This is a genomic window from Streptomyces sp. NBC_01116 (assembly GCF_041435495.1).
Classification (GTDB): Bacteria; Actinomycetota; Actinomycetes; order Streptomycetales; family Streptomycetaceae; genus Streptomyces.
This window is the reverse complement of sequence record NZ_CP108644.1, coordinates 7,666,370-7,722,449: the sequence shown is the minus strand read 5'-3', so window position 1 is coordinate 7,722,449 and position 56,080 is coordinate 7,666,370. Positions and strand designations below refer to the sequence as shown.

Annotated in this window: 50 protein-coding genes, 1 tRNA gene and 1 riboswitch (2 of these 52 cut by a window edge); of the genes, 20 read left to right on the top strand and 31 right to left on the bottom strand. The window is 72.2% G+C overall.

Annotation, left to right across the window (positions count from 1 at the left end; genetic code table 11):
• The 4 genes in view from OG245_RS33870 to OG245_RS33855 are tightly spaced (at most 3 nt apart) and all read right to left on the bottom strand, a layout consistent with a single transcriptional unit that may run on beyond the window.
• A protein-coding gene (locus OG245_RS33870; RefSeq protein ID WP_371627153.1) for a DUF5682 family protein crosses the window boundary here: on the bottom strand, positions 1-1,576 show its 5' portion. It extends 2,384 nt beyond the left edge of the window; the window shows 1,576 of its 3,960 coding nt (coding positions 1-1,576); the start codon lies at positions 1,574-1,576; its stop codon lies off the left edge, out of view.
• Between the two features lie 3 nt (positions 1,577-1,579).
• Entirely contained in the window at positions 1,580-2,878 is a 1,299-nt protein-coding gene (locus tag OG245_RS33865) for an AAA family ATPase (RefSeq protein WP_371627152.1), read from the bottom strand.
• Entirely contained in the window at positions 2,875-8,130 is a 5,256-nt protein-coding gene (locus OG245_RS33860; protein WP_371627151.1) for a hypothetical protein, read from the bottom strand. Before OG245_RS33860 ends, OG245_RS33865 begins: the two co-directional genes overlap by 4 nt.
• Positions 8,127-8,987 carry a DUF4132 domain-containing protein gene (locus OG245_RS33855; protein ID WP_371627150.1) on the bottom strand — a complete coding sequence of 287 codons (861 nt, stop codon included), beginning with the start codon at positions 8,985-8,987 and terminating at the stop codon, positions 8,127-8,129. The genes OG245_RS33860 and OG245_RS33855 overlap by 4 nt, the downstream gene beginning before the upstream one ends.
• 296 nt (positions 8,988-9,283) lie before the next feature.
• Here OG245_RS33855 and OG245_RS33850 point away from each other — a divergent pair, with 296 nt between their 5' ends.
• Positions 9,284-9,988, top strand: a complete 705-nt coding sequence (locus OG245_RS33850; RefSeq protein WP_371627149.1) for a GPR1/FUN34/YaaH family transporter — start codon at positions 9,284-9,286, stop codon at positions 9,986-9,988.
• A 396-nt stretch (positions 9,989-10,384) separates the two neighbouring features.
• Here OG245_RS33850 and OG245_RS33845 read toward each other — a convergent pair whose 3' ends face one another.
• The 3 genes from OG245_RS33845 to OG245_RS33835 all read right to left on the bottom strand — a co-directional run bounded on the left by OG245_RS33845 (position 10,385) and on the right by OG245_RS33835 (position 14,674).
• A complete protein-coding gene (locus tag OG245_RS33845) occupies positions 10,385-11,422 on the bottom strand; it encodes an alanine racemase (RefSeq protein ID WP_371627148.1) in 1,038 nt (345 codons plus the stop codon).
• A 540-nt stretch (positions 11,423-11,962) separates the two neighbouring features.
• Positions 11,963-13,888, bottom strand: a complete 1,926-nt coding sequence (gene htpG / locus OG245_RS33840; protein WP_371627147.1) for a molecular chaperone HtpG — start codon at positions 13,886-13,888, stop codon at positions 11,963-11,965.
• Positions 13,889-14,023: 135 nt separating this feature from the next.
• Complete coding sequence (locus tag OG245_RS33835; RefSeq protein ID WP_371627146.1) at positions 14,024-14,674, bottom strand: type III effector protein; 651 nt, start codon at positions 14,672-14,674, stop codon at positions 14,024-14,026.
• A gap of 275 nt (positions 14,675-14,949) precedes the next feature.
• On the opposite strand from OG245_RS33835, the gene OG245_RS33830 reads away from it, so the two are divergent.
• The 3 genes from OG245_RS33830 to OG245_RS33820 all read left to right on the top strand — a co-directional run bounded on the left by OG245_RS33830 (position 14,950) and on the right by OG245_RS33820 (position 17,243).
• Positions 14,950-15,819, top strand: a complete 870-nt coding sequence (locus OG245_RS33830) for a helix-turn-helix domain-containing protein (protein ID WP_371627145.1) — start codon at positions 14,950-14,952, stop codon at positions 15,817-15,819.
• 82 nt (positions 15,820-15,901) lie between these two features.
• Positions 15,902-16,369, top strand: coding sequence for a cupin domain-containing protein (locus OG245_RS33825; RefSeq protein WP_371627144.1), 468 nt, complete (start codon positions 15,902-15,904; stop codon positions 16,367-16,369).
• Positions 16,370-16,484: 115 nt separating this feature from the next.
• Positions 16,485-17,243: a dienelactone hydrolase family protein gene (locus tag OG245_RS33820; protein ID WP_371627143.1), complete on the top strand. Its 759-nt coding sequence runs from the start codon at positions 16,485-16,487 to the stop codon at positions 17,241-17,243.
• A 231-nt stretch (positions 17,244-17,474) separates the two neighbouring features.
• Here OG245_RS33820 and OG245_RS33815 read toward each other — a convergent pair.
• A tRNA-Pro gene (locus tag OG245_RS33815) sits at positions 17,475-17,548 on the bottom strand.
• A 127-nt stretch (positions 17,549-17,675) separates the two neighbouring features.
• Here OG245_RS33815 and OG245_RS33810 point away from each other — a divergent pair.
• Both OG245_RS33810 and OG245_RS33805 read left to right on the top strand, forming a co-directional pair.
• Positions 17,676-18,386 carry a transketolase gene (locus tag OG245_RS33810; RefSeq protein ID WP_371627142.1) on the top strand — a complete coding sequence of 237 codons (711 nt, stop codon included), beginning with the start codon at positions 17,676-17,678 and terminating at the stop codon, positions 18,384-18,386.
• A gap of 77 nt (positions 18,387-18,463) precedes the next feature.
• A complete protein-coding gene (locus OG245_RS33805) occupies positions 18,464-19,366 on the top strand; it encodes a transketolase family protein (RefSeq protein WP_371627141.1) in 903 nt (300 codons plus the stop codon).
• 115 nt (positions 19,367-19,481) lie between these two features.
• Here the strand turns inward: OG245_RS33805 and OG245_RS33800 are convergent, their stop codons facing one another.
• Complete coding sequence (locus OG245_RS33800; protein WP_371627140.1) at positions 19,482-19,883, bottom strand: MmcQ/YjbR family DNA-binding protein; 402 nt, start codon at positions 19,881-19,883, stop codon at positions 19,482-19,484.
• Between the two features lie 222 nt (positions 19,884-20,105).
• On the opposite strand from OG245_RS33800, the gene OG245_RS33795 reads away from it, so the two are divergent.
• Both OG245_RS33795 and OG245_RS33790 read left to right on the top strand, forming a co-directional pair.
• A complete protein-coding gene (locus OG245_RS33795) occupies positions 20,106-23,606 on the top strand; it encodes a ThuA domain-containing protein (RefSeq protein ID WP_371627139.1) in 3,501 nt (1,166 codons plus the stop codon).
• Positions 23,607-23,614: 8 nt separating this feature from the next.
• Positions 23,615-24,487 carry a sugar phosphate isomerase/epimerase family protein gene (locus tag OG245_RS33790; RefSeq protein ID WP_371627138.1) on the top strand — a complete coding sequence of 291 codons (873 nt, stop codon included), beginning with the start codon at positions 23,615-23,617 and terminating at the stop codon, positions 24,485-24,487.
• 168 nt (positions 24,488-24,655) lie between these two features.
• Here OG245_RS33790 and OG245_RS33785 read toward each other — a convergent pair whose 3' ends face one another.
• From OG245_RS33785 to OG245_RS33775, 3 genes are read right to left on the bottom strand one after another with little or no spacing between them, the layout of a single operon-like run.
• Positions 24,656-25,486, bottom strand: a complete 831-nt coding sequence (locus OG245_RS33785; RefSeq protein ID WP_371627137.1) for an ABC transporter ATP-binding protein — start codon at positions 25,484-25,486, stop codon at positions 24,656-24,658.
• The gene (locus OG245_RS33780) at positions 25,483-26,505 is read right to left on the bottom strand and encodes an ABC transporter substrate-binding protein (RefSeq protein WP_371627136.1); all 1,023 of its coding nucleotides are present in this window, start codon (positions 26,503-26,505) and stop codon (positions 25,483-25,485) included. The genes OG245_RS33785 and OG245_RS33780 overlap by 4 nt, the downstream gene beginning before the upstream one ends.
• 27 nt (positions 26,506-26,532) lie before the next feature.
• Positions 26,533-27,396, bottom strand: a complete 864-nt coding sequence (locus OG245_RS33775) for an ABC transporter permease (protein WP_371627135.1) — start codon at positions 27,394-27,396, stop codon at positions 26,533-26,535.
• A gap of 256 nt (positions 27,397-27,652) precedes the next feature.
• Between OG245_RS33775 and OG245_RS33770 the strand changes: the two genes are divergently transcribed.
• Positions 27,653-28,675 carry a LacI family DNA-binding transcriptional regulator gene (locus tag OG245_RS33770; protein WP_371628061.1) on the top strand — a complete coding sequence of 341 codons (1,023 nt, stop codon included), beginning with the start codon at positions 27,653-27,655 and terminating at the stop codon, positions 28,673-28,675.
• Positions 28,676-28,704: 29 nt separating this feature from the next.
• On the opposite strand, the gene OG245_RS33765 is transcribed toward OG245_RS33770, so the two are convergent.
• The 5 genes from OG245_RS33765 to OG245_RS33745 are packed head-to-tail and all read right to left on the bottom strand — an operon-like array spanning position 28,705 to position 32,833.
• Complete coding sequence (locus OG245_RS33765; protein WP_371627134.1) at positions 28,705-29,289, bottom strand: GAF domain-containing protein; 585 nt, start codon at positions 29,287-29,289, stop codon at positions 28,705-28,707.
• Entirely contained in the window at positions 29,286-29,909 is a 624-nt protein-coding gene (locus OG245_RS33760) for an ATP/GTP-binding protein (RefSeq protein WP_371627133.1), read from the bottom strand. The genes OG245_RS33765 and OG245_RS33760 overlap by 4 nt, the downstream gene beginning before the upstream one ends.
• Complete coding sequence (locus tag OG245_RS33755; RefSeq protein ID WP_371627132.1) at positions 29,887-30,258, bottom strand: DUF742 domain-containing protein; 372 nt, start codon at positions 30,256-30,258, stop codon at positions 29,887-29,889. Before OG245_RS33755 ends, OG245_RS33760 begins: the two co-directional genes overlap by 23 nt.
• 2 nt (positions 30,259-30,260) lie before the next feature.
• Positions 30,261-30,695, bottom strand: a complete 435-nt coding sequence (locus tag OG245_RS33750; RefSeq protein WP_032791393.1) for a roadblock/LC7 domain-containing protein — start codon at positions 30,693-30,695, stop codon at positions 30,261-30,263.
• The gene (locus OG245_RS33745) at positions 30,692-32,833 is read right to left on the bottom strand and encodes an ATP-binding protein (RefSeq protein ID WP_371627131.1); all 2,142 of its coding nucleotides are present in this window, start codon (positions 32,831-32,833) and stop codon (positions 30,692-30,694) included. The genes OG245_RS33750 and OG245_RS33745 overlap by 4 nt, the downstream gene beginning before the upstream one ends.
• A 423-nt stretch (positions 32,834-33,256) precedes the next feature.
• On the opposite strand from OG245_RS33745, the gene OG245_RS33740 reads away from it, so the two are divergent.
• Entirely contained in the window at positions 33,257-34,702 is a 1,446-nt protein-coding gene (locus OG245_RS33740; protein ID WP_371627130.1) for a glyceraldehyde-3-phosphate dehydrogenase, read from the top strand.
• A 206-nt stretch (positions 34,703-34,908) separates the two neighbouring features.
• Here the strand turns inward: OG245_RS33740 and OG245_RS33735 are convergent, their stop codons facing one another.
• The 3 genes from OG245_RS33735 to OG245_RS33725 form a co-directional block, all read right to left on the bottom strand.
• A complete protein-coding gene (locus tag OG245_RS33735) occupies positions 34,909-35,838 on the bottom strand; it encodes an oxidoreductase (protein WP_371627129.1) in 930 nt (309 codons plus the stop codon).
• Positions 35,839-35,938: 100 nt separating this feature from the next.
• A complete protein-coding gene (locus OG245_RS33730; RefSeq protein ID WP_371627128.1) occupies positions 35,939-36,367 on the bottom strand; it encodes a pyridoxamine 5'-phosphate oxidase family protein in 429 nt (142 codons plus the stop codon).
• Positions 36,368-36,523: 156 nt separating this feature from the next.
• A complete protein-coding gene (locus OG245_RS33725) occupies positions 36,524-37,000 on the bottom strand; it encodes a hypothetical protein (protein WP_371627127.1) in 477 nt (158 codons plus the stop codon).
• A gap of 149 nt (positions 37,001-37,149) precedes the next feature.
• Here OG245_RS33725 and OG245_RS33720 point away from each other — a divergent pair, with 149 nt between their 5' ends.
• Both OG245_RS33720 and OG245_RS33715 read left to right on the top strand, forming a co-directional pair.
• Positions 37,150-37,647, top strand: a complete 498-nt coding sequence (locus OG245_RS33720; RefSeq protein WP_371627126.1) for a hypothetical protein — start codon at positions 37,150-37,152, stop codon at positions 37,645-37,647.
• Between the two features lie 134 nt (positions 37,648-37,781).
• A complete protein-coding gene (locus OG245_RS33715) occupies positions 37,782-38,543 on the top strand; it encodes a MerR family transcriptional regulator (protein WP_371627125.1) in 762 nt (253 codons plus the stop codon).
• A gap of 103 nt (positions 38,544-38,646) precedes the next feature.
• Here OG245_RS33715 and OG245_RS33710 read toward each other — a convergent pair whose 3' ends face one another.
• Together OG245_RS33710 and OG245_RS33705 are read right to left on the bottom strand one after the other, a co-directional pair.
• Positions 38,647-39,858 (bottom strand): MBL fold metallo-hydrolase, encoded by a 1,212-nt coding sequence (locus OG245_RS33710; RefSeq protein ID WP_371627124.1) that lies wholly within the window; start codon positions 39,856-39,858, stop codon positions 38,647-38,649.
• 102 nt (positions 39,859-39,960) lie between these two features.
• The gene (locus OG245_RS33705) at positions 39,961-40,401 is read right to left on the bottom strand and encodes a PPOX class F420-dependent oxidoreductase (RefSeq protein WP_371627123.1); all 441 of its coding nucleotides are present in this window, start codon (positions 40,399-40,401) and stop codon (positions 39,961-39,963) included.
• Between the two features lie 117 nt (positions 40,402-40,518).
• Between OG245_RS33705 and OG245_RS33700 the strand changes: the two genes are divergently transcribed.
• Positions 40,519-41,175 carry a TetR/AcrR family transcriptional regulator gene (locus OG245_RS33700; protein WP_371627122.1) on the top strand — a complete coding sequence of 219 codons (657 nt, stop codon included), beginning with the start codon at positions 40,519-40,521 and terminating at the stop codon, positions 41,173-41,175.
• A gap of 150 nt (positions 41,176-41,325) precedes the next feature.
• Here the strand turns inward: OG245_RS33700 and OG245_RS33695 are convergent, their stop codons facing one another.
• A complete protein-coding gene (locus OG245_RS33695) occupies positions 41,326-42,327 on the bottom strand; it encodes a DUF6745 domain-containing protein (protein WP_371627121.1) in 1,002 nt (333 codons plus the stop codon).
• A gap of 100 nt (positions 42,328-42,427) precedes the next feature.
• On the bottom strand, positions 42,428-42,754 hold the full coding sequence (locus OG245_RS33690; RefSeq protein WP_371627120.1) for a hypothetical protein: 327 nt from the start codon (positions 42,752-42,754) through the stop codon (positions 42,428-42,430).
• A 176-nt stretch (positions 42,755-42,930) separates the two neighbouring features.
• Here OG245_RS33690 and OG245_RS33685 point away from each other — a divergent pair, with 176 nt between their 5' ends.
• From OG245_RS33685 to OG245_RS33660, 6 genes are read left to right on the top strand one after another with little or no spacing between them, the layout of a single operon-like run.
• Positions 42,931-43,881, top strand: coding sequence for an STM4015 family protein (locus OG245_RS33685; RefSeq protein ID WP_371627119.1), 951 nt, complete (start codon positions 42,931-42,933; stop codon positions 43,879-43,881).
• Positions 43,882-43,886: 5 nt separating this feature from the next.
• The gene (locus tag OG245_RS33680) at positions 43,887-44,846 is read left to right on the top strand and encodes an STM4015 family protein (protein WP_371627118.1); all 960 of its coding nucleotides are present in this window, start codon (positions 43,887-43,889) and stop codon (positions 44,844-44,846) included.
• On the top strand, positions 44,827-45,984 hold the full coding sequence (locus OG245_RS33675) for an STM4014 family protein (RefSeq protein WP_371627117.1): 1,158 nt from the start codon (positions 44,827-44,829) through the stop codon (positions 45,982-45,984). Before OG245_RS33680 ends, OG245_RS33675 begins: the two co-directional genes overlap by 20 nt.
• 43 nt (positions 45,985-46,027) lie before the next feature.
• Positions 46,028-46,876, top strand: coding sequence for an STM4013/SEN3800 family hydrolase (locus tag OG245_RS33670; RefSeq protein ID WP_371628060.1), 849 nt, complete (start codon positions 46,028-46,030; stop codon positions 46,874-46,876).
• The gene (locus tag OG245_RS33665) at positions 46,873-48,255 is read left to right on the top strand and encodes an STM4012 family radical SAM protein (RefSeq protein WP_371627116.1); all 1,383 of its coding nucleotides are present in this window, start codon (positions 46,873-46,875) and stop codon (positions 48,253-48,255) included. Before OG245_RS33670 ends, OG245_RS33665 begins: the two co-directional genes overlap by 4 nt.
• A 7-nt stretch (positions 48,256-48,262) precedes the next feature.
• On the top strand, positions 48,263-49,186 hold the full coding sequence (locus OG245_RS33660) for an STM4011 family radical SAM protein (RefSeq protein WP_371627115.1): 924 nt from the start codon (positions 48,263-48,265) through the stop codon (positions 49,184-49,186).
• Positions 49,187-49,198: 12 nt separating this feature from the next.
• On the opposite strand, the gene OG245_RS33655 is transcribed toward OG245_RS33660, so the two are convergent.
• Complete coding sequence (locus OG245_RS33655) at positions 49,199-50,026, bottom strand: SGNH/GDSL hydrolase family protein (protein ID WP_371627114.1); 828 nt, start codon at positions 50,024-50,026, stop codon at positions 49,199-49,201.
• A gap of 161 nt (positions 50,027-50,187) precedes the next feature.
• A complete protein-coding gene (locus OG245_RS33650) occupies positions 50,188-51,141 on the bottom strand; it encodes a peptidoglycan DD-metalloendopeptidase family protein (RefSeq protein ID WP_371627113.1) in 954 nt (317 codons plus the stop codon).
• Positions 51,142-51,146: 5 nt separating this feature from the next.
• Positions 51,147-51,305: riboswitch (cyclic di-AMP (ydaO/yuaA leader) on the bottom strand.
• A gap of 444 nt (positions 51,306-51,749) precedes the next feature.
• Here OG245_RS33650 and OG245_RS33645 point away from each other — a divergent pair.
• The gene (locus tag OG245_RS33645) at positions 51,750-52,562 is read left to right on the top strand and encodes a tyrosine-protein phosphatase (RefSeq protein WP_371627112.1); all 813 of its coding nucleotides are present in this window, start codon (positions 51,750-51,752) and stop codon (positions 52,560-52,562) included.
• 42 nt (positions 52,563-52,604) lie between these two features.
• On the opposite strand, the gene OG245_RS33640 is transcribed toward OG245_RS33645, so the two are convergent.
• The 5 genes from OG245_RS33640 to OG245_RS33620 form a co-directional block, all read right to left on the bottom strand.
• The gene (locus OG245_RS33640; RefSeq protein ID WP_018955417.1) at positions 52,605-52,778 is read right to left on the bottom strand and encodes a DUF6126 family protein; all 174 of its coding nucleotides are present in this window, start codon (positions 52,776-52,778) and stop codon (positions 52,605-52,607) included.
• A 65-nt stretch (positions 52,779-52,843) separates the two neighbouring features.
• Complete coding sequence (locus OG245_RS33635) at positions 52,844-53,452, bottom strand: helix-turn-helix domain-containing protein (RefSeq protein WP_371627111.1); 609 nt, start codon at positions 53,450-53,452, stop codon at positions 52,844-52,846.
• A gap of 73 nt (positions 53,453-53,525) precedes the next feature.
• Positions 53,526-54,923: an aspartate aminotransferase family protein gene (locus OG245_RS33630; protein WP_371627110.1), complete on the bottom strand. Its 1,398-nt coding sequence runs from the start codon at positions 54,921-54,923 to the stop codon at positions 53,526-53,528.
• A gap of 91 nt (positions 54,924-55,014) precedes the next feature.
• On the bottom strand, positions 55,015-56,034 hold the full coding sequence (gene hpnH, locus OG245_RS33625) for an adenosyl-hopene transferase HpnH (RefSeq protein WP_371627109.1): 1,020 nt from the start codon (positions 56,032-56,034) through the stop codon (positions 55,015-55,017).
• Positions 56,035-56,039: 5 nt separating this feature from the next.
• Positions 56,040-56,080, bottom strand: partial view of a 1-hydroxy-2-methyl-2-butenyl 4-diphosphate reductase gene (locus OG245_RS33620; RefSeq protein ID WP_371627108.1) — the 3' end only. 607 nt of this gene lie beyond the right edge of the window; 41 of the gene's 648 nt are visible here — the last part of the coding sequence; its start codon lies beyond the right edge, outside the window; its stop codon occupies positions 56,040-56,042.

The following is a 56,080-nucleotide window of genomic DNA, read 5'->3' as shown; positions in this document are numbered from 1 at the left end:
TGGAGCGCGCCGGGTCGAGCCGGAGGTCGCGCGGTGTCTTCTCGTGCGCGTCCGGTGGCCCGGGAAGCGCGAGCGCCGCGGTCTCTGCCTCCACGGCGGGGCCCAGTCCGCTGCGCGGAGCGGCGGGTGCGGGCCGACCGGTGCGGGCTCCGACCAGTACGCGTTCGAGGGCGCGGGCCACGGCGCGGCCCGTGCCGTAGGTCTCGCCGCGCCCGAGCACCGTCTGCACGGCCTCCAGGAGTTCACCGCGGCCCGGGGCGGGAAGGCCGCGCAGGCGGGCCAGGTCGGCGGCCACCCGGACGACCTCCCGGCCGTCCGCCGGGCCGTACGGGTGGCCCTGTTCGCGCAGGGCTGCGCAGACGCGGACCGCGGTGCGGATCAGCGCCTCGTGCAGGGCCGCCGGGTCCCCGGCGGCGTCCAGGACGGTGTGCTGCCACTCCGGGTCCCGGATGCCGGCCGGGTAGCCGGAGCGCGAGTCGAGCAGCGGGTAGGTGTACGGGACCAGGGAGACCGTGCACGCCGTCGCCCCGGCGATGCCGTGCGTGTGGCCGTCCGCGCCCGACCCGGGCGCGGCGGTCCGGTCCGGCGCCGCTGGTGCTCCCGGTGCGTCCAGCGCCTCGGTCCCGTCCGGCGCTTCGGTCCGGTCCGGAGCTTCGGTCCGGTCCGGAGCTTCAGTCCCGTCCGGAGCTTCGGTCCCGTCCGGAGCTTCGGTCCCGTCCGGCGCGGGACCTTCGATGGCCTCGGCGGCGGACGGCAGCAGCGCCGGGGTGTGGAAGGCTCCCACCACCACGGCGGGCCGCCGCCCGCTCGCCAGGGCCTCGGCGACATGGCGGCGCATGCACGCCTCGCGCGCCAGGTCCGTGCTCTGTACGCCGCCCCGCGCCTCGGCCTCGTAACGCAGCGCCCAACCGGTGAGCAGGGCGGCGCGGCGGAGCGCCTCGGGTGTCGAACCGGGCGCGAGGGCCTCCACCAGCCGGTCCCACAGGTCATCGCCGTCCCGCCCGGTGAGCCGGGACCGGAGCGCGGCGGACAGCCCGCGCCCCTCCTCCGGCCCGGGTGCGGAGTCGGCCCCGGGCAGGGGTGTGGTGGTGTCGGGGCCGCCCTCCGCCCACGCCCGGTCGGCCAGGGGCAGATCGCAGGCCACCGCCGGGACGCCGTTCCTCGCCGCCCAGCGCAGAGCGACCAGCTCCGGCGAGAAGTCCGCGAACGGGTAGAAGGCCGGACCCCGTTCACCTGCCGAGCCGGGTCCGGGCACGGCGGCGGGTACGGCGGCCAGCGCCACCGGGGCCTCGGTCTCCTCGTGGGCGAGCCAGCCCAGCCAGGACTGGAACTCGGCGGGCAGCTCGACGAGGAGGACGTCGGGGGCCGCCGCGTCCAGCAGCGCCGGGAGGGCGGCCGCCAGTGAGGGCGCGTGGTGGCGCACCCCGATCAGGAACGGCAGCCCCGGGCCGGTCGCCGCGAGGGCCGCCACCGCGGCTTGCGAGGTGGCGGGCTCAGCGACCGCGGTGGGATCAGCGACCGCTGTGGGCGCCGCCTCCGCGGTGGACCGCGTCCCGGGGATGGTCGACTCGTTCATCCGTCAGTTCTCCAGCACCGCGCGCAGGTCCCACAGGGCACGCCAGGTGGCCGCTCCCTGCTCGGCACGCCTGCGTACCGGCCCGTCCCAGTACCCCAGCAGCCGTGCCGCGTCGGCGGGATCGTCCTTGCGGACGACGCCGAGCAGATGGCCGGGCAGGAGGGAGAGCACGTCCCGGTCGCCGGGGAAGTAGGCGGCGGCCAGGCCCAGGGAGCCCGCGACGGAGACCGCCTCCGCCGTGCTCATCACCGTGGAGGGTCGCTCGACCTCCCAGCCCTCCGCGGAACGGCCCTCGCGCAGGTCCCGGAAGGCGGTGACCAGGGCTTCGAGCACCGCGTCGTCCACCTGGTAGGCGGCGCCCACCCGCTCGACGGCTGCCCGCGACTGGCGCCGTACGAGAGCGGTCTCGGCGTCCACGTCCCCGATGGGGCCCACGGTCTCGAAGTTGAAGCGCCGCTTCAGCGCTGCGGACATCTCCGAGACGCCCTTGTCCCGCAGGTTGGCGGTGGCGATGAGCGTGAACCCGGGCGCCGCGTGCACCTGGGCGCCCTCGCCTCCCGCGAGTTCGGGAACCGCGATCCGCCGCTCGGAGAGCAGCGACACGAGAGCGTCCTGGACCTCCGGCAGACAGCGGGTGACCTCCTCGACGCGGGCGACGGCACCCCGGGTCATGGCGGCGAGTACCGGAGAGGGCACCATGGCCTGCTCGGTGGGTCCCTGGGCGAGCAGCAACGCGTAGTTCCAGCCGTACTTGAGCTGGTCCTCGGTGGTACCCGCGGTCCCCTGCACGGTGAGCGCGCTGGTCCCGCAGACGGCCGCCGAGAGCAGTTCGGAGAGCATCGACTTGGCGGTGCCGGGTTCTCCGACGAGGAGGAGTCCGCGCTCCCCGGCGAGGGTGACCACGCACCGTTCGACCAGGGCGCGTTCGCCGACGAACTTCTGCTCGATCACGAGGCGGCGTGGTACCCCGGCTCCGGGCCTGGCGCCCTTGGGCAGGCCCAGTGCCTCGCCCGCGCTGCCCGTCACGAAGGTGACGACGGCGCGCGGGGTGAGCAGCCAGCCGGGCGGGCGGGGCCCGGGGTCGTGGGCGGCGAGGAAGGCCAGCTCGGTGGCGTACCGGTCCTCGGGGAGGGTGATCTGGCGGTGCTCCCTGCCGGGCGCCGTCGCCCGGCCCGGCACACCGCCCGTGGCGGTGCTGTCCGTGCTGGTGCTGTCGATACTCGTGCTCCCCGTACTTGTGCTGTCCGCACTCGCGCTGTCCGTACTCGTGCTGTCCGTGGTGGTCGTGGTGTCGTTCGTCATCGGCGGCGGCCCTTCCGGGTTGCGCGGGTGTCCAGTTCTTCGAAGGCGGGGGCGTCGCCGCCGCGGACCCGTGCCCAGGCGGCTGCGAACAGCGCGGACACCGGGAGGTGGGGCAGGGTCCGGGCGGACCCTGCCACGGGGTACAGGCGTTCCTTCCAGGTCTCCAGCGGCAGTCCGGGGGTGCCTCGTTCCAGCCAGCCGCAGGGGAGGAACAGGGTGCGGCCCGCGCGGGAGCGCTTCGCCTCCACGACGAGGTCGGTGGCGGCGAGTTCCGCCCGGGCCTTCTTGATCCGTGCGGGCTTCCACCCGGTCCAGCGGGCACAGTTCCGGTCCGTGGGATCGGGCAGCGCGAGCAGCATCAGATAGAGGGCTGCGGCGTCCGCGCCCAGGTCGAGGGCGTCGGCTGCCTCGGCCACCAGCTCCGGCACCGTCCGCGTCGGGTCCTGGGCCGGGTGGTGCGGGGCGCCGTCGGGGGCGCCCGAGGAGGCCAACGCGTCGGCCTCCTCGCCCAGCAGGGCGCGCAGGGCGAGCAGATCGCCGGTGCCGTGACGGGCGACGGTGCCCTCGACCAGGCCGAACGCCGGGTCGTCGGGGCCTGCCAGGCCCGCCGGGCGGATCAGCAGCTTCTCGTTGTTGCCGTAACCGGGGGCGAGGAGCAGCGCCGTGCCTGCCCGGACCAGCCCGTCGGCTTCGGCGCCGCCGGACTCGGGGAGCCCGTGGGCGGCGCGGACCGTGGCGCCGATCGGGCCTCCCGACTCGGTCCAGTGCAGACCGAGGTCCAGCACCAGGTCCGGGTCGGCGAGACGGCCGCGCAGGGCCGCGAGCCCGACGGGCAGGTGCGCCCGCAGGGGGTGCCCGTACGGCAGCGCGTAGGCGAGGGTGGACAGAGCGGTCAGGGCGGAGGCGACCGTACCCCGTGCGCCCGCCACGCGCGGGCCCGGGCGACCGGTGCCGTCCTGGACGGCGGTGCCATGGGCGAGCCAGGTCCGGGAGGCAGCGTTGAGGACCAGGTCGACGGCGCCCGAGCTGGTGCCCGAGAGGTCGAGGTCCAGTTCCTCGGGGACGCGCACGAGGGAGGCCAGGCGCTGCTGCCAGACCTCGGCGGCGGCCCGGACGTCGGGGCCCGAGGACCACAGCTCGGCCGGGTCCTCGGGCAGCAGCGCCCGGAGCAGGGCGTGCCGGTCGTCACGGGGCAGGGCGTCCAGCCTCGCCTGCGCCTCCTCGAAGGCACGCGTCTTCGCTCCGAGCAGCGTGAGCGCCTCGGCGCCGGGCTCCTGGAGCGCTGCCGACAGCAGGGCGGCGGACTGGAGGGGACCGATTCCGGTGGCCGTGTGAAAAGCCTCGGCGGCCTCCGGCCGCCAGGGCGCGGGGCCCTGCTCCCGTACCAGGGCGGTGAGCCGGGTGAGCCGGTCGCGGGCGATGCCCTGCCGGTGAACGCGCTCACGGTCCAGGGTGAAGCCGGGGACGGGACCGAAGGCACCGGTCGGATCGTGGTCCAGGGCGAGCCAGCAGGCCGCGTCGTCCCGGGTGTTCCGGCCGCGGTCGGCCAGGATCACGACCGTCCGGGCACCCTTGCGGAGCACCTGGCCGAGGCGGTGCACGGCCTCGGGACGTCCGCGCCCGGGAGCCACTCCGCCGAGCGGTTCGACGAGGTCCACCAGCCTGACCGTGCCCGCAGGGTCGGCCAAGGGGCCCTCGGCGAGGGCTTCCAGCAGGACGAGGAGCCCCGTGCGGTGTTCGGGAGAGGTGGTCGCCGACGCGGCCCGGTAGGCCAGCTCGGGCAGCTTGTCGAGGACGGAGGTCCACGTGAGGGCGTCGCAGGGCACGGTGTACTCGTCGCGCTGCCAGCCGTCCACGGGGGTGAACGGGACCTTCGACGGCGTGGGCGGGCCGAAGGCCGGCTCACCACCGAGGACATGGTTGACGGCGAGGATCTGGCGGATCACCGTCCACCGGTTCCCGCCTGCCCACCAACTGCCGTGCATCCGCTCGGAGCCCCAGGCGGAGGCGTCCCGCAGGGTCGTGTCGTCGCCGTGCTCGGGCTCGTGGTCGAAGAACATGCCCTTGGTGCGCGCGGTGTCCCGGGGTGTGGCCGGCCGCACGGGCTCGGGCGGTTCCAGAAAGAGGGCGGCCGCGACAGCCCGGTCCACCGCGTTCCGGACGAGGGCGGTGATGCCCGCGAGGAGCCGGGCGTCGGAGACCTCGGGCAACACCCGTGCGGCGGCCTCCTCCGTCAGCTCCCGCGAGGAGGGTCCGGTGTACTCCTCGACGGCCTGGAACGCCTCCAGGTGCCGGGTGACCGCGGCGGCGACCTCGGTGAACAGCTCCTCCGTCCGGGCGTCCGTCAGATTCCGCAGGGCCATGGAGCCCCGCTCGTCCCTCGGGCGCAGGGCGTGCCAGTAGGAGACGGGAGGCACGTAGGGGGTGCCCGCCGCGTCGTTGCCGCCGGAGGAGTCGGTGGTGACGGACCACAGGCGGCCGCCCGTGCCGTCGGTGTCCGCCGGGTGCGCTTCCACGGAGCGGTGGTTCAGGATCGCGACCGGACGCGACCCGCCGGGAAGAGTGAGGGCACCGAGCGGCACCGGGGAGCCGCCGCCGGGCAGCGGGTGCGGCAGGGTGACCGTGTGGCCGTCGGGGGTGCCGGCGACGATCCGGTGCCCGTCGGCGGGTGCGGCCGTGCCGGTCTCGGTGACGGTGCGGCGGACCCAGCGGCCGAGGACCGTGCCGTCCGTGCCGAACGGGGTGGTCTCCAGGCCGGGCTGGAGGGGCAGCACCTGGCAGTGCTCGGCGAGCAGTCGGGCGCCGTCGCGCACTCCGGAGCGGAGGAAGGCGGGAAGGGACGCGCGGCCGTGCGCGCCGCCGGCCGGGTCGTACTCCAGCCACACCCGCTGCGTGCCCTGGTGGCCCTCGCGCCAGTAGCCGGTGCCGTCGGAGATGACGGCGCGCTGCGGTGGGAGGGAAGTGTCGCCCGCGTGCAGGGCCTTGCCGCCCGTGGCGCGGCCGCCACCGGGCAGCGGCAGGCAGACCTCGTCCGAGGGGCCGGAGCCGCCCCAGCGGGGGAGCTGCTCGCCGCCCACGGTGAAGACCTCGGCGGGGCGGTGCGACCAGTAGCCGCGCTGCTTGCCGTCCTCCCACCAGATGACCAGCAACTCCCCGTCGACGTACCGCAGGGCGATCGTCCGCCAGTGGTCGACGGTGGCGGGCAGCCGCAGGGTGTGCCGCAGCAGGACGCCTTCCGGGCCGATGACGACGGCCCGTTCGAGGGTGTTCAGGATCAGTGCGGGCCAGGCGCCGGTGACGCCGGCGGTCTCCCGCCGGTTGTGTCGCCGACGCCCTGCGGCCGCGGCCTCGGCGGCCAGTTCGGCGTAGGTCTCGTCGAGCGCGGGCCAGCCCAGTTCATCGAGGACGCCGGTACGCAGGGTGGAGGCGAGCAGCGGCACGACGTCGTGGCTCTCCAGGAGTCGTACGGCTTCCGGAGCCACGTCCGCGACCACGGAACGGAACGACGAGAGCCGGTTGAGGGCGGCGCGCAGCCCGGGGAGCCCGCGCGCGGCCGTGTACTCCTCGGCGCGGGCGGTCAGCCACTCCCGCAGGATGACGGAGAGCACCGGGTGCGCCGCGACCTTCGCCAGGCCGGCGTCGCTCAGCCGCTGGTGGTGTCCTTCGCCGAGGCTCCCGACGCTCCGGCTCAGCAGGGCACGGAAGACCGGGTGTTCGGCGACGGCGGTGAGATCGCGCGCGCCGGGCGTGGTGTCGGTGAGCCAGGGGCCGATCGGGAATCCGAGGGACCGCGCGGCCCCCGCGTCCTGCTCGTCCGGCTCGGCGACGGGGATGCCGGAGGCGAGGCAGAGGTCGAGAAGGTCCGGGTCGGCGGTGCGCTGCCAGCGGCCCTGGAACAGTTCGACGGGGTGCCCGTCGGCGCGCAGCCGGTCCGCCATCCGGGCGACCAGGCCGAGGGTCCCCGGGCAGCGGCCCGAGGTGACCCGGCTGCGCCCGCGGTGTGCCTCCCAGCGGGCGAGCCAGTCCGCCGGGGAGACGGACGGCGTGGCGGGGGCGGCGGAGTCGGCGGCGGTGGCGGAAGCCGGGTCGCCGGAGGTGTCCGGGAGGGCGGTCAGCAACTCGTCCGCGCCGGACTCGGCCAGCACGGCGAGCCAGGCCTGTTCGCCGTCCGCGTCCCGGCCGCTCTCGCCGAAGGTCTCCGGGAAGAAGCCGAGGAGCCGGGCCCTCACGACCGCGTCCCGGCGCGCGAGGTCGACGAGCGAGGAGCGGTAGGTCTCCCAGAACGAGGCGGGGGCGCGGACGACTCCCGGCGAGCCGATCAGGTCGGCGACCAGCTCGCGTTCGGCGGTCTCGCGGTCCAGCCCGGCGGCCTTGACCAGCGCGCGCACGTCCTGCGGCAGCGCCGCGTACGGCTGCATGCCGGCCGCGCAGCGCTCGACCAGCAGACGGCGGAACTGCGCCCAGGCGTCCGCCGGGGCGAGCCGCGCCACCAGGTCGCGCACGTACTGCCGGAGCGCCTTGACGGTCAGCGCGCCGACGAGGGCGAACTCCAGGAAGACGGCCCGCTGCCGCTCCTCGTCCACGACCAGCCCGTGCACCCGCTCGGCTTCGCGGGCCTTGCCGAAGAAGGAGGCGGCGTAGGTGGGGTTCTCCGCCTGGAGGAAGAGGCGTGCCACCTGCTCGTAGTAGGTGGGAAGGAAGTGGGGCACGGCCCGGCCGAGCCGGTCGCCGAGTGCGTCGAAGCCCTCCTTGGCCGCTCCGGCACGGCCCTTGGCCTGCCGGCCCAGCCGCTCGATGTCCTTGACCAGGGCAAGGGCGTGGTGCCCGTTGGCCGGGTCGTTGACCAGCGCCCAGGCCGGGAAGCCCAGCGTCTCGCGGCGCACCTGTCCCACGACGGGGGCCTCGGCGGTCCGGGCCAGCCCGAGGAACTCCAGGGCCAGGTCCTCGGCTTCGCCGAGCGTGCCGGGCACGAGCCGGATCACGGGGCGGTCGCCGAGAGCGGTGTGCGTGTAGGTGCGGGCGGTCAGCGCGTCGGCGTCGTCCCGGTCGGTGGTGCCGGCCGGGAGGATCGCGCCCGCGTCCAGCAGGGCCGCCGCGCGGGCCTCGGCCGCGGGGCCGGAAGTGCTCTCGTTCCGGACCTGGCCGGGAAGGACCGCCGCGTCCGCTGCCGTCGTGTTCGCGCCTGTGCTCATCGTCGTCGCGTCCGTGCCCGTCGTCGTATGCGCGTTCGTGCCCGTCGTCGTCATGCTCATGCCGCCCGCTCCTCGTCCTCGACGTCGCGGCCGGCGTAGAGCGCCGCCGCCATCCGCATGCCCTCCGACCACGCCACGGGGCCGACCTCGGCAACCATCAGCGCACGCCCCGACGGATCGGTCCAGCCCAGGGAGCCCGTCTCGGTGCCGTACGCGTCGTATCCGTCGTGCTCGCCGATCCAGATGCGCGCCTCGGCGGTGGCGCCGTCCTCGACCACCGGGCAGACCGCGTATCCCCCGCGCGACCGGTACCCGAGCTGAGTGACGCGGCCGTGCAGGAAGCGCAGTTCCTTGAACACGCCGCCTGCGTAGGTATCCACGGAAGTGGTCTCCGGGGCGAGGCCCGGCGGGCGGTGCCACACCTCGCGGAACAGCTGCTCCACGTTCTGGCCCACCCCCAGTTCGACCGCGAACTCCCGCAGCTCGTCGAGGTCGTCGAGGAGGACGGGGTGGGGCACGCTGACCACCTCGGGTGTGATGCGGACCGTGTCACCGTCCAGGTCGACGAGGCCGAGACCGCGCTCGGAATCGACATCGCGCAGGAACCCCGCGACCCCGCCGCCGGCACCGGTGACGACCACGTCCCGCAGGGCCGCCTGCCACGCCGGGTCGGGCCAGACCCGGGCGAGCACGGCGGTGGGAACGGGCAGCGAACGCACCATCCACTGCTCGACGTCGCTCAGGCACCGGCGTTCGTGCCGTTCCAGCCACTCGGTCAACTGCCGAAGGCCGACGACCGCCGGGTCGTCCTTCAACTTGGCCGGAACGGACTTCAGCCGCCGCCCCTTCCCGTTGCGGCAGACCACCTTGCCCGACTCCAGAGCGACTTCGTAGTCGCCGGCCGACACCCACCCCATGCGCTGTTCTCCCCTGTTTTCCGAACGGCCGCCGAACCGGTGGCACGCTGATGAGACCCGTCGACGGCAACGCACCGTGACGAGTGGGAGAGACTCTAAACGGCCCCAGTGACAATGCGTTCGGACCCCCTCCGCATCGCCCCCGCGGCCCTGACCCCAGAAGGCCCCTGTCGTGCCCGCCGACGGCCCGAGGGCGCCGAGAATCTCGCCGTTCCGCCCCCGGCCTCCCGCGCCGAAGCGGCCCCGACACCCGCCCGGGGGAAACGGAACCGGCCACAAGCTCGTACGCTTGCCCGGTGCCCCAGAACTCCGGCCCGAACGGCCCAGAAGAACCGCTGACGACCGACGCGGTGACACGTATCGTGCTGCGCCCGATCGCCAGCCCGCTGCCGCTGGGCTTCTTCGCCCTCGGCATGGGGAGCACCGTCCTGTCCTCCCTCCAACTCGGCTGGGTACCGGCCGCGCAGAGCAGCATCCTTCTGCTCCTCGTCCTGATCTTCGTGGTGCCGCTCCAGCTCGTCGGCGGGATCTTCGCCTTCCTGGCCCGCGACGCCGGGGCCGGCACGGCGCTGCTGCTGCTCGGTGCCGCCTGGGCGGGTACGAGCGTGACGTCACTGGACTCCGCGCCCGGGAAGCCGGTGGTGGCCCAGGCCGTCTTCCTCCTGGCGCTCGTCCCGTTCGTGCTCGCGCTCGCCGGGGCCGCGGCGCAGTCCAAGCCACTGTTCGCCGTCCTGCTCACCCTCACCGCGGCGCGTTTCGCCCTCACCGGCCTGTACGAGGCGGGCCTCGGGAACGCTTTTCAGATCGCGGCGGGCTGGACCGGCCTCGGCATCGGCGTCTTCGCGCTCTACGGCGGACTCGCCCTGCTCGTCGAGGACGGCAAACAACGCACCGTGCTGCCGCTCTTCCGCCGCGGCAAGGCACGCGAGTCCATCGAGGGCAATCTGCGCGAACAGCTCACCGAGGCCCAGCAGGAGGCCGGAGTCCGCCACCAGCTGTGACCCGGGCGTCGCACGCGGCTCGGGTGCGGACGGGCTCGCTGACGACAGGATGTGAACCTGCCCCTTGGCCGGCCGAAGCCGACCGCGCCGAAAGGCGCGGTCGGCCCCGGGCCTCACCGATACCCCCGTGAAACTGCGAGGCCCAGCACCCCTCTGTCGATCGGGGGATCAGCAGCCGACGTACAGGTCCCCTGCCGCCCTCTTCACTACGGAGCCGGAGCGGACGCGGTCGGGCGCTCCGAGCGTCGCGCAAACGCGCCCGCCACACCCTCACCCCGGCCGGCCAGGCCCTCCTCGCGTCCGCAACCTCGTGAGAACTCCGCGGGCGGGACACGCGCGTACAACCACGCCCGGGTGACCGACGCGGGTGTGGTGTGCCGCGGCCTGTGGTGCGTATCAGGGGGTGCGTTCGACGATGCGGTCGGCTCGGGTTGTTGTGTAGCGCACCTGTGCCAGCAGGGTGTCGCCCGATACGGGCGGCGACAGGTCGTCGGGCAGGAAGAGGACCGACTCGTGCGGGTGCGGCGGTTCGGCGAACGGGCGCCTCTCTCCCGCGTGGACGAACGGGGAGAGATGCCGGTCGGTGGCCGCGCGAATGGCGCCGGCGAGGTGCCGGAGACGTGGTCGCAGCCCGCGCAGGACCTGAGGGGCCCGCAGCCCGATGCCGTGCGACGTACCACCGGCGACGACGACCAGGTGCCCCTTCGACCCGGCCCTCTCCTGTGCCGTGCCGAAGCGTTCTCCGGCGGCCACGGGCCTCACTTCGAGGACCGTGGAACGGTACTCGGTGACATCTCGGCCGCCCAGCCACAACCGTGTCCCGGTGCGCAGGCGGAAGTCCGTGCCCGGGTGGCGGTGGCGCAGCCAGGACAGTTCGTCCGCCGAGAGATGGGAGACGAACAAGGTGCGCACCGGCAGCCCAGCCGCTTCCAGTCGGTCGACCCAGTCGGCGGCCTCGGTCTCGGGCCGGTACGGCCGAGGACGGTTGATGGGAAAGTGGAGGGAGAAGCCTTCGCACCGCAGGTGCTTCATCGCTCCGCGCAGAGCGGGCAGATCCTGCTCGGTGATCCCGTGACGCCGCATGGCGGACCGGAGCTTGACGACGGTACGGGCACCCGCCAGTTCGCGAGCCGCCGTCACCGTGGCAACGGTTGTCAGGACCCGGTGCGACGGCAGCACCACACCATCGGGAGCGGGACCGGGCGTCAGGACCATGATGTCCCCGTCGAAGACGTGCTGAATCTCCGCGGCTTCCCGGACGGTGCCCACGGCGATGACACCCGCGCCGAGCCGTTTCGCCTCCTGCGCGATCCGGAGCTGTCCCAGGCCGTAGCCATTGCCCTTGCAGACCGGCACGAGCCCTGGGAACTGCCGCACGACCGCTTGCTGGTGCTCCCGCCAGCGGGCGACGTCGATAGAGAGTGTCAGTGTCACCGCGGCTCCTCGTTCGCCTTCTGCTCAGTCTGCTCAGGCCCGCTTCCGCTCCTGACAGGTCAGCCCCCCCCCTTGGCTTCGCATCAGCCTGATGAAGTGGGGACCGCCTCAAGATTACGGGCGGAGAGCGAGGCCGCCCGCCTCCATCATCGACATGGCGCCGTCGACAGGTGCCTCGCTCGGCACCGCACTGCGCGAACCCCCACGGCGACGCTTCGCGAGCAAGGTCAGTAACCGCTGCTTGATTGGACTTCGACGCCGGTCTCCGGTCTGCGGTCTTCGGTCTTCGGTCTTCGGTCTTCGGTCTTCGGTCTTCGGTCTTCGGTCTTCGGTCTTCGGTCTTCGGTCTTCGGTCTTCGGTCAGGATTCGACCTCGAATGTGAGCACCGCCGAAGATCGCACTCTCCGGGATGGACACGCATGTGCGGTGGGGGTCGTGGTCGTTACCGTGCCATGCCCCACTGGCACTCAGCCGCCTGCGTCCGTGCCCGTCCGGGGCGCCGACGCAGGCGGCTCATCTGTGCCGGTCCGCGCCTGTGGCTACAGGGTGCGGGCCAGGCGGTCGGCGAGCAGTCGGGTGAAGCGGGCCGGGTCGGGCAGGTCGCCTCCCTCGGCGAGCAGTGCGCTGCCGTAGACCAGCTCGGCGACCTCCGGGAGTACGGGGTCGTCGGCGTTCGCGTTGTGTGCTGTGCGCAGGGCGGTGATCAGCGGGTGTGCGGGGTTGAGTTCCAGGATCCTCTTGACGGTGGGCATCTGCTGGCCCATGGCCCGGTACATCTTCTCCAAGGTCGGCGTCACGTCGTGGGCGTCGCCGACGATGCAGGCTGCCGAGGTGGTCAGACGTGATGACAGGCGGACCTGCTTGACCTGTTCGGACAGGGCGGTGGTCAGCCAGGGCAGCAGGGCGGCGAAGTCCTCCTCGCGCTGGGCCTTGGCGGCGTCGGCTTCCTTCTCGCCGTCGGTGGACTCGCCGAGGTCGACCTGGCCCTTGGCGATGGACTGCAGCGGGTGGCCGTCGAAGGCCGTGACCCGGTCGACCCACACCTCGTCGACGGGGTCGGTGAGGATCAGGACCTCGTAGCCGTTCGCGGCGACGGCTTCCATGTGCGGGGAGTTCTCCACCATCGCGCGGCTCTCGCCGGTCAGGTAGTAGATGGTGTCCTGGCCGTCCTTCATCCGCTCGACGTACTCGCGCAGGGTGGTGGTCCTGTCGGGGTCGTGGGTGGAGGCTGCCGACACGAGCTGAAGCAGGGCCTCGGTGTTGTCCGTGTCTTCGACCAGGCCTTCCTTCAGGGCCCTGCCGAACTGCTCCCACACCTTCGCGTAGCGCTCGGCGTCCTTGGACTGCATGTCCTTGAGAGCGCCGAGGACCTTCTTGACCAGGCGTCGGCGCACGCCGTGAATCTGGCGGTCGTGCTGGAGAATCTCGCGCGAGACGTTCAGCGACAGGTCATGGGCGTCCACGACACCCTTGACGAAGCGCAGGTAGTTGGGCATGAGCGCTTCGCAGTCGTCCATGATGAACACCCGCTTGACGTACAGCTGCACGCCGGGCTTGGTCTCACGGGAGAACAGGTCGAAGGGCGCCTGCGAGGGGACGAACAGCAGCGCCTCGTACTCGAAGGTGCCTTCGGCGCGCATGTGGATCGTCTCGGCCGGGGGCAGCCAGTCGTGGCTGATCTGCTGGTAGAACTCGTTGTACTCGTCCTCGGTCACCTCGGTGCGAGGCCGGGCCCACAGGGCCTTCATCGAGTTGAGCGTGTCGGTCTCGCGGGTGGTGGTGCCATCAGCGGCGGTGCGCTCGGTGGCCATGCGGATGGGCCAGCGGATGAAGTCCGAGTACTGCTTGACGATCTGACGGATCTTCGGCTCGGACAGGTAGTCGGCGCGTCCGTCCTCGTTGTCGGCGGGCTTCAGGTGCAGGGTGACCGAGGTGCCCACGGGGAGTGTGTCGACGGCCTGGATGGCGTAGGTGCCCTCGCCGTCGGACTCCCACCGGGTGCCGGTGTCGGTGCCGGCCCGCCGGGTGCGCAGGGTGACCTTGTCGGCGACCATGAAGGCCGAGTAGAAGCCGACGCCGAACTGCCCGATCAGATTCTCCGCGGTGGCGGCGTCCTTGGACTCCTTGATCTTCTCCAGCAGGCCGGCGGTGCCGGACTTGGCGATCGTGCCGATCAGCTCCACCAGGTCGTCGCGGGTCATGCCGATCCCGTTGTCACGGACGGTCAAGGTGCGGGCTTCCGCATCGACCTCCAGTGAGATGTGCAGGTCGGCGTCGGCCGGATCGGTCCCGGCGAGAGAGGAGTCGGTCAGCGATTCCAGCCGCAGCTTGTCCAGGGCGTCCGAGGCGTTGGAGATCAGCTCGCGCAGGAAGATGTCCTTGTTCGAGTAGATCGAGTGGATCACCAGCCGGAGCAACTGGCGGGTCTCCGCCTGGAATTCCAGCGTCTCGACACTGCTGCTCATGTGGATCTCTTTCTGTGGGAACGTCATGAATGGACGTGGAGTCGGGGTCGGACCGGGACGGATCGTTGACCCGTCATCGGCGTGTTCGGCACGAGACGGACCGCACCTGCATGGTGTGCCTCTGGCGAGTGGGAGTCAGTCATCGCCGGCGGCTGTGGTCGCGCGCCGGGCGTCGAGAGCATCCAGCGATTCGACGAGACCGGTGTGGCGGGCATCGAGGTAGGGGCGCATGCCCTCCAGGGGGGCGATGAGTTCGGCGGCGTCGGCGGCGCCGAGAGCAGCGTGCAGGGCGGTCTGCGCTGGGCGCGCGTCGGGCGCGAGGTGGGCGAGCGCGGTGATCTGCCCGGCGAGACGGCGCAGGTCGGCGGCGTTGGCGCGGGCCCAGTCAGCGGTGGCGCGATCGGCTGCTCTTGCCTGGCGGGCCGCCGCCACGCGCTGCTCGCCGGTGGCTCCGGCGGCGCCGGGGCGACCGCGCAGGTAGCGGCGCTCGGCGGCCTGGCGGCTGGCGACACCGAGAGGGCGGGCGAGGTCGGCCCAACTGGCGCCCGCGTCGCGAGCGGTTTCGATCAGGCCGGTCTCCCAGGCGGCGAGATGCTCGCGCACCTGCCGCAGCAGCATCAGGGAGGCCAGCGCCTGCTCGGGGCCGGGACCCACGACATCGGGGGACTCGCGCTGCGCGCCGCGCAGAGCGTCGTCCATGGCTGCAAGGGCCGCCGCCGCGGCGATGAAGGACGCCGGGCTGTGGGCGCCGGCCATGGCCGCGGACGGCGGTTCTGCTGCGTTCACGGGCACCTCCCCCACCTTGTCAGCAGATCGATGACATCAGAATTGTCATCCATCGGACGACGTATTGCAACGGTGTCAGTACAGCGCATCGGCGGCAGCCGATCGAACCCGCCGGCGGTGTATCACCCTGTTGACGCGCACCGGCCTCCACCGTGAACCGGACCGGACGGCACAGCAGTTGACGGGACCGGGACCCGGCAGAGGCCGTCGGTGACGCCGTTGGACACCTACCGCGGGGCGGCCCCCACCGGCGCCCCCCGTCGGCAGCCGTATCGATGTTCCGACCGCCGGTTCGTACACTGATGAGGGTGGAAGACCATAGGGCTACCAGGGTCGATGCACGTCCGGCGCCTGCCTTGCGGCGGTACGTGGGCTCGTACATCGGTTTCGACCTTCGCGGGTTCCCCGCGGGGGTGCACTGCGGTCCGCCGGGGCGCGTGCTCACCGCGGTCATCAGCCTGTCCGACCCCCTGGAGGTGGCGGCGGGTGTGGACGGCGGGGCGCCGGTCACTCGATTCGGCGGTGTGGCCGGCGGTCTGATGTCCCGGTCCGTCGCGATCCACCACGACGGACGCCGGCAGGGCGTGCAGGTGTCGCTGACACCGCTCGGGGCTCGCGCCGTCTACGGTATGCCCGCCTCCGCACTCGCCGACCGACTGGTCCCGCTCGACGAGCTTCTCGGAGCTCTCGGTGTCGAGCTGGTCGACCGACTCCGAGCGGCGACGACCTGGGCCGCGCGGTTCGCCGCGCTGGACGAGTTGCTCCTGCGAGCCGTCGGCCGCGGCGCGGGCGGCGAGCGCCTCCCCCGGGTACGCCCCGAGGTCGCCGAGGCCTGGCGCAGCCTCGTCGCCGCGCGGGGCCGCGTCCGGGTCTCGGCGGTCGCCGCGGAACTGGGCTGGAGCCGTCGGTACCTCACCGAGCGGTTCCGGGACGAGGTGGGCCTGTCGCCGAGGACCTTCGCCCGGGTTCTGCGCTTCGAGTACGCGCACGAACTGGCGACGGCGCACACCCCGCTCCCGTGGGCCGATGTGGCGGCCCTGTCCGGCTACGCCGACCAGGCCCATCTCGTGCGGGACTGGGGCGAGTTCACGGGCCGATCGCCTACGGCCTGGCGTCGTGGCGAAGTACTCCTCGGGACCGGGTAGCCGCCGACCGCTGCCCGTTCGCGCCGGCTTCCGTTCCCTTTCCTTCAAGACCACCCGATCGCCGTCCTGTGACGATGTCGGCATGAGACTCGTCGACCACGAACGCAACGCCATCGACCTGCGGACCACCCCCGTGCACCTCGGGCTGGGATCGAGAGCGAAACCCGTCGAGGGCTTCGCCTGGGACCCGGAGGTGCTCCAGGCCTACAGCGCCGCGGTCGCGGCGGACGGCGCCGAAGGCCGGATGGTGACGATCTTCGACGGCGAGGGCCCCGGCGGCCACTGGGAGCGCCACCCCGCAGGCGACGAACTGGTCGTCTGCCTCAGCGGGTCGGTGACGGTCACCCGCGACGTGGACGGGGTCCCCGACCGCGTCGCGCTCCGGCCGGGCGAGGCCACGGTCAATCCGGCCGGGGCCTGGCACGCGGTCGACATGGCGGGACCGGCGACCATCCTGACCATCACCGCCGGCCTCGGCACCGACCACCGCCCCCGGACCAGCACCCACCCGGCCGAGCGCATCGGCACGCCCGGCCCGCAAGCGCCCTGACGGCATACGTCGCGTGCCCCGGCCGCAACCTCCACCCGTGAGGGATACCCGCGCTGTTCTGCCAACCGCAGAACACCGGCCGGACCGGGCTCGGCGATCACTACAGTCCGGTCCCATGACGACGATCAGCACACGTACGGTCGCGTATCCGGCCGATGGATTGACGATGATCGGGCACCTCGCACTCCCGGCCGGTGTCGACCGCCGGCCCGCGGTGCTGCTCGGGCCGGAGGGCACGGGGCTCAGCGACGTCGAGCGCCGCCGGGCCGACGCTCTCGCCGAACGGGGATACGTGGCACTGGCCTTCGACCTTCACGGCGGGCGCTATCTGGACGACCCCGAGGAGATGCTGGCCCGTTGCCTGCCGCTGCTCGCTGATCCCGACCGGATGCGGGACATCGGCCATGCGGCGCTCGACGTGCTGCGCACCGAACCGCGGACCGACCCCGACCGGATCGCCGCCGTCGGCTACGGCACCGGGGGCGCCATCGGGCTGGAACTCGGTCGCGACGGCGTCGACCTGCGCGCGATCGGGACGCTCAACGCACTTACCACCGGCCGGCCGGGCGAGGCGGCGCGCATTCGCTGCCCGGTGTGGGCCGGGGTCGGGTCGGAGGACCCGATCGTGCCGCCCGCGCAACGGGACGCCTTCGCCGCCGAGATGCAGGCGGCGGGCGTCGACTGGCGCCTCACGGTCTACGGCGGCGCTCTGCACGCCTTCCACCACCCGCCGGTCGACCATCCTGCGGTCCCCGGCGTCGGCCACCACCCACGGCACGCGCAGCGAGCCTGGCGCGACGTCGTCGACCTGCTCGCCGAGTGCCTGCCCGTGACGCTCGCCGAGTACCTGCCCGACGAAGAATCCGGGGCATGACCGGGACAGCCACGCCGACGCCGGGCACTGACGCGCGCGCCCGACCCACTTCGACGTGCTGGGCGACGCACCCCGGTCACTGCGGAGCCCCATCGCCATGACCCGCTGCCCGTTCAAGGGCGCCGGACGACCTCAGCCGGTGCCGACCGGTTCCTGAAACGATCCCCGGAAACGACCAAGGGCCGGTTTCGGATTGCTCCGAAACCGGCCCTGATCCACGACTGTCTCCAGTCGGGACGACAGGATTTGAACCTGCGACCCCTTGACCCCCAGTCAAGTGCGCTACCAAGCTGCGCCACGTCCCGCTGCCCGTCTGACCTGGGGTTTCCCCTGGCTGAACGTGCATGAGAACAATACCGCACTCCAGCAGGTGGTCACCAACACCATTCCGGGCTTGACCTCAACCGTGCTTGATGTTGGACGCTCGGTGCCATGACGAACACGACCGCCGCGCCGGCACGCGGCCTCCGCGAATTCCGTGACCTCGACCGCCTGATCGCCCTGATGACCGGCGCCGAGAAGCACGCTCCCGCCGCCCATTCCACGCTCGACGCCCTGTGGGTGCTCTACGACAGGGTGCTCCGAGTCACACCGGACACGGTCGACGACCCCGGGCGGGACCGCTTCCTGCTGTCCAAGGGACACGGGCCGATGGCCTACTACGCCGTCCTCGCCGCACACGGCTTCTTCGGCGAGGACCTGCTGCCCGGCTTCGGAGCGTACGACTCGCCCCTCGGCCACCACCCGGACCGGCTGCTGGTGCCGGGGGCGGAGATCGGCAGCGGCTCCTTGGGACACGGGCTGCCGCTCGCCGTCGGAACCGTGCTGGGGCTGCGCGCCCAGGGCCTCACCGATCCCCGGGTCTGGGTTCTCATCGGCGACGCCGAGCTGGACGAGGGCAGCAATCACGAGGCCATCGCCCACGCGGGCCCGGCCGGGCTCGAACAGCTCCACACGCTGGTGATCGACAACGCGTCCGCCACCCACGGCTGGCCCGGCGGCATCGCCTCCCGCTTCGCGTCCGCCGGATGGGCGGCGGTGACCGTGGACGGCCGCGACCACGAAGCCCTGTACGCGGCGTTCACCGCGCCCCACCCGGGCAGACCGCTGGCCGTCGTCGCCCGCGTCGAACCCAAGAGCTGACCCCGCGGCCACCCCCGTACGACCACCACCGCGCGACCACCGCTCCGCACACCGGAACCCCCGGGAGGGACCCCTTCATGGACACCATGCGTGACCGATTCATCACCACCACCTCGCGGCTCCTCGACGAGGAGCCCCGGCTGGCCGTCGTCCTCGCCGACATCAGCGCCGACGGCTTCGCCCCGGCCCGGCGCGCCCACCCCGACCGGGTGATCAACGTCGGAATCCGGGAGCAGCTGCTGGTCGGGGCCGGCGCGGGGATGGCGCTGACGGGAATGCGGCCGATCGTGCACACCTTCGCCAGCTTCCTGGTCGAGCGACCGTTCGAGCAGGTCAAGCTGGACTTCGGGCACCAGGGGGTCGGCGGGATCCTGGTGAGCGCCGGCGGCTCCTACGACTGGCCGGCCGGCGGCTTCACGCACATGGCGCCCGGTGACGTCGCCCTCCTGGACACCCTCGACGGCTGGACCGTGCACGTACCGGGTCATCCGGACGAGGCCGAGGCCCTGCTGCGGGAGTCGGTCGCCGGCGACGACCGCGTGTACGTACGCCTCTCCCTCCAGGCGAACCGGGAGGCACGGCCGGTGAGCGGCAAGACCGGGTTCACCGTGGTGCGCGAAGGGCGGCGCGGGATCGTGATCGCGGTCGGCCCCATGCTCGACAACGTCCTCGCCGCCACCGAGGGACTCGACGTCACCGTGCTGTACGCGACGACCGTGCGGCCGTTCGACGCGGCGGGGGTGCGCCGGGCCGCCGGTGCGGCCACGAGCGCGGATGTGGTGCTCGTGGAGCCGTATCTGGCGGGCACCTCCGCCGCGGCGGCGGGCGAAGCGCTGATCGACCTGCCCCACCGGGTGCTCGGGCTGGGCGTGGGCCGCGCGGAGCTGCGCCGGTACGGGCAGCTGGAGGAGCACCTCGCGGCGCACGGCCTGGACCCGCGGGGACTGCGGAAGCGGATCACCGGATTCCTGCGCCCCTGATCACGGGACCGCACCTCCGCGCGCCCCGGCCGCCCTCGACCCGTCACGCGCCGCCCCGACCCCACTCCCCGCTCACCCGTCACGCTGACCCCGCTCTCCCCGCGGCCCTCCCCGCTCACCCGTCGCCCTGCTCCGCCGCCGCGCCCTCCTCCGACACGCCCAGCTCCGGATGCGCCGCCGCCAGCCGGCGCGGGGCGACCTGCCGCCAGGAGTCGGCGAGGATGGCGGCCAGCTCGCCCGCGTCCTCCAGGGCGGACAGCCGGACACGCATCCAGGCGTAGTGGTCGTCGTGCCCCTCACGGATGAAGAACTTCTCCGGCTCGGCGGCGATCAGCTCGGCACGGGCCTCCCGGGGGCACTTCACGCCCATCGCCGTCTCGTCGTCGCCCAGCGAGGCGAAGATCTTGCCCGCGACCCGGAAGGTGGGCTGCCCCCAGGCGGGCTTCTCCGTGGTGTCGGGCAGGGACAGCGCGGCCGAGCGGACATCGGCGGCGGTGATCGCGGCGTCGGCGGTCATCCCGGGCCTCCGTTTCGAGGTGCCCCCGGCGGCTTCTCGCCGGGATTCGACCGTAACGCCCCGCACCGACATCCACGCGCGACCGGGCCTCGCGCCCCGCCCGGCGCGCTGGGCCCCGCAGACCCATTGACCCCGCCGGAGAGCGGAACCTACTCTGAACGGCGCACTCCAGAAAGCGCTTTCTATCCCCTTCGTCGGCATCTACCGCACAGGGAGCGCCCCATGAGACGCCGTTCGTTACGCCGGGCCGGCCGCGTCGGCCGATCCCCCGGCGGCCCCTCCCCCCTCATCGCCGTCACCTCGCTCCTGGCCCTGGTCCTCGCCCTGCTGGTGGCGTCGCCGACCGGCGCGCAGGCGGCCGCTTCGTACCGGGTGCTGGTCTACTCCGAGGTCACCAACTCCGACCACGCCTCGATCCCGGCCGGGATCGAGGCGGTCCGGAAGCTCGGAGCCGAGCACGACTTCGAGGTGGAGGCCACCGCCGACTCCTCGGTCTTCAACGACGCCGACCTCGGCCGGTTCCAGGCCGTCGTCTTCAACAACACCAACTCCACCCCGGAGACGGGTGACCTGCTCGACCCGGAGGAGCGGGCCGCACTCCAGCGGTACGTCCGTGCGGGCGGCGGCTGGGTCGGCCTGCACTCCGCGTCCGCCAGCGAACGCGACTGGGAATGGTACGAAGGGCTGGTCGGCGCGATCTTCGACAAGCACCCCGCCCCGCAGACCGGCCGGGTCAAGGTCCTCGACCGCACGCACCCCTCGACGAAGCACCTTCCCGACCTCTGGGAGCGCCAGGAGGAGTGGTACAACTGGCGCGCCAACCCCACGTCCAAGGTGCACACACTCGCCCAGATCAAGGTGCGTGACGGGATCGACGGGCTCGACGAGGGCGTGGACCACCCGTTCTCCTGGTGCCAGAACTACGACGGGGGCCGCTCGTGGTTCACGGCGGGCGGGCACGACGAGGCGTCCTTCCGGGAGGAGGGGTTCGTCAAACACCTCCTCGGCGGCATCCAGTGGGCGGCCGGAGCGGCGGAGGGCGACTGCACCGCGACGCGCACCGGTTCCTTCCAGCGGACCCCGCTCGCCACGAGTGATCTGGCCGACCCGTTCGAGCTGGCCGTCGCTCCCGACCGCCGGGTGTTCTTCGCCCAGCGGACCGGGAAGCTGAAGGTGATCGACCAGGAGACGATGAAGGTCTCCACCGCGCTGGACTTCGCGTACACCCCGGAGATGACCAGCCAGTCGGACGGGCTGCTGGGGCTGACGCTCGATCCCGGCTTCGCGGAGAACAACTGGCTCTATCTGCTGTACTCCGACAAGGTCGAGAAGCGGCTGAACCTGTCCCGTTTCACCGTGGACGGCACCACCGTCGACCCGGCGTCCGAGAAGCGGCTGCTGACCGTGCCGACGCTGCGCGGTGAGGGCCGGGCCAACTCGCACATGGCCGGTTCGCTCGCCTTCGACAAGGACGGCAACCTGTACGCGGCGACCGGCGACAACACCGACCCGTTCGCCTCGGACGGTTTCACCCCGATCGACGAGGGCGAGGGCCGCCGCGCCTGGGACGCGCAGATGACCGCGGGCAACACCAATGATCTGCGCGGCAAGATCCTGCGGATCACGCCCGAGGACGACGGAACGTACTCCGTCCCCGAGGGGAACCTCTTCGCCCCGGGTACGGAGAGGACCCGGTCCGAGATCTACGCGATGGGTATGCGCAATCCGTTCCGGATCACCACCGATCCGCTGAGCGGAGCCCTGATGGTCGCGGACTACGGCCCCGACGCCCGCGCGGCGAAGCCGGACCGGGGTCCGGAGGGCACGGTCGAGTACACCCGTATCACCGAGGCGGGGAACTTCGGCTGGCCGTACTGCGTCGGGAACAACACCCCTTTCAACGACTACGACTTCGCGACGAAGACGTCCGGGCCGAAGTTCGACTGCTCGGCGCTGGTCAACGACTCGCCGAACAACACCGGCCTGCGGGAGCTGCCGCCGGCCCAGCCCGCCACGGTCTGGTACGCCTACTCCGCCTCGGCCGAGTTCCCGGAGGTGGGCACCGGCGGGGGCGGCCCGATGGGCGGCCCGGTCTACGACTACGACCCGGACAACACCTACCGCACCAAATTCCCCGAGTACTTCGAGGGGAAGGCGTTCACCTACGAGCTGACCCGGCGCTGGTTCAAGACGTTCTCGTTCCAGAGAGAGGACCAGACCTTCACCGATCCCCGGTTCGACTCCGTGAAGGCGGGTGACCTCCAGTCGATCAACGGCGTCTTCGAGGACATGGAGTGGAACCAGCCCTTCGACGCGGACTTCGGTCCCGACGGAGCGATGTACGTCATCGACTTCGGCCTCGGCAGCGGCACCGGCCGGGGCGGCAGCAACGAGGGCGCGGGCATCTACCGGATCGACTACGTCGGCGACGGACGGCTGCCCGACGCCAAGATCTCCGTCGACCGGGACAGCGGAACGGACCCGCTGACCGTGAAGTTCTCCAGCGAGGGCTCGGGCCTGCCCGGCGGGCAACCGGTCGGCTACGCCTGGGACTTCGACGGCGACGGCACCACGGACTCGACGGAGGCCGATCCCTCGCACACGTACACCGCCAAGGGGCTGCACACCGCGCGGCTGACCGTGACCGGCCCCGACGAACTGACGGCGCTGGCGGTGCAGGACATCACGGTGGGCAACACCAGGCCCGAGGTGAGAATCCAACAGCCTCCGGACGGAGGCATGTTCGGCTTCGGGGACACGATCCCGTTCACGGTGAAGGTGACCGACAAGGAGGACAGCCGGAGCGGTCCGATCGACTGCTCGCGGGTCGTCGTGCAGTCGCAGCTCGGCCATGACACGCATCTGCACCCGCTGGACAACTACACCGGCTGCACGGGCGAAATCGTCACGGACGCCGGGGACAGCCACGGGCCGGGGCAGAACCTCTACTACGGGATCACCGCACAGTACGAGGACAAGGGCGCTCCCGACGCCCCGGCGCTGACCGGCTCCACCTCGCTGACCCTGCGCACCTCCTTCCGTGAGGCCGAGCACCGGACGACGACGGGCGGTGCGAACGGCGGTGCGGACATCGGCAGTCGGGCCGACGCGTCCGGCGGGAAGCGGCTGATCGAGATCGAGGACGGCGACTGGATCGCCTTCGACCCGGTGAACCTCAAGGGCGTCGAATCCGTGACGGTCGGCGCGTCCTCCGGCGGGCTCGGCGGCACGGTGGAGTTCCGGTCCGGCTCCCCCACCGGCGCACTGCTGGGCTCGGTGAAGATCCCGGACACCGGCGGCTACGAGAAGCTGGTCTCTCCGACGACGAAGCTCAGGAACCCGGGCGGCACGACCACGCTGTACGCCGTCTTCACCAACCCGGACTGGGCTCCCGGCAAGGCCGATCTGCTCTCGGTCGACTGGCTGCACTTCAACGGCCCGGGCGTGGAGAGGAAGGGCGGTACCACGGTGACGGTGAAGGCCGGGCCCGCCTCCGGGACCGCTCCGCTCGCCGTGTCGCTGAGCAGCACGGTCAGACCCGCTCAGGGCCGCACGATCGCCTCGTACCACTGGGACTTCGGCGACAACGTGAAGCCGTCCGGGCCCGAGGGCGCGACGGCGACGCACACCTATGACCGCAAGGGCGCCTACACCGCGCGTCTGACGGTCACCGACGACAAGGGCGACACGAGCACCGGCGCCGTCCGCATCGACGTGAAGTGAGGAACCTCATGGGTACGGAGCACGTGAACGGAGCCCGTAGAGCCTTTCTCGGTACGGCGCTGGGGGCGGTGGCCGCCGTCGGTCTCGGCGCGGCCCCGGCCGCGGCGTCCGGCCGACGGGGCTGCCGGCGCATCCCCCCGTCGGGGATCGGGATGCACCTGTACACGATGCGGACGCCACTCGCGGCGGACTTCGCCGGGACGCTGGAGCGGCTCGCGGAGATCGGGTATGCGACGGTCGGCGTCAGCGGCCGGCACGGCAACTCCCCCGCCGCGATACGGCAGATGCTGGACCGCACCCGGCTCAAGGCCGTGCTGGAGCACGTCGGCTACGACATCGTGACCGGCTCCGGGCTGCCGCGGGCACTGGAGGACGTCCATACGCTGGGCGGCAAGTGGATCGTGGTGCCGAGCCTGCCGGGTTCGCTGCACTCGCCGGACGGATACCGGGAGGTGGCACGGCAGTTCAACCGGGCGGGGCTGGCCGCCCGCGAGTCCGGACTGAAGCTGCTCTACCACAACCACGGAGGCGACCACGAGGTGGTGGACGGTGTCAGCCTGTACGACATCCTGCTGAACGAGACCGATCCTGAGCTGGTCGGTTTCGAGCTGGACCTGTACTGGGCGGCCGAGGGCGGCTCCTCCGACCCGGGCGAACTGTTCGTCCGGCACCGTGGCCGCTTCCCCGCACTCCATGTGAAGGACATGGCGCCGAACGGGGACTTCGCGGACGTCGGATCGGGGATCCTGGACTTCCCGGCCATGTTCGACACCGCGCGGCAGGGCGGGGTGAAGCAGTGGCTGGTGGAGCACGACGCCCCGGCCGACCCCTTCGCCTCGGCGCGGGCCAGTCACCGGTATCTGTCCCGGCTGCGCTACTGAGCGAGGGTGCCGGCGGTCCGGCCCCGGGTGCGCGGTACGGCGCCCGGGGCCGGACCGCGTTCTGTGCCGGGCCGCGAGGGACCCGGCACCGCGCAACACGGACGTGCCGGGCAGGAGACCTGCCCGGCACGTCCGTTCTGCCGCTTCCCGCCGCCTTTCGGGCGCTCCTCAGTCCTGTGCGGACACCGCGCCCAGCAGATCCCGGATGTGCGCCGCCGCGGCGCGGAACTCCGGGCGGCCCAGCGTCTCGCTGTAGTCGCGCTCGGCGGGCAGGCCCACGTCGATGACCTCCGTGACGGTGCCGGGGCGCGGGCTCATCACCACGACCCGGTCGGCCAGGTAGACGGCCTCCGAGATGGAGTGGGTGACCAGCAGGACCGTGGTGCCGGTGGTCCGCCAGATCCGGTTCAGCTCGGTGTTCATCTGCTCGCGGGTGAGGGCGTCGAGCGCGCCGAACGGCTCGTCCATCAGCAGCACCGGCGGTTCGTGCAGCAACGCCCGGCAGAGCGCGACGCGTTGCTGCATACCGCCGGAGAGCTCGTGCGGACAGGCGTCCTCGAAGCCGGTCAGGCCGGTCATCCGGATCAGCTCGTCGGCCCGGGCGCGCGCCACCGTCGGCTCCATGTGGCGGATCTCCGCCTGGAGCAGGATGTTGCGCAGCGCCGAGCGCCACTCCAGCAGGGCCGCGCGCTGGAAGACGTAACCGATGTCGTGGCGGGGCCCGGTGACGCGCTCGCCGCCGAGCAGGACCTCGCCCGAGGAGGCGGTGAGCAGGCCGGCCACCAGTTTGAGGAGGGTGGACTTGCCGCATCCCGACGGTCCGACGATGGCGACGAACTCGCCCGGCGCGACGTCCAGCGACACATCGCCGATCGCGGTGACGTCGCGCTTCCTGCTGCGGAAGCGGACCGACACGTCCGCGAGCCGGACCGCCGCCGCGGGACCCGCCCCGGCGGCCGATCCGGCGCGGGGCGTCGTCTGCTGCTTCTGCATCGTCATCCCTTCAGAGCCTTCTCGGTGTCCCAGTACTCCGCCACGGCCTTCGGCTTCGTGACCATGCCGGCCTCGGCGAACACGTCGATGGTCTGCTGCCAGTCCGCCTCGGTGTTGACGCCCGGCGCCTTGCCCTCGGTCGCCGCCGTGTGGAGCAGGGTCAGCGTCGTCGCGAACTGCTCGGACAGCACCGCCTTCGGCGGCAGTTGCTCGGAGGCGCCCTCCATCGCCGCCACCGCCGGCTCGGGCGCCTTCTCCGCGGCCGCCCACGCCTCGCTGACCGCCTTCACCATGCGCTCCGCCACCTCCGGCTTCGAGGCGAGGAGCTTCTGCCCGGCGAGCAGCCCGTTGGAGTAGAAGTTCAGTCCGTGCTCGGAGAACCGGATGTAGGACACCGGCTTCTCGGCCTTGTCCTGCATGATCGGTCCCTGGTCACTCGCGTAGCCGAGCAGCCCGTCGGTCTTCCCCGAGATCACCGCGGCGATCTTGCCCGCCGGGTCGGTGTTCTGGACGGTGACGTCCGACTCGCCCATGCCGTTCTTCTTCAGGAAGATCGGGAAGGTCTTGGACAGCGCGTCCCCGGCCGTCCCGGCGATCGTCCGCCCCTTCAGGTCGGCCGGCCCGCCGATGCCCTTGGCGTCGAAGGACTGCACGGAGGCCGGGGTGGTCTGGAGGAAGACGCCGAGGCTCTTCACCTGGACACCCTGGTCGACGCCCGCGAGCAGCGCCGGGGTGTCGGCCCAGCCGAAGTCGGTCTGCCCCGCGGCCGTCGCCTGGACCGTCTTCTGGGAGCCCTGGCCCGCCCGGATGTCCAGGTCGATGCCGTGCTTCTCGAAGATCTTCTGCTGCTTGCCGTAGTAGAACGGCGCGTGTTCGCCGTACGGGTACCAGTTGAGCGTCAGGGTGACCTTGTCCAGCTTCTTGCCGGAGTCACTGGTGCTGGTCGACGCCTCCTCGCCGCCGCAGGCGGTGGCGGCCACCAGGGCGAGGGGTACGACACCGATCAGGAGTCTGCGCGCATGCATGGGATGGCCCTTCTCGCGACGGGGGATTCAGTACGTGGTGGTGGCCGAGGACTCGCGCCGGCTGGCGTGCCACGGCAGGAGCAGCTTCTCGGCGATCTCGACGATGACGAACAGCACGACGCCGATCAGCGACATCACCAGCAGCCCCGCGAAGAGCATCGGGGTGTCGAGGTTGCCGTTGGCCTGGAGGATGACGTAGCCGAGTCCTTCGTTCGCCCCGACGAACTCGCCGACGACCGCACCGGTCACCGCGAGGGTGACGGCCACCTTGAGCCCGGAGAACAGGTGCGGCAGGGAGGCCGGGAACCGGATCTTCATGAAGGTCTGCCAGGGCTTCGCGCCCATGGTGGCGGACAGTTGGAGCATCTCGGGGTCGACCGCCTTGAGCCCGGTGACCATCGAGATCACCACCGGGAAGAAGGCGATGAGCACGGCGATGAGGATCTTGGGGGCGATGCCGAACCCGAGCCACACCACGAACAGCGGGGCGATGGCGATCTTCGGGACGACCTGGGCGAAGAGCAGGATCGGGTAGAGCGTGCGCTCCACCGTCGAGGAGTAGACCATCACCACCGCGGCGAGCACACCGACGGCGACCGCGATGACGAAGCCGAGGAGCGTCTCGTACGTCGTCACCCAGGTGTGCTGCCAGAGGTAGCCGGTCTTCGTGGTCAGGACGTCGAGCGTGGCGCCGGGCGACGGCACGAGATAGGGCTCGATCAGCTCGGCGGCCGCGATCACCCACCAGGCCACCAGGGCGGCCAGCAGCAGGGCGAGGGGCCGCCAGCTCTGCTCCGCCGCGCGGGCGAGCCGCTCCCCGGTCGTGGGACCGTCCCTGCGGGCGACCCCCGCCACATCGGCGGGGCGCTTGGCCAACGCGCTCTGGCTCACGGTGAACTCCCTGGACTTCGGGGGTAGTTGTGCAGACCTCTGCAAGGCTGCGATGCTGCGGGCCCTTACCGTGAAGGCGCTTTCAGAAAGCGCTTTCTGGTAAGGTGCCGCCACGCTAATGACTGCTCCCTCGCACGGTCAAGAGGTCGTCCCGAAGTTTCGGGACCCTGCCACCACCGCACCCCTGGGGGTCGAGTTGAGTGAACGGGAAACACCGGTCCACCCCGATACGCGCCGACGGGCCACCGCCGCCCATGTGACGCTCGACGCGGTGGCGCGCGAGGCGGGCGTCTCGCTCGCCACCGCGTCCCGGGCGCTGAACGGCACCACCCGGGTCCGCGACGATCTGCGCGAGCGGGTCCGCGCGGCGGCCGATCTCCTCGGCTACATCCCCAACGCCCACGCCCAGGCCCTCGCCAGCCCCGAGGGCAACCGTACGGTCGGGCTGATCTGCCACGACGTCGGCGACCCCTACTTCGCCGGCATCGCCAGTGGGGTGATGCGCGCCGCCGCCGAGCAGGACCTGCTGGTGATGCTGGCCTCCACCTTCCGCGAACCCGCCCGGGAGATCGCGTACGTCTCGATGCTGCGCGCCCAGCGGGCCCGGGCCATCCTGCTGATCGGCTCCGGTTTCCAGGACCGGGCCTGGGAACGCGCGATGGACGCGGAGCTGGAGCCGTACGTCCGGGCGGGCGGGCGGGTCGCGGTGGTCAGCCGGCACCGGAGCATGCGGGTGGACACCGTGCAGCCGGAGAACCGGGCCGGGGCGGCGGCGCTCGCGGCCTCGCTGGTGGCGCTGGGGCACCGGGACTTCGCGGTGCTGAGCGGACCTCCCGAACTGACCACGGTGGCCGACCGGTTGGCGGGATTCCGCGAGGGTCTCGCCACGGCGGGCATCGCGCTGGAGCGGGTCGTGCGGGGCGCGTTCACGCGGGAGGGCGGACACATGGCGGCACGGCAGCTGCTGGCCTCCGGGGGTCGGCGACCGACCTGTGTCTTCGCGGTGACCGACGTGATGGCCGTCGGCGCGCTCGCCGCGCTGCGGGAGGCCGGCGTACGCGTCCCCGAGGACATGTCGCTCGCGGGGTTCGACGACATCCCCGTCGTACGTGAGGTGTCACCGCCGCTGACCACGGTGGCGCTGCCGCTCACGGAGATGGGCGAGCAGGTGATCGCCCTCGCCCTGCGGACGCCGTCGGGGGCGGGGCGCTCCCGGGTGCTGCGGATCGAGGGGAACGTGGTCCTGCGGGGCAGCACCGCTGCGCCGCCCGGGAGTTGAGCACGGCACCGCCGGTGGCGGAGGTGGCGTCAGAGGGGGTGGTGGCCCTCCCGGTCGTCGATCTGGCGGACGAGTTCATGGGCGAGCGACTTGATGGTGTCGAGCCCGGCCCGGCCCCAGGGGCGCGCCACGGTGTCGACGGCACAGACGGTGCCCAGCGCGATGCCGGTGCGGTCGATCAGCGGCGCCCCGAGGTAGGAGCGGATGCCTATGTCGTCCACCACCGGGTTCCCGGCGAAGCGCGGGTAGTCGCAGACGTCGTCCAGGACGAGGGCCTTGCGCCGGACGAGGACGTGCGGGCAGTAGCCGTGGTCGCGGGCCATGTACCGGCTGCTGCGGTTGCTGCCCGCCGCGGCCGAACCGAGGTCGTGGCCGCCGCGGTTGCCGGCGGGAGTGTGCAGTCCCGCGAAGAACTGCCGGTTCTCGTCGATGAAGTTGACCATCGAGAAGGGCGTGGCGGTGACTTCGGCCACCTTGTCGGCGAAGGCGTCGAAGTTGTCGTAGGAGGCGTCGGGGCGTTCGCCGAGATCCAGCTTGCGCAGCCGCCGCGCGCGGGCCGGGCCGTGCCGGTCGGTGGGCGTCAGGAGCATCCGGCCGGTGGCGAAGGATGTCACGGGTGGGCTCCGAAGGTCTGGAGTGGGGCGGGCGCCGTGGTGGCGTTGATGAGGTGTTGGACGAGCGTGACGAGGGCGCCCGTGCCGGAGCTGGCGATCCGGGCGTCGCACAGGACGACGGGCACCTCGGGCCCGAGGTCGAGCGCGGCACGGACCTCGTCCGGCTCGTAGCGGTAGGCGCCGTCGAACTCGTTGACGGCGACGATGAATCCGATGCCGCGCCGTTCGAAGAAGTCCACGGCGGCGAAGCACTCGGCGAGGCGCCGGGTGTCGGCCAGCACCACGGCCCCGAGCGCCCCCTGGGAGAGCTCGTCCCACATGAACCAGAAGCGTTCCTGGCCCGGTGTGCCGAACAGGTAGAGCACGTGCTGCTCGGAGAGGGTGATGCGGCCGAAGTCCATGGCGACGGTGGTGGCCGTCTTGGACTCGACGCCCTCCAGGTTGTCCGTCCCCACACTGACCTGGGTCAGCAGTTCCTCGGTGCTCAGCGGGGCGATCTCGCTGACCGCGCCCACGAACGTCGTCTTGCCGACGCCGAATCCACCGGCGACCAGGACCTTGAGTGCCATGGGGAAGAACTCGGCGGTTCGGGTGCGGTCAGAGCTGTCGTCGTAAACCATCGAGCACTGCCTCCAGCAGGGATCGGTCGGTGGGCATGTCGTGGAAAGCGGGAGCGTGCGCGGTGACAGCGCCGCAGGCGACCAGGTCGGCGAGGATGACCTTGGCGACGACCGCGGGCAGCCGGAGGTGCGCGGCGATCTCGGCGACGGACATCGGCCCTTCGCACATGCCGAGGGCCACGGTGTGCTCCGGGCCGAGCGGGCTGTCCGGCTCGATGCCCGTGGCCATGATCAGGGACAGCAGGTCGAACTCTGTGGACGGCCGGGTACGGCCGTTGCTGATCGTGTACGGGCGGATCAGCCGGCCGGCCGCGTCGTCGAGCAGGGGCCCGTCCTGCGGGACCGGCATCCTCAGTGCCCCGGGGTGAACGGCGCCCCGGCCGGCTGCCTCAGCGGGGTCGTCAGATAGGGGCGGACGCTCTTGACCAGCATCGCCATCTCGTAGCCGAGCACCGCGGCGTCCGCCTCGCGCCCCGAGAGGACGGCGAGGCAGGTGCCGGATCCGGCCGTGGAGACGAACAGGAGCGTGGAGTCCAGCTCGACGACCACCTGCCGTACGTCCCCGTTGTCCCCGAAGCGGGCCCCGGCGCTGCGCCCCAGCGAGTAGAGGCCGGCGGCCAGGGCCGCCATGTGGTCGGCGCTGTCGGGGTCCATGCCGTGCACGGATTTCACCAGCCCGTCGGCGGAGAGCAGGACCGCGCTGCGTGTGTAGGGCACGCGCTGGACCAGTCCGCTCAGCAGCCAGTCCAGGTCCGAGACCTGACCGGACGGCATTTCGGTCGTCATGGTGTCTGCTCCTTGAAGGTGGTGTCTTTCCGGGGTTCCGGGAGAATCCGGCCCGGCAGGAAGGGATCGGCCGCGAACGCTCCGGGCTCGCCCGGTTCCCGGTCGTGGGCGCTGCCGGTGTGGACGCCGTGCTGGTAGGCGGAGGTGTCGTGCGGGTAGGCGTCGGGCGGGTAGCTGTCCGGTACGGGCAGACCGGTCACGGGCAGGGCGTGGTCCGGCCGCGACGCCTCTGCCGGACCGGGGCGGCCGGGCGAGGTGCCGGCTCCCCGTACGGGAAGGGGCGAGAGGGACTCCAGCGGGGCGTCGAGCGCGGTCCGGCCCCCGGTCCCCGTGGCAGCCGGGCTTCCGTATCCGTCGTCGGCGCCCTCCTCCTGGGCGGTCTGGGCCTCGGCGAGATCGACGCCGCGGCGGAAGGCCGCCATGAGGCCCGGGTCGTGCATGGCGTGCTCGTCCTCGACGCGTGGAGCGGGCGCCTCGCGCAACTGCGGGACGAGGGATTCCTGATTCGTCCGCTTGGGCAGTTCGGGCCGGGAGCTGGACGGGACGGGGAGGTCGTCGCGCTCGCGGGCGGCCTCCGGGGCGGGCCCGCCGTCGCGCTCGGGCGGGGAGGCGTGCGGTGTCGGGCGGTCGATGCGCTCGGCGCGCAGCGGGAGGGGCGGGGCCTCCCCCGCGGGCGGTTGCGGACGGCCGTTCTGCCGGTGACCGCCCGCCGGCGGCCGCGGGCCGCCGTTCCGCTGATGGCCGGGCCCCTGCGGCGACCCGCCCGTGGACATCGCGGCCGGAGCCGGGGACCGGGTCGTACCGTCCTGCGGCGGGGCGGCGGGGGCCGGGGCCTCGACGGGCGGCCGGTGCACGGCGCCGGGGGGCGGTACGGGCACGGCGTCGGGCGGCTGGGGGGCGTCGGGATCGGTCCCGAGCAGCGACTGCGGGAGCACCAGCACCGCCTGCGTACCGCCGTAGATGTTGCTCTGCAGCCGGACGGCGATGCCGTGGCGGCGGGCCAGGGCCGAGACGACGAACATGCCGATCCGGCCGTCCTGGAGCAGGTGGGCGACGTTGACCTGGTCGGGGTCGGAGAGCAGGGCGTTCATCCGCTTCTGCTCGTGGTCCGGCATCCCGAGACCGCGGTCCTCGACCTCCAGGGCGAGGCCGGCGGTGACGTGCTGGACGCGCAGCAGGACCTGGGTGTGCGGGGCGGAGAACACCGTGGCGTTCTCGACCAGCTCGGCCAGCAGGTGGATCACGTCGGCGACGGCGTGGCCGCGCAGGGTGCCCTCCATCGGCGGGACCAGCTTGACCCGGGGGTACTGCTCGACCTCCGCGATGGCCGAGCGGAGCACCTCGGTCATGGTGACCGGGTTGCTCCACTGCCGCCGGGAGACGGCCCCGCCGAGCACGGCGAGGTTCTCCGCGTGGCGGCGGATCCGGGTGGCGAGGTGGTCGACGTGGAAGAGGCCCTTGAGGAGATCGGGGTCCTCGACCTCGTGCTCCAGCTCGTCGAGGATCTGGATCTCGCGGTGGACGAGGGATTGCAGCCGTCGCGCGAGGTTGACGAAGACCTCGACCTTCTGTTCGTTGCCGGCGCTGCTGAAGAGCTGGGACGCCTGGACGACGGCGGCGACGGCGGCGTCCTGGGCCCGCGCCATCTCCACTCCGAGCAGGTCGAAGGCGTCGGCTCCGGGCGCGGGCGGCTGCGCCTGTGGCCGGGCCGCGACGGCTTCCCTGTTGCGGAGCTGTTCCATCACCCGTTGCAGCTCGGCCTGGCCCTGGGCGCTGGCGCGCCGGAGCGCGAGGGCCCGGTCGAGCACCTGGCCGGCGACGCGGTTGGCGCCGAGGTAGGCGGCGGCGACGGCGGCGACGGCGAGCGCGCCGGATCCGCCGAGCGCCGCCCAGAGGCTGGGCGAGGCGTCGACGGCTCCGGCGCGGACGGTGAAGATGACGGCCGCGGCGCCGCTGAGCACGGCGGCGATGGCCGGGAGCAGTGCGGTCCGCAACAGCTGGGGCCGTATGCGGGCGTCGGGGGCAGGCCCTGTGGCGCGCGGCCTGCTCGTGGCCGAGTGGGCGCGCGTGCCGGGGCGGCCGTGCCGCCCGCCTTCGCGGCGGTCCGGTCGCGCGTCGGGTGCGCGAAGTTGAGACATCAGCGTCCTCGGTACAGGGGGCACCGGGGATCGGCGGTCGTGCCGGCGTCCATGAGGTGGCCCCTACGGTGGTCGGTCAGGCGCGGGTCATCGGTCGGGCAGGCCCGAACGTTATGAGCCCACCGTTGATCACCGGGCACACACGGTAGTCGTCAATGACGTATGCGCGACGGGCAGTTGTCGAACTTGCCCGCCATCCGTCCCACTCTGGTATGACCTCTCGCACGCGCGCCCGATTGCGCCACCTTGGCCCCGATTCGGCCCGTGGCGCCGCCGCGCCGCCCACATGCCGGCCGCGCCGGGTCCGCCCGGGCCCCGCACGGGGCGCCCGTACGGGGTTCACCCGCAGGCAGGGGACCACCCGACGGGGCGACGGCGCAGCCGGTTACCATATGAGCGCCGCCTAGCTCGAAAGATAAACTTGTGACTGTCAATGACGACTCGTTCACCAACTGGATGCACCGCGAGGAGATCGCGGAGTCGATGATCCCGATCATCGGGAAGCTGCACCGCGAGCAGGACGTCAATGTCCTGCTGCACAGCCGCTCCCTGGTGAACAAGTCGGTGGTCAGCATCCTCAAGACGCACCGCTTCGCCCGGCAGATCGCGGGCGAGGAGCTCTCGGTCACCGAGACGATGCCCTTCCTGAAGGCGCTGACGACGCTCGACCTCGGCCCCTCCCAGATCGACATAGGCATGCTGGCCGCGACGTACCGGGCCGACGGGCGCGGACTCTCGGTCGAGGAGTTCACCGCTGAGGCCGTCGCCGGGGCGACGGGCGACAACAAGATCGAGCGCCGCGCGTCGCGTGACGTGGTGCTCTACGGCTTCGGCCGCATCGGCCGGCTCATCGCCCGCCTGCTCATCGAGAAGGCCGGCTCGGGCAACGGCCTGCGCCTGCGGGCCATCGTCGTCCGCAAGGGCTCCGGCCAGGACATCGTCAAGCGCGCCTCGCTGCTGCGGCGCGACTCGATCCACGGCCAGTTCCAGGGCACGATCACCGTCGACGAGGCGAACAGCAAGATCATCGCCAACGGCAACGAGATCCAGGTGATCTACTCCGACGACCCGACGACGGTCGACTACACGGCGTACGGCATCAAGGACGCCATCCTGATCGACAACACCGGTCGGTGGCGCGACCGCGAGGGCCTCTCCAAGCACCTCCGGGCGGGCATCGCCAAGGTCGTGCTGACGGCGCCCGGCAAGGGCGACGTCCCGAACATCGTGCACGGCGTCAACCACGACACGGTCAAGCCGGACGAGCGGATCCTGTCCTGCGCGTCCTGCACGACCAACGCGATCGTCCCGCCGCTGAAGGCGATGGCGGACGAGTACGGCGTTCTGCGCGGGCACGTGGAGACCGTCCACTCGTACACCAACGACCAGAACCTGCTGGACAACTACCACAGCTCGGACCGCCGTGGCCGTTCGGCGGCGCTCAACATGGTCATCACCGAGACCGGTGCCGCCTCGGCCGTGGCGAAGGCACTGCCCGAGCTGAAGGCGCCGATCACCGGCAGCTCGATCCGCGTCCCGGTGCCGGACGTCTCGATCGCGATCCTCAGCCTGCGGCTGGAGCGCGAGACCACGCGTGAAGAGGTCCTCGACTACCTCCGCAACGTGTCGCTGGCCTCGCCGCTCAAGCGCCAGATCGACTTCATCAGCGCGCCCGACGCGGTCTCCAGCGACTTCATCGGATCGCGCCACGCCTCGATCGTCGACGCGGGCGCCACCAAGGTCGACGGCGACAACGCGATCCTCTACCTCTGGTACGACAACGAGTTCGGCTACTCGTGCCAGGTCATCCGGGTCGTGCAGCACGTCTCCGGCGTGGAGTACCCGACGTACCCGGCCCCGGCGGTCTGACCCCGGCACGCTCCTCGGCACGTACTTCCCCCGGTGCCCGGCAGGCCTCCTGCCGGGCACCGGGCGTGTGAGCGGTGCGGAAGGTGCTCCGCGCGGCGAGGAGCCACCGCCCTCCGGCCTTCCGGAACGTGTCCTCGTAGTGCCCGACCTGCGCGGGCAGCGCTCCCCGGGGCCGCACGACCTGTTCTCGGCGGCCCCGGCAGGCGTCACACGGCGTCGACGTCCAGTCCGGTCAGCCGGGCCGACTCGTCCCACAACGCCCGTGCCATGACCGGGTCCTGGGCGCGCCGCGACTTCCGGGCGGGCGCCGGGGCTCCCCGGGTCTCGCCCAGGCGGGCGGGGCCGTAGTAGGAGCCGCCCGGGGCACCGGGCAGCGTCGCCGCGTACAGCACGGGCAGAGCCCCCGCCGATGCCGGCTGGGTGTACAGACGCGAGGCGCGCTCCAGCTTCGCGGCCCAGTTCCGGCCGGACAGACGCGGCCCGGCCTGCCCCAACTCCGTAGCGGAGAGGCCGGGATGGGCCGCCAGCGCCACCATGTCCCGGCCTGCGGCGCGGGCCCGCCGGTCCAGCTCGTCCGTGAACAGCAGGTTGGCGAGCTTGGACTGGCCGTAGGCCCGCCACTTGCTGTACGCCCGCTCGGCGTTGAGGTCCCCGAGGTCGATACGGCCGATCCGGTGGCCGATCGAGGAGAGCGTCACCACGCGCGCCGGACCCCGGACCCCGAGGACGGGCAGCAGCCGGTTGGTCAGCGCGAAGTGGCCCAGGTGGTTGGTGCCGAACTGCATCTCGAAACCGTCCGCCGTACGGAGTGGCGGCAGGGCCATCACCCCGGCGTTGTTCACCAGGAGGTCGAGGCGCCCGTCGACCTCCTTCGCGATGACCTCCGCGGCCTCGGCCACACTGCTCAGATCGGCCAGATCGAGGCGGACGAGCCGGGCGTCCGAGCCGGGGGCGGCTCGGTGGACGGCGTCCACGGCGCGCCGGCCGCGCTCCGGATCGCGGCACGCGAGAACGGTCCGCGCGCCGGAGCGGGCCAGGACGAGGGCGGTCACCGCGCCGATGCCGCTGTTGGCGCCGGTGACCACGGCGGTGGAGCCGGAGAGGTCGGGCATGTCGTCAAGAGTCCAGGAGTGCATGAGGCGCGCCTCCCCCGTGCCGGCGTCGCCACACCTGGAGAACGCCCGGCGGCCGGCCCGCAGGGGCAGGGCTCCGCCGCCCGCGCCGCACAGCCGCGGCTCAGACCTGGCCGAGGTCCGAGCTGACCCAGCGTTCGGGGCGCAGGGTGATCACCACCTGCTCACCGTGGTTCTCCCAGGCGAAGTCCACGTAGCCGGCGACCTTCTCGGCCGGAAGGTAGCGCGCCGACACCTCCTCCAGGTCCGCGCGCGTGGCGGGCCGGGTGTCGACGACGGGTCCCTCGACGGAGACGTAGCGGATGGTCGGCTCCACCCGGTCGACCAGCAGCGTGAACCGGCCTGCCGCGTCGATCAGTTCGGCCTTGCGCGAGGTGCGGCCGGTGAGGATGCGCACGTCGCCGCCCGGCGCGTACTGATACCAGATGGGAACGCTGAGCGGGGCCCGGTCGCTGCCCCGCGAGGCGACGGCCAGCGCGGCGATATGGGGTTCGGCGAGGAACTGTTCGCGCTCTTCACGGGTGAGTGCCACGGCACGCTCCTTCGTACGGGGATCCGGGGACTGCTCCAGTGTGCCCCGCACGCCGGGCGTGTCTCCTGTTCACCGGCGCCGGAGTGCGCGGCGTGTCGTACACGGTGCTTCCCGGCCCCCGACGCGGGAGAGCTGGCGGTCCGGCGCGCGGGGACGCTAGCGGCTGTCCCCGGAAGCGCTCGGGGACCGGCGCACGACGGCCGCCCCACGCAGGGCGACGGCGCACCAGAGGGCCACCAGGAGCAGGGCGGCCGCGGCCAGGCCCGCGACTTCGAGCGGCTCCGGCCGCCAGCCCAGGGACAGCCGGGTGCCGATCATGACGGTGCCGAGGAGGACCTCCGCCGGGGAGTAGACCGGCACCCTGGCCGCCACGAACCGCAGGACGGCGCCCAGCACCAGGCCGATCGCGGCCCAGGCGAGCAGGTAGGGCCAGAGCGCTCCCGGAGCGGCGGGCGGCAGGCCGTACTCCTCCGGGCCGATCCGGAACAGCGCGCCCAGCCACCCCAGCGTCAGTCCGGCGGCGGTGACGAGCGCCGCCCACAGCGCGTGGCGCCGCAGCGGGCCGGACCGCACGCCCTCGTCCTCGTGCTCGTCCTGCGTGTCGACGGGATACGTGGTCTCGGGAAGATCCATCACACCCGATGAGACGCACACCGGCGTCCGATCGTTGCGCCGCGGGCGGTGTCGGGAGCATGACGAGGACGCCATGGCCGGCCCCGGGGACCCGGCCCGGCGGCGACGGGCCCGGAACGATCCGAACGGGAGGCTCTAGGCTCCCGCACATGAGCAAGGATCATGACGACGAGCCGATATTCGTCCGCTCTGACTGGGGGACGAGTCGCTACGTCTACAACCCGAACCATCCGATCGGTGTCGCCCTCATCATCGGATCCCTGCTGTTCGCCGCCGGCGGCATGTACTACCTCCACGCGAGTTCTTCGTGGAGCGAGGGCGAGTTGCGCGACGCCGTGCACACGGCCGTCCGGGACCTGGAGTCGGAGCGGCACACCTTCAGCACCTGGACCGGCGGTTACGACCGTCTGATCCGCGACGCGCTGGAGGAGAGCGGCGAAGGCCCCTCGACCGGCGGAGTGGTGCACGTCGAGGACGCGAACGATCCCTACGACGAGGACGCGGACCCGTCCGTCGACCTGTTCGAGGTCACGGCACAGGACGTCGACGCCACGTTCTGTCTCGGTGTGTCACCGCCGGAGCCCGAGCCGGCGCTGGAGAACATCACGGTCGGCCTCTCCGTCACCGTCGAGGAGGGCCGATGCTGAAACCGGCCACCACAGCCCGGTGGCCGGTCTTCCTTCGGGCGCGGACTCAGGCTTGAAGTTGCCGCTGCGGCAGCTTCTACGGTCAACCAGGGCCGGAAGAGCCGGCCCGGCAAGGCGCTCGTGAGGGAGTGACGATGGACTGGCCGATCGCGGAGGTCGCCCGGATGTCGGGGGTGACCGCCCGGACCCTGCGGCACTACGACGAGATCGGTCTGCTGCCGCCGGCCCGGATCGGCTCCAACGGCCACCGCTACTACGAGGAGCACCAGCTCCTGCTGTTGCAGCAGATCCTCGTGTTGCGGGCCCTGGACGTCGGACTGCCGGAGATCGGCAGGGTCCTCGCCGACCAGGTCGACACGGTGGAGGCCCTGCGCGGACACCACCGACGGCTGCTCGCGGAGAGGGACCGGCTCAACGCCCTGGCCGCGACCGTCTCCCGCACGATCGCCGAGCTGAAACAGTCCAGAAGGGACGGCAGGCCCATGACCGCCATCAACCGACCGGAGAACCTGTTCGAGGGCATCCAGCCCTCTCGGTACGAGGAGAATCTGCGCGACTTTCCCGAGCTCGCCGAGAAGGCCGCCCGACGGGCGGCCGCCCTGACCCCGGCCGAGATCGAGGCGGGGCAGCGCGAGCGCACGGCGCTGATGATCCGGCTGGCCGAGCACATGGCCGCGGGCGCCCCGGCCGACGCCGGGCCCATGTTGGCCGAGATCGAGGGTCAGCACCGCGCGCTCACCGAACTGCACCCCGTGTCCGCCGACGAGTTCCGTGCGATCGGGCGCTTCTGCGTGGACAACGAGCAGTGGCGGGCCGCCTACGAGGCGATCGCCCCGGGCCTGGCCGCGTACCAGCGGGACGCCATCGAGGCCTACGCGGACTCCCGGCTCGCCTGACCGGCCACACGGCCGCCGCCGGGCGTCCGGCGGCGGCCTTCAGCGGTGAGCCTCGCGGGCGGCACACGGCTTCGCCGGGAATCCGGTCAGGCCGGCCATCCGGTCAGCGCTCCCCGGCGAGGTCGAGATCGCTCCGCGCCGCCGGTGCCGGGCCTGATCCCGGTCCGGCCTGCTTCTCCGTGCGGCGCCACGGGCGGGCGAGGGACGTGGACAGAGGCCGCCACCACGGCTCCACGGGGAGGGTTCCCGCAGGCTCGAACGGTTCCCCCGGCCGGGGGAAGGCCACCGCCTGCCCGGCGTCCTCGCCGGCGTCCTTCGTCCACTCCCCGGGTTCCGCCCAGGCGTGCGGCGCCAGGTTGAAGGTGCCCCAGTGGATCGGCAGCAGCACACCGTGCGGGCGGCCGCCCTGGAGGTCCAGGTGGGCGCGCATGCCTTCGGCGGGGGTCATGTGGATGTCCGGCCAGTATTCCGAGTACGCGCCGATCTGGATCATGGTGGCGTCGAAGGGCCCGTGCTCGGCCCCGATGTCCCGGAAGCCGGGGAAGTAGCCGGTGTCCCCGCTGTGGTAGATGCGGTGCTCCGGGCCCGTGACCGCCCACGACGCCCAGAGGGTGTGCTGCTGGTTGCGCAGTCCGCGGCCGCAGAAGTGGCGTGCGGGAGTGGCGGTGAGGCTGATTCCGGCGACGGTCGCGGTCTCGTTCCAGTCGAGCTCGCGCATCCGGCTCGTGGGGACGCCCCAGCGCTCCAGATGGGCGCCGACCCCGAGCGGCACGGCGAAGACCGTGTCGGTCCCCGCCAGGGCGCGGATCGTCGGCAGGTCGAGGTGGTCGTAGTGGTCGTGGGAGATGACGACCACGTCGACGGGTCCGAGCGCGGCCAGCGACAGCGGAGTGGGGTGCAGGCGCTTGGGCCCGGCGAACGGGAACGGGGAACAGCGCTCGCCCCAGACCGGGTCGAACAGGATCCGTCCGCCGTCGATCTCCGCCAGCACGCTGGAATGGCCCATCCAGGTCAGCCGGAGCCCGGTGGCGGGAGGTGCGGCCAGGTCGGCGAGGGTCGTGGCGTGGACCGGCACGGTGCCTTTCGGCGTCCTGCGGGCCCGCTGCTCCTTCTGGAAGTAGGTCTTGGCGAATTCGACGGTGGACCCGGAGGGCCTGGTCCGCGCCCCCACCGGGTTCTGGAACATCCCGTCGACGAAATGGGGCGAGCGGCGGATGCGCTCCATCCGCGCTCCGGCCGGATCGGCCCCGAAGGACTCGGTGCGCATCGAGCGCAGTCTCGTGCGGAACGGAAGCAAGTAGTCAGCGCCGGTCACAACATCTCCTGAGGGAGTCGGTGTCGTCTCATTATGGTCGGCCTGTACGACAGGGCGACCAGAAGATGCTGAACGGGGCAACCGTCCCGGACGGCGGTGGCGTCAGCCACGCGGCTGCCCGTAGACGTGGTCGATGCGCAGGGTGAGCAGCACTCTGCGGTCCTGGACCATGGCCCGCCGGTAGTCGTCCCAGTCGGGGTGCTCGCCCTTGACGTCCCGGTAGAGCGTGATCAGCGCCTCCACCGTGGCGTCGTCCGGCGCCGCGGCGGGCGGGGTCAGTTCCGCGGTTCCGTCGGCGACGGTCCAGGCCCAGCGGTCGTCGCTGGTGACGTGGTAGCTCGCCCGGGGGTCTCGCCGCAGGTTGCGGGTCTTGGCCCGGCCCTCGGTGATCGAGACGCGGACCACCCGTTCCTCGGGATAGAAGGCGTGATTGACGTTGGACAGCTGGGGGCGTCCGTCCTGCTTCAGCGTGACCAGGACTCCGCCGTCGTGCTCACCGAAGAGACGGAGCAGTGCTTCCTGTGCCGGTTCGATTCGCGTCATGCAGGATGCAACGTCCGGGCGCTCCGGAGGATTCCGGTGCGCCGCGGCCGCCGCCCGCGTCGTGCGCCGCCCCACCGCCGCCGATCTGGCGCACGGGACAGCCCTTAAGGTGGCCGGATGGCTAGAGTCCGGTTGAACGTGGCGGAGCGGCGTGAGGAGCTGCTGCGCGCTGCGGTCGGACAGATCGAGGCCCGTGGCGTCTCGTCCGTGCGGATCGCCGATGTGGCCTCCGTGCTGGGCGTGAGCAACGCGCTCGTCCTCTACCACTTCTCGACCAAGGAGAAGCTGGTCGCGGCGGCTTTCGGGTACGCGGCCGAGGCCGATCTCGCGCATCTCCGCAAGCTGCTGGCCCGCCGCACCAGCGCCGTACGACGGCTGCGGACGGCGGTGCGGTGGTACGCGCCGACGGGGCAGGCGAAGGGCTGGCGGCTGTGGATCGAGGGCTGGTCGGCCTCCCTGCGCGATCCCGTCCTCCGGGAGGTCGCGGGCGACCTCGACCAGCGGTGGAAGGCGGAACTGGCCCAGGTCATCGAGGAGGGCGCCGCGGCCGGAGAGTTCCGGTGCGGGGATCCCCGGTCGGCGGCCTGGCGGCTGACCGCCCTGCTGGACGGGATGGCGGTGCAGACCACCTCGTACGCGGGTCCGCTCCCCCGGGCCACGATGCTGCGGTGGACCGACGAGGCGCTCGCCCGTGAGCTGGGCATCGATCCGGCGGACCTGGCCGGCCCGCCGACCGCCGATCCCGACGGGACGGACCCTTCCGCGACCGGCTGACCGCAGTGTCCGGACGCCCGGCGCACCGGCCGGGCCGCGCTCACCCCGCCGCGCCCGCTCCCCCGCCGCGCCCACCCGGTCCCCAGGCGCTTCGGCCTCGTCTCCGGGCCCGGCTCCCTGCCCCGGCCCCGCAGCCCCCGACTCCTCGGGTCAGGTCTGGCGCACCGGTGCGTAGGCCGCCCCGTCCAGTCCGAACGTCCAGGCGACCCCGTCCTTGGCGGTCCGGGTGGCCGGCGGCACGCGCAGCCAGTAGGTGCGGTGCGTGCCGTCCGGCTCGGGGGTGGAGTTGACCACCTCGACCATCACCACGTCCTCGTCGCCGTCGAGGGCGATGCGCCAGAGGATGCCCGTCTCGTCGCGGTGGACGGGCTCGGCGCCCGACTCGGTGAGATACCGGTCGTAGCCGTAGTGCTCCAGCATCACGCGGCGCAGTTCCGCGTTCTCCTCGGCGCGGATCCGCTCGGGCGTGAGGGAGGGCAGCTCGTCCAGGAACGCGGCGGGAACGGGCATGCCGCGCCAGGCGTGCAGGGCGAACCCGTCCCCGTAGGCGAGGGCCGGCCCCTCACCGTGGTCGAGCCGGCCCGCCTCGTCGCGGTGGAGGACGTCCGGCCGCTCGCTGATGACCGCGGCGTGCTCGTACGGCCACCACCAGCCGGCGTTGCGGGCCACCTCAGCGAGCCCGGCCAGCCGGTCGCCCCGCCCGTCGAAGGCGGCGAGCCAGGCGGCGTCGTGCTGGCCGAGCACGGCGTCCAGGAGCACCAGTCGCACGGCGCCCTCGTCCTCGGGCCGGGGCGCCAGGTCGGCGACGACACCGGTCCGTATGCGCTCGGCGAGTGCGCCGGTGGTCTCCCAGAGCTGGGCCCCGGTGGCGGACCAGAGCGCCGACCAGCCCGCCGGGCCCAGCTCGTCGTACATCCGGCGGCGTTCCTCCGCCCACGGACGGGTGCGGACCTCCTCGCGCACCGACCGTCCGGCGTCGGCCAGCTTCTCCACCGTTTCGACGGCGGCCCGGGGCGATGCGGCCCAGATGATCCGGTCCGGCTCGGCCAGGCCTGCGGTGCGATAGGCGCGCCGCACACCGGCCTCGGCCGCCGCCCGGTCCGCCCGGCCGGTCGCCGCCGCCACGCTCCGCCAGGAGTTCACGTTCTGCATCGGTTGTCCCCGTCCCCTGCTGTGCTCGTTCTGAATGGCCGGACCCGTTGTGGCCGTGCCCGTTGTGGAAAGCTGTGCTCGCTCCGGCATGGCGGAGCGGTCAGTCCGCCACGATGCGGATCGCACCGGGTGCGTACTCCCGCTGCCGCACCACGCGGAACCAGCCCTTGGGGAGCGGGATCACGGCGTGCTCCTCGTGCACCACCCGCCCGCCCTCGGGGAGATGGAGCAGCATCGGGCCGAACGGGCCCGCTTCCCTGATCAGCCGGCCGGGGCCCTGCACGGCGTGCGCGTGTCCGGTCACCTCCCCCAGCGCGAGCACCAGCCGCCCCCTCCCGTCGCGCAGTTCGCCCGGGGCCTCCAGGAAGGGGGCGGGCACCGCCGACTCCTCCAGTTCCATGATCAGTACATCGCCCTGCCGGTACACAGACGTCTCCCCTCGGTAGCGGCACCCGCTGTGCCGACCACGGGAAAAACGCTACGGGCAGGGTCTGACAACGGACCGACGCGACGGCCGTGGACGGGTCCCGGTCGCCGGGTTGTCAGTGCGGCTTGATAAACCTTGCGGACATCAGCCGTCCTCAGGATCAGGAGTTCAGGGCCATGTACGGTGCGCAGCATCTGCACGAGTTCGGCGGCCTTCCGGTCGTCGACTTCCAGCACTCGGCCGACGGGGGCGCCCGGCCCGCCCCGGACGCCGTGGCCTGGCGTGTCTCCGTCGACCCGTACGACGACGACCGGCCCTGGGAGGAGGAGTTCGCCGACTTCCTGGACAAGGTCGAGCCGTCCGGCGTCCGGGCCCTGATCATCGGTCAGTGGGGTGAGTCGTACGAGGAGACCTCCTCGGTCCCGATCAACCTGGTGATCGCCGCCGCCGACCGGCTGACCTCGCTGGAGGCGGTGTTCGTCGGGGATCTGGAGGCGGAGGAGGCCGAGATCACCTGGATCCAGCAGTCGGACGTGACCGTGCTGCTGGCCGCCTTCCCCGCGCTGACGGAGTTCGGCGTGCGCGGCGGCTCCGAGCTGGTGTTCCCACCGACGAAGCACGAGCGGCTGCGCGCGCTGACCTTCCAGGCGGGCGGTCTCCCCGCCGAGGTGGTGCGGGGTGTGCTGGACAGCGAACTGCCCGCGCTGGAGCGGCTGGACCTCTGGCTCGGCGTGTCCGCCTACGAGGGCGACACCGACCTCACCGACCTCGCTCCGTTGCTCTCCGGCACCCGCTTCCCCCGTCTGGACCACCTGGGCATACGCAACAGCGAGATCCAGAACGAGATCGCCTCGGCCATCGCCTCGGCCCCGGTCGTCGCCCGGCTGCGGGTGCTCGACCTGTCGAACGGGACGCTGGGCGACGAGGGGGCGGCGGCCCTCCTCGAAGGGCAGCCGCTGACCCATCTGGAACTCCTCGATCTCCACCACCACTTCCTCACCGACGCGATGGCGGAGCGGGTCCGCTCCGCCCTGGAGCCGCACGGCGTGCGGGTCGATCTGTCGGAGAAGCGCGAGCCCTGGGGCGACCGGGGCGCCGAGGGCCGCTACACCGCCGTCTCGGAGTAGGCGTCATGACGTACATCGACATCCAGCACCTCGACCGCTTCCACGGACTGCCGGTCCACTCCCCCGGGCCGTCCTCCGGGCCCCTGCCCGCCGCCGACTCCGTAGCCTGGCGGCTGGAGTGCGCCTACGACGAGGACACGGACTTCCCCGCACTGTGGGAGCAGTTCCTGGAGACGGTGGACACGACGCGGGTCCGGGCGCTCCTCATCGGCCCCTGGTGGCGTCAGGACTACACCCCGTTCGCGCCGGTGGTGGAGCTGATCGTCGCCCACGCGGACCGCTTCCCGGCCCTGCGCGGCCTCTTCCTCGCCGATGTGGTGGGCGAGGAGTGCGAGGTGTCCTGGCTGCGGATGTGCGACATCACCCCGGTGCTCGAAGCGCTGCCGCTGCTGGAGGAGTTCGCGGTGCGCGGTTGCGGTCAGGAGGGGCTCGGGCTGCGCCCGCTGCGCCACACGGCTCTGAAGTCGCTGCGCTTCGAGTCCGGCGGCCTGCCCGGCGAGCTGGTGCGGGCGGTCGCCGCGAGCGAACTGCCCGCGCTGGAGCGGCTGGACCTGTGGTTCGGCAGCTCGTGGTACGGCGGCGACGCCACCGTCGACGACATCCGCCCGGTCCTGTCGGGTGGGGTGTTCCCCCGGCTGCGCCACCTGGGGCTGCAGAACAGCGAGATCCAGGACGAGATCGCCGCCGCGGTGGGTTCCGCGCCCGTCGTCGCCCAGCTGGAGACCCTGGCGCTGTCGATGGGCACCCTGAGCGACGCGGGCGGCGAGGCCCTGGTGAACGGGCAGCCCCTGAGCCATCTGTCCACGCTGGACCTGCGCCACCACTACCTCACCGAGCCGGTGCTGGACCGGGTCAGGGCCGCGTGCGCTCCGGCCGTCGTGGAGGCGGGCGAGGCCGAGGAGGACTACGGGGACCCGGACGACGAGGACTACGAACCGGAACGCTATGTCGCCGTCAGTGAGTAGCGGCGGGGACGGCCCGGTGCCGCGCTTCGCGGTCGTCGGCAATCCGGACAACCGCCGGGTCGCCTTCTTCGAGGAGGCCGTGCGCTCCGCCGGTCTGCCCCCGGCCCGGGTCGTGCCCTGGCTCCAGGTGCTGCGCGGCGAGGCGGTGTTCGCGGCGGGCGAGAGCGTACGGATCGATTCGCCCGGTGAGGACGCCGAGGTGGAGCGGCTGCTCCGCGGGGTCGACGACCCGACCCGGGTGGAGGGTTCGGCCCGGTGGTACGCGCGGTTCACCGCGGCGGTGGACACGGTGGCGGGCGCGGCCTCGGCCGCCGGCGCCGAGGTGCTGGGCTCCCCCGGTGACATCGCCGTGCTCTTCGACAAGCGGCTGTGCCACGGGCTCCTCGACCGCACGGGCGTCCCCGTGCCCGCCTCGCCGACGTCCGGCCCGGGTGCGGCCCCGGTGCGCGGCTGGTCCGACGTGCGGGAGTTGCTGCGCGAGCACCGGATGCCCCGGGCGTTCGTGAAGCTCGCGCACGGCTCCTCCGCCTCCGGAGTGCTGGCGGTGGAGACGGCGGGCCCCGGCCGGGTCCGGGCGAGCACCTCGGTGGAGCGGGACGCGTCGGGGCGGCTGTTCAACTCGCTCCGGGTGCGGCGCTACACCTCGGAGGCGGAGGTCGGCGCGGTCGTGGACGCGCTGGCCCCGGACGGGCTGCACATCGAGCGCTGGCTGCCGAAGGCGTCCCAGCGGGGGCGGGCCGCGGATCTGCGGATCGTGGTGGTCGGCGGCCGGGCGACGCACGCCGTGGTGCGGACGAGCGCGAGCCCCATGACCAATCTGCATCTGGGCGGAGCGCGAGGCGACCTCGACGAGGTCCGGGCCGCCGTGGCGGCGGCCGGCGGATGCTGGCGCGAGGCGCTGACCGTGTGCGAGCGGGCGGCGGCCTGCTTCCCCGGGACGCCCTGCGTGGGCGTCGACCTCCTGCCCACGGCCGGCTGGCGGCGCTTCGCCGTCGGCGAGGTCAACGCCTTCGGCGACCTGCTGCCCGGGCTGACCGGTCTGCCGGGCAGCGGCACCGAGGGCCTGAACACCTACGCGGCGCAGGTCGCCGCCGTACTGGACCGAGCAAGGAACCACCGTGCCGTCACCCCTTCCTGATCCCGACGCGTCCCGGCCGCCCGGCGGGACCGGCCGGCCCGACATGGCCGAGGTCGTGGGCAGCCACGATCTGCTGCTGGTCACCCTGGACACCCTGCGCCACGACGTCGCCGTCGAGCTGGCGGCCGCAGGGCGCCTCCCCAACCTCGTCCGGCATCTGCCCGGCGGTGTCTGGGAGGAGCGGCACGCCCCGGGCAGCTTCACCTACGCCTCGCACCAGGCGATGTTCGCCGGGTTCCTGCCGACGCCCGCCTCCCCGGGGCCGCATCCCCGGTTGTTCGCGGCCCGGTTCGCGGGCAGTGAGACGACGGCGGACGGCACGTTCGTGTTCGACACGCCGGATCTGGTGTCGGGGCTGGCCGCCGAGGGCTACCGCACGGTGTGCGTCGGCGGAGTGGGCTTCTTCAACCGTCAGGGGCCGCTCGGTTCGGTGCTGCCGGGGATGTTCCAGGAGAGTCACTGGGAGCCCGGCTTCGGCGTCGCCTCCGCCACCTCGTTCGAGGAGCAGGTGGCGAGGGCGGAGCGGATCGTCGCGGCGCTCCCCCGGGAGCAGCGGCTGTTCCTCTTCGTCAACGTGTCCGCGCTGCACCAGCCGAACTGGTTCCATCTGCCCGGGGCGACCCGTGAGGCGGGCGACTCCCGGGCCACGCACGCGGCGGCCCTGGAGTACGTGGACCGGCACATCGGCCGGCTGTTCGCCGCCGCGAGCAGCCGCCGCCGGTGCTTCGCCATCGTCTGCTCCGACCACGGCACCGCCTACGGCGACGACGGCTACACCGGTCACCGGCTCGGCCACCCGGCCGTCTGGACCGTCCCGTACGCGCACTTCTTCCTCGAACCGCCCGCACCGCTCGAACCACCCGCACCACTCGAACCGGGGGCCGCCCGATGACCACCGACGTCGCCGCCGAAGCGGCCACCGCCGTCCGGCCCTACGAGAGTTACGTCTACGCCTATCCGCACAAGACGGCCTACCGGCCGCTGGAGGACCGCCCGTCGCTGCGGTCGCTGTGGGCGGCGGAGCCCAAGGACGCGCTCTCCCTCTATCTCCACATACCGTTCTGCGAGGTCCGCTGCGGCTTCTGCAACCTCTTCACCCGGATCGGCGCGCCCGAGGAGCTGACGACGCGCTATCTGGACGCGCTGGAGCGGCAGGCGCTCTCCGTGCGGGACGCGCTGGGCGACGGGGAGCCGGTGCGGTTCGCCGCAGCGGCGTTCGGCGGCGGCACGCCGACGTTCCTGACCGCAGGTGAGCTGGAGCGGCTCTGCGACGTGGCGGAGACGCGGATGGGCGCCGACCTGCGCTCGGTGCCGCTGTCGGTGGAGACGTCCCCGTCCACGGCGACGGCGGACCGGCTGGCGGTGCTGGCCGACCGGGGCACGACGAGGATCAGCATCGGTGTGCAGAGCTTCGTGGACGAGGAGGCGCGGGCGGCGGTCCGCCCGCAGCGCCGCGCCGATGTGGAGGCGGCGCTCGGCCGGATCCGCGAGGCCCGGATCCCGGTGCTGAACATCGACCTGATCTACGGGATCGACGGGCAGACCGAGCGCAGCTGGCTCGCCTCGCTGGACGCGGCGCTGGCCTGGCGGCCGGAGGAGTTGTATCTCTATCCGCTGTACGTCCGCCCGCTCACCGGTCTGCACCGGCTGGGTCCGGCGGCCGGCGCCGAGGCGGAGGCCCGGGAGCAGGCCGCCTGGGACGAGCAGCGGCTGCGGCTGTACGCGGCGGGACGGGACCATCTGCTGGCACAGGGCTACGAGCAGGTGTCGATGCGGATGTTCCGGCGGACCGACGCCCCGCGGGAGCAGGAGGGTCCCGCGGACTACGCCTGCCAGACCGACGGCATGATCGGCCTGGGCTGCGGTGCCCGGTCGTACACGGCTGCCCTGCACTACTCCTTCGACTACGCGGTGGACATGCGGGAGATCCGGTCGATCATCGACCGCTTCACGGCTGCCGAGGACTTCTCCCGGGCCGAGGTCGGCCGGTACGTCGACGCGGACGAGGCACGTCGGAGGCATCTGCTGCAGTCGCTGCTCCAGGCGGCGGGGCTGCCGGTGGCGGACTACCGGGCGCGGTTCGGCACGGATCCGGGCGCGGACTTCCCCGCCGAGCTGGCGGGGTTCGCGGCCCGGGGCTGGCTGGACGCGTCGGCGCCGGACGGTCTGCTGCGGCTGTCCGCGTCGGGCCTCGCCCACTCCGACGCGCTGGGTCCCGCGCTGTTCTCCCCCGGGGTGCGGGCCGCGATGGCCGCGTACGAGCGGAAGTGACGGGGCCGTGGACCTGACGATTCTCTACCGGGGCCCGCTCGCCTCCTGCGACTACGACTGTCCGTACTGCCCGTTCGCCAAGCGGCGGGACAGCCGCGCGCAGCTCACGGCGGACCGGGAGGCGCTGGAGCGGTTCACCGGCTGGGCCGCGGAGCAGACCGGCGACCGGCTGTCCGTGCTGTTCACCCCGTGGGGCGAGGGCCTGGTGCGCTCCTGGTACCGACGGGCACTGACCGGTCTTTCGCGGCTGCCGCACATCGGCCGGGTGGCGATCCAGACGAACCTGAGCTGCCGCACCGACTGGCTGGCCGACGCCGATCCGGAGCGGATCGCGCTCTGGTGCACGTACCACCCGGGGCAGACACCGTACGAGCGGTTCCTGGGCAGGTGCCGGGAGCTGTCCGCGAGGGGAGTCCGCTACAGCGTCGGCGTGGTGGGCTTCGACGCCCATCTGGAGGAGGCGCGGCGCCTGCGGGCGGCGCTGCCGCAGGAGGTCTATCTCTGGGTGAACGCCGCCGAGGGGCACACCTACACCGACGAGGAGGCGGCGCGGTGGACGGAGCTGGATCCGCTGTTCCCCTACAGCCGTGATCCGCACCGTTCGGCGGGGCTGCCCTGCCGGACGGGCGAGTCGGTGATCTCGGTGGACGGTGACGGCACAGTGCGCCGCTGTCACTTCGTCAAGGCGGAGCTGGGGAATCTCTACGACGGCAGTTACCGCGGGGCGCTCGGCCCGCGGGCCTGTCCGCTCGCCGTGTGCGACTGCCACATCGGCTATGTGCATCTGGAGTCGCTGCCGCTGTACGACGTGTTCGCGGGCGGTGTCCTGGAGCGGATACCGGCGGGACGTCTCCCGGGCGGAGGCACGCCGCCGGACGGACTCGTGGTGCCGAGCCCGTCCCGGCGTGCGCTTCCCCTGCTGGAGCCCTGACCGTCCCGCCGGCTACAGCGGCAGAAGATCCGGGCGCTTCGCCGCGACATGGTCGCCGGAGGACTCTCCGCGCAGCCGTCGGCCGATCCAGGGCACGAGGTACTCGCGGGCCCACTGGATGTTGTCGCGGCGGGCGTCGAAGGGCCTGCGCTGGGCCTGCGGGGGCCAGGGCTGGTCGGGATCGGCGGGCACGTCGTGGCCGAGGACCTGGGCGGCGCGCAGCGCGACGCGGGTGTGGCCCTCGGGCGACAGGTGCAGCCGGTCGTTGTCCCACGCTCGCCGGTCCTGCACGGAACGCAGCGACCACAGGTCCAGCACGGGGCAGTGGTAGCGGTCGGCGATGGCCCGCAGATGGACGTTGTACGTGGCGATCTTGCCGCGCATGTGGCGCAGCACCGGAACGCCCCGGGTGTCGAAGCCGGTGGTGACCATGACCGTGCCGACGGCGTTGCTCAGGTCGGCGACCGCCCGCTCGAAGCGCTCGGCGAGGTCGTCGGGGTCGGTGCCGGGCCGGATGATGTCGTTGCCGCCCGCGCAGAAGCTGACCAGGTCGGGGGCCAGTTCCTTGGCGCGCGGGATCTGCTCCTCGACGATCTGGTCGAGGAGACGTCCTCGTACGGCGAGATTGGCGTAGCGGAAGCCCCCGTGCGGGGAGTCCCCGGGGCCGGCCACCGCGTCGGGGGCCAGGAGCCGGTCGGCGAGGAGCACCGCGAAGCGGTCCGCCCAGCCGAGATACGTCCCGTCGGGGCCGGGGTCGCCGACTCCCTCGGTGAAACTGTCGCCAATCGCCGCGTACGACCCGATGGTGTGCTGCTGGTTTTTTCTCGAATCGTCTGCCACAAGCACTTATCCTGCATCGCGCGATGTGACCTACGCGACCGTAATACGGGGTTGACGGGTGGTGAGATAGACCACCCGGTCAGTTTTTGGTAAAGCCGGAATAAGTGGAGGGGCGGTGCGCCGCCGCGCACCGCCCCTCGATCACTTCTCGCCGTGTCCGGTCAGACGGAGACGCCGTGCTGACGCAGGTACGCGATCGGGTCGACGTCCGAGCCGTAGCCCGGGCCGGTGCGCACCTCGAAGTGCAGGTGCGGGCCGGTGGAGTTGCCGGTGGAGCCGGAGAGGCCGATCTGCTGGCCGCCGGTGACGGTCTGGCCGACGGAGACGTTGAGCGAGGACTGGTGGGCGTACTGGGAGTACATGCCGTCCTCGTGCTGGATGACGACCTCGTTGCCGTAGGAGCCGCTGTTGCCGGCCGAGACCACGGTGCCCGGGCCGATGGCGAGTACGGGGGTGCCGGAGGCGGCCTGGAAGTCCGAGCCGGTGTGGTAGCCGCTGGACCAGCTGGCGCCGGAAGCCCGGTACTGGGTGGTGACGTTGGCGCTGGCCAGCGGGGCGGACCAGCCGGAGCCGGTGGCCTCGGAGGAGCCGGTCCGCGCCGAGCCGCCGGAGCCCTCGGAGTCGTCGGCGGAGACGGTGTCCGCCTTCGGGGCCTCCTTCGGCGCGGCCTTCGGCGCCGGTTCGGCCTTCTTCGGCGCGGCCTTCGGCGCGGCGGACTTCTCGGCCGGGGCGGAGCCCTTGGCGCCGAGGGTCAGCTTCATGCCCGGGTGGATCAGGCCGGGGTTCTCGCCGACGGTGGAGCGGTTGTCCTGGTACAGCTTCTCCCACCCGCCCTTGAGCTGGTGCTCGGCCGCGATCTTCGCCAGGTAGTCGCCGGCGACGACGGCGTACGTCTTCGGGTCCGCCTTCGACGCGGCGGGGGCGGCGGCCGGGGCCGTGTGGGCGGCGGCGACCGAGGCGGCGGGCTTCGCGGCCGGAGCCGCCTGGTCCGCGGCGCTCGCCACGGTGGCGCCGATGAGCGGCAGGACGAGTGCGGCGCCGCCGGTCCCTGCGACGAGGACGCCGCGGGAGATCGGGCCGGACTTCGAACGACGGTGCTTACCCTTTGCGGGCATGGGGCTGGTCCTCTCCGGCGCCTGCGAGGTGAGCTGTCGGGTTCGGGCTGGAGATGCCCGGTCGCGTTGCGGCGACTTCACCCCGAGCCGGTCCGGATCGCTCCGGATCGGCGGCTTACCTGGTTCCCCCGCTCCTGCCACGCGTTGGTGGGTGGGTGCGAATTCCGGGCGGCGGCAGGATTAGGCGGTCCGTCCGGATTGCGGCGACCGTAAACGAGTCAGGACGAGCGGAACAAGCCATCGGTTGCCCACCGGAATCGTCGATTCAATATCGTTCCGGAATTCCCGTCACACTCCGTGGATTACGGATCTTGGATTTCCGTGCGGGCAACGGGAATGCCCCGGGGCGCGCTCGCCACGGACCGTCACGGATATGATCCCGCTCACCTCGGGAATACCATCTCCCCCATTAGCGGGGCATGTTCTGCGAAATGCACCAATACGGACATCGGGCCGGCTTCCCTCCTGACGCCGGGTCAGCGAGGCCGTCCCGACACCGCGCGCCGGGGCGCACGACCGTGATGATTTTCCGTCGAATCGATGTCGTATCGTCACGGGAGCGCCCTCGCCGGCGAGCCGCGCCGACGCCAGAGATCCCAGGAGCCACCGTGACGCAGCAGGTGCCGCAGGTCCCGCCGACAGAGACCGTGCTGACCGGAGTCCGCAACTTCCGCGACGTGGGCGGGCTCCCCACCGCGGACGGTCGGCGCACCGCCTTCGGACGGCTCTACCGGAGCGGCCACCTGGCCCACGCCACCGCCGAGGACGCGGCCTTCCTCGGCGGGCTCGGACTGCACACGGTCTTCGACTTCCGCCACTCCGCCGACCACCGGCTCGACGGGTACGACATCGAGCTGCCCGGTGTCCGCAATGTCAGCATTCCACTCTCGGACCCGGCCGACGGCACCGAGTTCTGGCGGCTGGTGAGCGACGGAAGAATCGAGCAGCTGCGCTCGGTCCTGGCGGACGGCAAGGGCGCCGACCGCATGATCCGGATGTACCGCGCGACGATCGAGGAGCGCACCGCCGAGCACAGCCGGGTGCTGCACTCCCTGGCCGAGGACAGCGTCCCCGCCCTGATGCACTGCGCGGCGGGCAAGGACCGGGCCGGTCTCTCGATCGCGGTCGCCCTGCTGGCGGTCGGCGTCGAGCCGGAGGCGATCGAGGAGGACTACCTCAAGTCCAACGACCTCCACCGCCGCTACGACGTGAAGCGCTCCGAGGAGTCCGGCTCCGGGATGTCGCCCGAGGTGATGGAGCTGCTGGACCCGCTCTTCGGGGCGCGGCCCGCCTACCTCGCGGCGGCCTTCACGACCATCGAGGAGAACTGGGGCACGACGGACCGCTACCTGGCGGAGGGGCTGAAGGTCTCCCCCGGGACCCGGGAGCGGCTGCGCGAGCGCCTGCTCGACCAGGGCTGACCCGGACGGGCAATCCGTCCGGGGCGGAGGGTCGTCCCGCCGTCACTTGCTCCCGGCCACCACGAAGAGCAGGTAGAGGAAGCCCGCGATGACGTGGCCCGCCACCAGGTAGGCGAAGAGCCGGATGATCACACCGCGCGGCATCCGCTTCTCCTGCGGGTCCTCGTTCGGGCGGCGGCCGGGACCGAGCGGGTCGTAGTGTTCGGAATCGGACATGACGGTCCTCTCTGTCGGCCTCGCGGCCGGTGGAGCGAAGGGTGGAGCCGGCCGGGACGGCCGGTTCAGCGCGCGTGGAGGGCGTTGCCGAGGCACAGCTCGGCGGCGGGGCTCTGCAGCAGGGAGTGGACGAAGAGCAGCTCCGCACCGCAGCGGTCGACGGCCGCGATCCGGTGCGGGGTGAGCGAGTCGAAGTGGGCGCTGTCGCCGGGTTCGAGGTCGTGGACGGTGTCGCCGAGCCCGATCCGCAGCCGCCCCTCCAGGACGTACAGCCACTCCTCACCGGGATGCACCCGGACCAGGTCGCCCTGGGCGCCGTACGGAACGCGCACCCGCAGCGCCTGCATCGCGCGGCCGGACCCACCGGCCTGCCGGTACATCCAGCCGTCGGCCTCCGCCCCCTCGAAGCCGCCGCCGCGGACGATCGCGTCCCGTTCGGGCGGTTGCTCGCCGAGCAGCTCGGAGACCGTCGTACCGTAGATACGGGCGAGCCCCAGCAGCATCGGCAGCGAGGGCTGCCTGCGGCCGGTCTCCAGCCGGGAGAGATGGGCCGGGGAGAGTCCGGCCCGGCCGGCGGCGGTCTCCAGGGTGAGACCGCGGTCACGGCGCAGGTCACGCAGTCGGGGCGCGACGCCGGGAAGCTCGTCCGGCACCCCTTCGTCCGGAGTGTTCATGCCTCCATTGGGCCAGGATCTTTCCTCTGAGGCAAATAACTTACCTCAGAGGCAATTCCCGTTCCCGGGCGAGTCAGCGGTTGGCCACGGCCTGCTTGACCAGTGTCCGGCCGAAGTCCCACATCAGTCCGCCGCCGCTGTGCGCGTCGTCCATGACGGACGTGAAGGCGGCCACGAAGCGGTCCACCTCCGCGTCCCCGATGACCAGCGGCGGGATCAGCTTGATCACTTCCAGGTGGTCGCCGGAGACCTGGGTGAGGATGCGGTGCTTCTGGAGCAGCGGCACCACGACCATCTGCGCGAAGAGGCCCTTGCGGGCCGCCTGGAGCATGGTCCAGCGGCTGCGGAGCTTGAGCGAGGCGGGCCGGCCGAACTCGATGCCGATCATCAGCCCGCGCCCGCGGACCTCGTGCAGCAGCTCGTAGCGGTCCACCAGGGCCGCCAGCCGCTCGCGCAGCAGATCGCCGGTGCGCCGGGCGTTGGCGACGGTCTCCTCGTCCTCCATCACCGACAGGACGGCGAGCCCGGCCGCCATCGCCTGGGCGTTGGAGCCGAAGCTCGCGGAGTGGACGAGAACCCGGTCCATCGAGGAGTAGACCTTGCGGAAGATCCAGTCCTTGCCGAGGGTCGCGCCGACGGGCACATAGCCGCCGGAGAGCGCCTTGGCGACGCACACCAGATCGGGCTCCACCCCCTCCTCGTGCTGATAGGCGTAGAAGTCCCCGGTCCGGCCGAGACCCGTCTGCACCTCGTCGACGATCAGCAGCGCCTTGTGCCGGTGCAGCAGCTCCTGCGCCTCGCGCAGATGACCGGGCGGCGCGGCGTGCACGCCCTTCCCCTGGATCGGCTCCACGACCAGGGCCGCGACGTCGCCCCGCTTCAGCTCGCGGCGCAGCGCGTCCAGGTCGCCGAGCGGGACCGGCGTGTCCGGCAGCAGCGGCGCGAAGCCGTCACGGAAGCCGCTCTCCCCGTTGACCGAGAGGGAGCCGGTGGTGAGTCCGTGGAAGGCGTGGTCGCAGTAGAGGATCCGGGGCTTCCCGGTGGCGCAGCGGGCGAACTTCAGCGCCGTCTCGACCGCCTCCGTGCCGCTGTTCCCGAAGAAGACGCGGTCCAGGTGCGGGCTGTGCGTCAGCAGCTTCTCGGCGAGCAGCCCCGGCAGCGGCTGGCAGTCGAAGCGGGTGAGGTCGGCGAGCTGGGCGTCCAGGACGTCGTGCAGGGCCCGGCGGACGACGGGGTGGTGGCGGCCGAGGCCCATCACGCCGAACCCGGCGAGCATGTCGAGGTAGTCGTTGCCCTCCGCGTCCCAGAAGTACGCGCCCTCGGCCCGCTCGTAGACCTTGTCGAAGCCGATGGTGTGCAGCATGCGTGGAAGCTGGTGGTTGAGGTGGCGTGCGTGCAGGTCGTACCGCTCGGCCCCGCGCTCGGCCAGGAGCCGGGCCAGGTCGAAGCCCTGGGATCCGCCGTCGGTCATCGCCCGCTCTTCCCTTCGGATGTGCTGCGCCATGGGGGCCGGCCGCCCCGGGAGTCCCGCGGCGGCCGGCCGTATCTCGTCGGACACCGCCTCAGCGGTTGCTGCTGATGGTCTCCCGCGCCGCACGCAGGGATTCCTTCAGGGACCCCATGGTGGCGAGCACCGCCGTGGGCTCGTAGCCGCAGTGCGCCATGCAGTTGGCGCAGCGCGGGTCCTTGCCGCGCCCGTACTTCTCCCAGTCGGTCTCCTCGATGAGCTGACGGTACGTCGGTACGTAGCCGTCGCTCATCAGGTAGCAGGGGCGCTGCCACCCGAAGAGCGAGTAGTTGGGGATCGCCCACGCGGTGCACGGGAAGTCCGCCTTGCCCTCCAGGAAGTCCAGGAAGAGCGGTGAGTGGTTGAGCCGCCAGCGGGCCCGGTTGCCGCCCGCGAAGGCCTTCTTGAACAGCTCACGGGTCTGCTCCACGCCGAGGAAGTGCTCCTGGTCGGGGGCCTTCTCGTAGGCGTAGGCGGGAGAGATCATCATCTCGTCGACGTGCAGGTCGTCGTTGAGGTAGTTGAGGACCTCGATGATGGTCTGCGGGGTGTCGGTGTTGAAGAAGGTGGAGTTGGTGGTGACGCGGAAGCCGCGCCGCTTGGCCTCCTTCATCGCGGCGACGGCCTCGTCGAAGACGCCTTCCTTGGCGACCGACTCGTCGTGCCGCTCGCGCAGTCCGTCGATGTGCACGGCGAAGGCGAAGTACGGGGACGGGGTGAACTTGTCGAGCTTCTTCCGCATCAGCATCGCGTTGGTGCAGAGGAAGACGTACTTCTTCCTCGCGACGAGTTGACGCACGATCTCGTCGATCTGGGGGTGCATCAACGGTTCGCCGCCGGCGATGGACACCATGGGGGCGCCGGATTCGAGCACCGCGCCCACCGCCTGGGCGACCGGCATGCGCTGCTTCAGGACACCGGCCGGGTGCTGGATCTTCCCGCAGCCCTCACAGGCGAGGTTGCAGGCGAACAACGGCTCCAGCTCGACGATCAGCGGGAACTTCTCGCGCTTGCGGAGCTTCTGTTCGAAGAGATACGTCGCGACCTTGATGGACTGACGGAGCGGCATGGCCATCTGGCTCACCTCCTGGGGAGCAGTAAGGATCGGTGCCATTCGTAGA

What these genes read in the sequence shown, in the direction of transcription:
- OG245_RS33680 (WP_371627118.1), top strand. Translation starts at nt 43,887, where the DNA reads ATGACGTACATCGACATCCAGCACCTCGACCGCTTCCACGGACTGCCG.
- OG245_RS33670 (WP_371628060.1), top strand. Translation starts at nt 46,028, where the DNA reads ATGGCCGAGGTCGTGGGCAGCCACGATCTGCTGCTGGTCACCCTGGAC.
- OG245_RS33780 (WP_371627136.1), bottom strand. Translation starts at nt 26,505, where the DNA reads ATGCATGCGCGCAGACTCCTGATCGGTGTCGTACCCCTCGCCCTGGTG.
- OG245_RS33800 (WP_371627140.1), bottom strand. Translation starts at nt 19,883, where the DNA reads ATGACCGCCGACGCCGCGATCACCGCCGCCGATGTCCGCTCGGCCGCG.
- OG245_RS33695 (WP_371627121.1), bottom strand. Translation starts at nt 42,327, where the DNA reads ATGCAGAACGTGAACTCCTGGCGGAGCGTGGCGGCGGCGACCGGCCGG.
- OG245_RS33640 (WP_018955417.1), bottom strand. Translation starts at nt 52,778, where the DNA reads ATGTCCGATTCCGAACACTACGACCCGCTCGGTCCCGGCCGCCGCCCG.
- OG245_RS33805 (WP_371627141.1), top strand. Translation starts at nt 18,464, where the DNA reads ATGGACACCATGCGTGACCGATTCATCACCACCACCTCGCGGCTCCTC.
- OG245_RS33790 (WP_371627138.1), top strand. Translation starts at nt 23,615, where the DNA reads ATGGGTACGGAGCACGTGAACGGAGCCCGTAGAGCCTTTCTCGGTACG.
- OG245_RS33795 (WP_371627139.1), top strand. Translation starts at nt 20,106, where the DNA reads ATGAGACGCCGTTCGTTACGCCGGGCCGGCCGCGTCGGCCGATCCCCC.
- OG245_RS33750 (WP_032791393.1), bottom strand. Translation starts at nt 30,695, where the DNA reads ATGACGACCGAAATGCCGTCCGGTCAGGTCTCGGACCTGGACTGGCTG.
- OG245_RS33715 (WP_371627125.1), top strand. Translation starts at nt 37,782, where the DNA reads ATGGACTGGCCGATCGCGGAGGTCGCCCGGATGTCGGGGGTGACCGCC.
- OG245_RS33760 (WP_371627133.1), bottom strand. Translation starts at nt 29,909, where the DNA reads ATGGTTTACGACGACAGCTCTGACCGCACCCGAACCGCCGAGTTCTTC.
- OG245_RS33830 (WP_371627145.1), top strand. Translation starts at nt 14,950, where the DNA reads ATGTTCCGACCGCCGGTTCGTACACTGATGAGGGTGGAAGACCATAGG.
- OG245_RS33855 (WP_371627150.1), bottom strand. Translation starts at nt 8,987, where the DNA reads ATGGGGTGGGTGTCGGCCGGCGACTACGAAGTCGCTCTGGAGTCGGGC.
- OG245_RS33820 (WP_371627143.1), top strand. Translation starts at nt 16,485, where the DNA reads ATGACGACGATCAGCACACGTACGGTCGCGTATCCGGCCGATGGATTG.
- OG245_RS33685 (WP_371627119.1), top strand. Translation starts at nt 42,931, where the DNA reads ATGTACGGTGCGCAGCATCTGCACGAGTTCGGCGGCCTTCCGGTCGTC.
- OG245_RS33665 (WP_371627116.1), top strand. Translation starts at nt 46,873, where the DNA reads ATGACCACCGACGTCGCCGCCGAAGCGGCCACCGCCGTCCGGCCCTAC.
- OG245_RS33755 (WP_371627132.1), bottom strand. Translation starts at nt 30,258, where the DNA reads ATGCCGGTCCCGCAGGACGGGCCCCTGCTCGACGACGCGGCCGGCCGG.
- OG245_RS33725 (WP_371627127.1), bottom strand. Translation starts at nt 37,000, where the DNA reads ATGGATCTTCCCGAGACCACGTATCCCGTCGACACGCAGGACGAGCAC.
- OG245_RS33630 (WP_371627110.1), bottom strand. Translation starts at nt 54,923, where the DNA reads ATGACCGACGGCGGATCCCAGGGCTTCGACCTGGCCCGGCTCCTGGCC.
- OG245_RS33785 (WP_371627137.1), bottom strand. Translation starts at nt 25,486, where the DNA reads ATGACGATGCAGAAGCAGCAGACGACGCCCCGCGCCGGATCGGCCGCC.
- OG245_RS33635 (WP_371627111.1), bottom strand. Translation starts at nt 53,452, where the DNA reads ATGAACACTCCGGACGAAGGGGTGCCGGACGAGCTTCCCGGCGTCGCG.
- OG245_RS33745 (WP_371627131.1), bottom strand. Translation starts at nt 32,833, where the DNA reads ATGTCTCAACTTCGCGCACCCGACGCGCGACCGGACCGCCGCGAAGGC.
- OG245_RS33675 (WP_371627117.1), top strand. Translation starts at nt 44,827, where the DNA reads ATGTCGCCGTCAGTGAGTAGCGGCGGGGACGGCCCGGTGCCGCGCTTC.
- OG245_RS33650 (WP_371627113.1), bottom strand. Translation starts at nt 51,141, where the DNA reads ATGCCCGCAAAGGGTAAGCACCGTCGTTCGAAGTCCGGCCCGATCTCC.
- hpnH (WP_371627109.1), bottom strand. Translation starts at nt 56,034, where the DNA reads ATGGCCATGCCGCTCCGTCAGTCCATCAAGGTCGCGACGTATCTCTTC.
- OG245_RS33825 (WP_371627144.1), top strand. Translation starts at nt 15,902, where the DNA reads ATGAGACTCGTCGACCACGAACGCAACGCCATCGACCTGCGGACCACC.
- OG245_RS33810 (WP_371627142.1), top strand. Translation starts at nt 17,676, where the DNA reads ATGACGAACACGACCGCCGCGCCGGCACGCGGCCTCCGCGAATTCCGT.
- OG245_RS33700 (WP_371627122.1), top strand. Translation starts at nt 40,519, where the DNA reads ATGGCTAGAGTCCGGTTGAACGTGGCGGAGCGGCGTGAGGAGCTGCTG.
- OG245_RS33735 (WP_371627129.1), bottom strand. Translation starts at nt 35,838, where the DNA reads ATGCACTCCTGGACTCTTGACGACATGCCCGACCTCTCCGGCTCCACC.
- OG245_RS33720 (WP_371627126.1), top strand. Translation starts at nt 37,150, where the DNA reads ATGAGCAAGGATCATGACGACGAGCCGATATTCGTCCGCTCTGACTGG.
- htpG (WP_371627147.1), bottom strand. Translation starts at nt 13,888, where the DNA reads ATGAGCAGCAGTGTCGAGACGCTGGAATTCCAGGCGGAGACCCGCCAG.
- OG245_RS33705 (WP_371627123.1), bottom strand. Translation starts at nt 40,401, where the DNA reads ATGACGCGAATCGAACCGGCACAGGAAGCACTGCTCCGTCTCTTCGGT.
- OG245_RS33860 (WP_371627151.1), bottom strand. Translation starts at nt 8,130, where the DNA reads ATGAGCATGACGACGACGGGCACGAACGCGCATACGACGACGGGCACG.
- OG245_RS33865 (WP_371627152.1), bottom strand. Translation starts at nt 2,878, where the DNA reads ATGACGAACGACACCACGACCACCACGGACAGCACGAGTACGGACAGC.